This window comes from Solibacillus silvestris, assembly GCF_051967575.1.
GTDB lineage: Bacteria > Bacillota > Bacilli > Bacillales_A > Planococcaceae > Solibacillus > Solibacillus silvestris_B.
The window spans coordinates 1-55,522 of sequence record NZ_JBQCJW010000021.1 but is presented as its reverse complement, the minus strand read 5'-3'; the positions used below and the strand labels follow the sequence as shown (position 1 = coordinate 55,522).

The 55,522-nt window shown below is 40.1% G+C and carries 48 protein-coding genes, 1 pseudogene, 3 CRISPR repeat arrays and 1 other annotated feature; of the genes and pseudogenes, 3 read left to right on the top strand and 46 right to left on the bottom strand.

The window, feature by feature from the left end; genetic code table 11:
- Positions 1 to 552: 552 nt before the first annotated feature.
- The 10 genes from ACTHOQ_RS13050 to ACTHOQ_RS13005 all read right to left on the bottom strand — a co-directional run bounded on the left by ACTHOQ_RS13050 (position 553) and on the right by ACTHOQ_RS13005 (position 10,111).
- A complete protein-coding gene (locus tag ACTHOQ_RS13050) occupies positions 553 to 846 on the bottom strand; it encodes a hypothetical protein (protein ID WP_440496583.1) in 294 nt (97 codons plus the stop codon).
- A gap of 597 nt (positions 847 to 1,443) precedes the next feature.
- Entirely contained in the window at positions 1,444 to 3,171 is a 1,728-nt protein-coding gene (locus ACTHOQ_RS13045) for a phosphotransferase (protein ID WP_440496582.1), read from the bottom strand.
- Positions 3,172 to 3,446: 275 nt separating this feature from the next.
- Entirely contained in the window at positions 3,447 to 3,776 is a 330-nt protein-coding gene (locus tag ACTHOQ_RS13040) for a hypothetical protein (protein ID WP_440496581.1), read from the bottom strand.
- Between the two features lie 222 nt (positions 3,777 to 3,998).
- Positions 3,999 to 4,337 carry a hypothetical protein gene (locus ACTHOQ_RS13035; protein ID WP_440496580.1) on the bottom strand — a complete coding sequence of 113 codons (339 nt, stop codon included), beginning with the start codon at positions 4,335 to 4,337 and terminating at the stop codon, positions 3,999 to 4,001.
- Positions 4,338 to 4,517: 180 nt separating this feature from the next.
- Positions 4,518 to 4,856, bottom strand: a complete 339-nt coding sequence (locus ACTHOQ_RS13030) for a hypothetical protein (protein ID WP_440496579.1) — start codon at positions 4,854 to 4,856, stop codon at positions 4,518 to 4,520.
- A 132-nt stretch (positions 4,857 to 4,988) separates the two neighbouring features.
- A complete protein-coding gene (locus ACTHOQ_RS13025) occupies positions 4,989 to 5,477 on the bottom strand; it encodes a YjdJ family protein (protein WP_440496578.1) in 489 nt (162 codons plus the stop codon).
- Between the two features lie 134 nt (positions 5,478 to 5,611).
- The gene (gene proS / locus ACTHOQ_RS13020) at positions 5,612 to 7,048 is read right to left on the bottom strand and encodes a proline--tRNA ligase (RefSeq protein WP_440496577.1); all 1,437 of its coding nucleotides are present in this window, start codon (positions 7,046 to 7,048) and stop codon (positions 5,612 to 5,614) included.
- A gap of 60 nt (positions 7,049 to 7,108) precedes the next feature.
- Positions 7,109 to 7,326: a binding site (T-box leader), on the bottom strand.
- Positions 7,327 to 7,566: 240 nt separating this feature from the next.
- The gene (locus ACTHOQ_RS13015) at positions 7,567 to 8,043 is read right to left on the bottom strand and encodes a GNAT family N-acetyltransferase (protein ID WP_440496576.1); all 477 of its coding nucleotides are present in this window, start codon (positions 8,041 to 8,043) and stop codon (positions 7,567 to 7,569) included.
- 274 nt (positions 8,044 to 8,317) lie between these two features.
- Positions 8,318 to 9,298 carry a phosphotransferase enzyme family protein gene (locus ACTHOQ_RS13010; protein ID WP_440496575.1) on the bottom strand — a complete coding sequence of 327 codons (981 nt, stop codon included), beginning with the start codon at positions 9,296 to 9,298 and terminating at the stop codon, positions 8,318 to 8,320.
- Positions 9,299 to 9,964: 666 nt separating this feature from the next.
- Positions 9,965 to 10,111 carry a nucleoside/nucleotide kinase family protein gene (locus ACTHOQ_RS13005; protein ID WP_440496574.1) on the bottom strand — a complete coding sequence of 49 codons (147 nt, stop codon included), beginning with the start codon at positions 10,109 to 10,111 and terminating at the stop codon, positions 9,965 to 9,967.
- Between the two features lie 684 nt (positions 10,112 to 10,795).
- Between ACTHOQ_RS13005 and ACTHOQ_RS13000 the strand changes: the two genes are divergently transcribed.
- Positions 10,796 to 11,959 carry a GNAT family N-acetyltransferase gene (locus tag ACTHOQ_RS13000; RefSeq protein WP_440496573.1) on the top strand — a complete coding sequence of 388 codons (1,164 nt, stop codon included), beginning with the start codon at positions 10,796 to 10,798 and terminating at the stop codon, positions 11,957 to 11,959.
- A 271-nt stretch (positions 11,960 to 12,230) separates the two neighbouring features.
- On the opposite strand, the gene ACTHOQ_RS12995 is transcribed toward ACTHOQ_RS13000, so the two are convergent.
- The 18 genes from ACTHOQ_RS12995 to cas3 form a co-directional block, all read right to left on the bottom strand.
- Complete coding sequence (locus ACTHOQ_RS12995; protein WP_440496572.1) at positions 12,231 to 13,262, bottom strand: serine hydrolase domain-containing protein; 1,032 nt, start codon at positions 13,260 to 13,262, stop codon at positions 12,231 to 12,233.
- Between the two features lie 407 nt (positions 13,263 to 13,669).
- Positions 13,670 to 14,233: a GNAT family N-acetyltransferase gene (locus ACTHOQ_RS12990; protein ID WP_440496571.1), complete on the bottom strand. Its 564-nt coding sequence runs from the start codon at positions 14,231 to 14,233 to the stop codon at positions 13,670 to 13,672.
- 115 nt (positions 14,234 to 14,348) lie between these two features.
- Positions 14,349 to 14,774, bottom strand: coding sequence for a GNAT family N-acetyltransferase (locus ACTHOQ_RS12985; protein WP_440496570.1), 426 nt, complete (start codon positions 14,772 to 14,774; stop codon positions 14,349 to 14,351).
- 147 nt (positions 14,775 to 14,921) lie between these two features.
- Positions 14,922 to 15,200, bottom strand: coding sequence for a CD3324 family protein (locus tag ACTHOQ_RS12980; RefSeq protein ID WP_440496569.1), 279 nt, complete (start codon positions 15,198 to 15,200; stop codon positions 14,922 to 14,924).
- A 273-nt stretch (positions 15,201 to 15,473) separates the two neighbouring features.
- Positions 15,474 to 16,130 (bottom strand): zf-HC2 domain-containing protein, encoded by a 657-nt coding sequence (locus ACTHOQ_RS12975; protein ID WP_440496568.1) that lies wholly within the window; start codon positions 16,128 to 16,130, stop codon positions 15,474 to 15,476.
- Positions 16,117 to 16,608: an RNA polymerase sigma factor gene (locus ACTHOQ_RS12970; protein WP_440496567.1), complete on the bottom strand. Its 492-nt coding sequence runs from the start codon at positions 16,606 to 16,608 to the stop codon at positions 16,117 to 16,119. The genes ACTHOQ_RS12975 and ACTHOQ_RS12970 overlap by 14 nt, the downstream gene beginning before the upstream one ends.
- Positions 16,609 to 16,857: 249 nt before the next feature.
- Positions 16,858 to 17,709 carry a pentapeptide repeat-containing protein gene (locus ACTHOQ_RS12965; protein WP_440496566.1) on the bottom strand — a complete coding sequence of 284 codons (852 nt, stop codon included), beginning with the start codon at positions 17,707 to 17,709 and terminating at the stop codon, positions 16,858 to 16,860.
- 997 nt (positions 17,710 to 18,706) lie between these two features.
- Entirely contained in the window at positions 18,707 to 19,528 is an 822-nt protein-coding gene (locus tag ACTHOQ_RS12960; RefSeq protein ID WP_440496565.1) for a MetQ/NlpA family ABC transporter substrate-binding protein, read from the bottom strand.
- 10 nt (positions 19,529 to 19,538) lie between these two features.
- The gene (locus ACTHOQ_RS12955; RefSeq protein ID WP_440496564.1) at positions 19,539 to 20,201 is read right to left on the bottom strand and encodes a methionine ABC transporter permease; all 663 of its coding nucleotides are present in this window, start codon (positions 20,199 to 20,201) and stop codon (positions 19,539 to 19,541) included.
- Positions 20,194 to 20,940, bottom strand: a complete 747-nt coding sequence (locus ACTHOQ_RS12950; protein ID WP_440496563.1) for a methionine ABC transporter ATP-binding protein — start codon at positions 20,938 to 20,940, stop codon at positions 20,194 to 20,196. Before ACTHOQ_RS12950 ends, ACTHOQ_RS12955 begins: the two co-directional genes overlap by 8 nt.
- 192 nt (positions 20,941 to 21,132) lie before the next feature.
- Positions 21,133 to 21,612 (bottom strand): VanZ family protein, encoded by a 480-nt coding sequence (locus tag ACTHOQ_RS12945; RefSeq protein WP_440496562.1) that lies wholly within the window; start codon positions 21,610 to 21,612, stop codon positions 21,133 to 21,135.
- A 269-nt stretch (positions 21,613 to 21,881) separates the two neighbouring features.
- Positions 21,882 to 25,518: a CRISPR direct-repeat array (repeat unit 33 nt; unit sequence ATTTCAATCCACTCTCCCAGCCTAGGGAGAGAC).
- A 163-nt stretch (positions 25,519 to 25,681) separates the two neighbouring features.
- On the bottom strand, positions 25,682 to 25,972 hold the full coding sequence (gene cas2, locus ACTHOQ_RS12940) for a CRISPR-associated endonuclease Cas2 (protein ID WP_440496561.1): 291 nt from the start codon (positions 25,970 to 25,972) through the stop codon (positions 25,682 to 25,684).
- 9 nt (positions 25,973 to 25,981) lie between these two features.
- Entirely contained in the window at positions 25,982 to 27,013 is a 1,032-nt protein-coding gene (cas1c, locus tag ACTHOQ_RS12935) for a type I-C CRISPR-associated endonuclease Cas1c (protein WP_440496560.1), read from the bottom strand.
- Positions 27,010 to 27,666 carry a CRISPR-associated protein Cas4 gene (cas4, locus tag ACTHOQ_RS12930; protein ID WP_440496586.1) on the bottom strand — a complete coding sequence of 219 codons (657 nt, stop codon included), beginning with the start codon at positions 27,664 to 27,666 and terminating at the stop codon, positions 27,010 to 27,012. The genes cas1c and cas4 overlap by 4 nt, the downstream gene beginning before the upstream one ends.
- Positions 27,653 to 28,486, bottom strand: coding sequence for a type I-C CRISPR-associated protein Cas7/Csd2 (gene cas7c / locus ACTHOQ_RS12925; RefSeq protein WP_440496559.1), 834 nt, complete (start codon positions 28,484 to 28,486; stop codon positions 27,653 to 27,655). Before cas7c ends, cas4 begins: the two co-directional genes overlap by 14 nt.
- Positions 28,483 to 30,396, bottom strand: coding sequence for a type I-C CRISPR-associated protein Cas8c/Csd1 (gene cas8c / locus ACTHOQ_RS12920; RefSeq protein ID WP_440496558.1), 1,914 nt, complete (start codon positions 30,394 to 30,396; stop codon positions 28,483 to 28,485). The genes cas7c and cas8c overlap by 4 nt, the downstream gene beginning before the upstream one ends.
- Positions 30,393 to 31,109, bottom strand: coding sequence for a type I-C CRISPR-associated protein Cas5c (cas5c, locus tag ACTHOQ_RS12915; RefSeq protein ID WP_440496585.1), 717 nt, complete (start codon positions 31,107 to 31,109; stop codon positions 30,393 to 30,395). Before cas5c ends, cas8c begins: the two co-directional genes overlap by 4 nt.
- A gap of 22 nt (positions 31,110 to 31,131) precedes the next feature.
- Positions 31,132 to 33,507, bottom strand: a complete 2,376-nt coding sequence (cas3, locus tag ACTHOQ_RS12910) for a CRISPR-associated helicase Cas3' (protein ID WP_440496557.1) — start codon at positions 33,505 to 33,507, stop codon at positions 31,132 to 31,134.
- A gap of 1,672 nt (positions 33,508 to 35,179) precedes the next feature.
- Between cas3 and ACTHOQ_RS12905 the strand changes: the two genes are divergently transcribed.
- Positions 35,180 to 35,368, top strand: coding sequence for a DUF4177 domain-containing protein (locus ACTHOQ_RS12905; protein WP_440496556.1), 189 nt, complete (start codon positions 35,180 to 35,182; stop codon positions 35,366 to 35,368).
- A 138-nt stretch (positions 35,369 to 35,506) separates the two neighbouring features.
- On the opposite strand, the gene ACTHOQ_RS12900 is transcribed toward ACTHOQ_RS12905, so the two are convergent.
- Positions 35,507 to 35,842, bottom strand: coding sequence for a L,D-transpeptidase (locus ACTHOQ_RS12900; protein WP_440496555.1), 336 nt, complete (start codon positions 35,840 to 35,842; stop codon positions 35,507 to 35,509).
- 118 nt (positions 35,843 to 35,960) lie between these two features.
- Here ACTHOQ_RS12900 and ACTHOQ_RS12895 point away from each other — a divergent pair, with 118 nt between their 5' ends.
- Entirely contained in the window at positions 35,961 to 36,296 is a 336-nt protein-coding gene (locus ACTHOQ_RS12895; RefSeq protein WP_440496554.1) for a hypothetical protein, read from the top strand.
- Positions 36,297 to 36,919: 623 nt separating this feature from the next.
- On the opposite strand, the gene ACTHOQ_RS12890 is transcribed toward ACTHOQ_RS12895, so the two are convergent.
- The 17 genes and pseudogenes from ACTHOQ_RS12890 to ACTHOQ_RS12810 form a co-directional block, all read right to left on the bottom strand.
- Positions 36,920 to 37,261, bottom strand: a complete 342-nt coding sequence (locus ACTHOQ_RS12890) for an ASCH domain-containing protein (RefSeq protein WP_440496553.1) — start codon at positions 37,259 to 37,261, stop codon at positions 36,920 to 36,922.
- A 144-nt stretch (positions 37,262 to 37,405) separates the two neighbouring features.
- Positions 37,406 to 37,846 carry a DUF3997 domain-containing protein gene (locus ACTHOQ_RS12885; protein WP_440496552.1) on the bottom strand — a complete coding sequence of 147 codons (441 nt, stop codon included), beginning with the start codon at positions 37,844 to 37,846 and terminating at the stop codon, positions 37,406 to 37,408.
- A 319-nt stretch (positions 37,847 to 38,165) separates the two neighbouring features.
- Positions 38,166 to 39,799: direct repeats of the CRISPR family, unit length 33 nt; unit sequence ATTTCAATCCACTCTACCAACAAAGGTAGAGAC.
- Positions 39,800 to 40,319: 520 nt separating this feature from the next.
- Positions 40,320 to 41,624 carry a VWA domain-containing protein gene (locus ACTHOQ_RS12880; RefSeq protein ID WP_440496551.1) on the bottom strand — a complete coding sequence of 435 codons (1,305 nt, stop codon included), beginning with the start codon at positions 41,622 to 41,624 and terminating at the stop codon, positions 40,320 to 40,322.
- Positions 41,625 to 41,700: 76 nt separating this feature from the next.
- Positions 41,701 to 42,855 carry a toxic anion resistance protein gene (locus ACTHOQ_RS12875; protein ID WP_440496550.1) on the bottom strand — a complete coding sequence of 385 codons (1,155 nt, stop codon included), beginning with the start codon at positions 42,853 to 42,855 and terminating at the stop codon, positions 41,701 to 41,703.
- A 21-nt stretch (positions 42,856 to 42,876) separates the two neighbouring features.
- Positions 42,877 to 43,491, bottom strand: a pseudogene (locus tag ACTHOQ_RS12870) (TerD family protein); the annotation flags it as partial.
- On the bottom strand, positions 43,482 to 44,297 hold the full coding sequence (locus ACTHOQ_RS12865) for an HAD family hydrolase (protein ID WP_440496549.1): 816 nt from the start codon (positions 44,295 to 44,297) through the stop codon (positions 43,482 to 43,484). The gene ACTHOQ_RS12865 and the pseudogene ACTHOQ_RS12870, both read right to left, overlap by 10 nt.
- A complete protein-coding gene (locus ACTHOQ_RS12860) occupies positions 44,298 to 45,404 on the bottom strand; it encodes a cysteine protease StiP family protein (protein WP_440496584.1) in 1,107 nt (368 codons plus the stop codon). It lies immediately after the preceding gene.
- Positions 45,385 to 46,740 carry a phosphoribosyltransferase family protein gene (locus tag ACTHOQ_RS12855; protein WP_440496548.1) on the bottom strand — a complete coding sequence of 452 codons (1,356 nt, stop codon included), beginning with the start codon at positions 46,738 to 46,740 and terminating at the stop codon, positions 45,385 to 45,387. Before ACTHOQ_RS12855 ends, ACTHOQ_RS12860 begins: the two co-directional genes overlap by 20 nt.
- On the bottom strand, positions 46,730 to 47,833 hold the full coding sequence (locus tag ACTHOQ_RS12850) for an HpcH/HpaI aldolase/citrate lyase family protein (RefSeq protein ID WP_440496547.1): 1,104 nt from the start codon (positions 47,831 to 47,833) through the stop codon (positions 46,730 to 46,732). Before ACTHOQ_RS12850 ends, ACTHOQ_RS12855 begins: the two co-directional genes overlap by 11 nt.
- Positions 47,834 to 47,999: 166 nt before the next feature.
- Positions 48,000 to 48,743 carry a TerC family protein gene (locus ACTHOQ_RS12845; protein ID WP_440496546.1) on the bottom strand — a complete coding sequence of 248 codons (744 nt, stop codon included), beginning with the start codon at positions 48,741 to 48,743 and terminating at the stop codon, positions 48,000 to 48,002.
- A gap of 92 nt (positions 48,744 to 48,835) precedes the next feature.
- Complete coding sequence (locus tag ACTHOQ_RS12840; protein ID WP_440496545.1) at positions 48,836 to 49,414, bottom strand: TerD family protein; 579 nt, start codon at positions 49,412 to 49,414, stop codon at positions 48,836 to 48,838.
- A 24-nt stretch (positions 49,415 to 49,438) separates the two neighbouring features.
- Positions 49,439 to 50,014 carry a TerD family protein gene (locus tag ACTHOQ_RS12835; protein WP_440496544.1) on the bottom strand — a complete coding sequence of 192 codons (576 nt, stop codon included), beginning with the start codon at positions 50,012 to 50,014 and terminating at the stop codon, positions 49,439 to 49,441.
- A 50-nt stretch (positions 50,015 to 50,064) separates the two neighbouring features.
- Positions 50,065 to 50,679, bottom strand: a complete 615-nt coding sequence (locus ACTHOQ_RS12830; protein ID WP_440496543.1) for a TerD family protein — start codon at positions 50,677 to 50,679, stop codon at positions 50,065 to 50,067.
- A 77-nt stretch (positions 50,680 to 50,756) separates the two neighbouring features.
- Positions 50,757 to 52,391, bottom strand: coding sequence for a YceG family protein (locus tag ACTHOQ_RS12825; protein ID WP_440496542.1), 1,635 nt, complete (start codon positions 52,389 to 52,391; stop codon positions 50,757 to 50,759).
- Positions 52,392 to 52,704: 313 nt separating this feature from the next.
- Entirely contained in the window at positions 52,705 to 52,890 is a 186-nt protein-coding gene (locus ACTHOQ_RS12820; protein ID WP_440496541.1) for a cysteine-rich CWC family protein, read from the bottom strand.
- Between the two features lie 97 nt (positions 52,891 to 52,987).
- Positions 52,988 to 53,687: a CRISPR direct-repeat array (repeat unit 33 nt; unit sequence ATTTCAATCCACTCTCCCAACAAAGGAAGAGAC).
- 646 nt (positions 53,688 to 54,333) lie between these two features.
- A complete protein-coding gene (locus tag ACTHOQ_RS12815; protein ID WP_440496540.1) occupies positions 54,334 to 55,221 on the bottom strand; it encodes a dehydrogenase in 888 nt (295 codons plus the stop codon).
- Positions 55,211 to 55,522, bottom strand: a 312-nt coding sequence (locus ACTHOQ_RS12810; RefSeq protein ID WP_440496539.1) for an RNA polymerase sigma factor, incomplete at its 5' end; no start/stop codon positions are given. The genes ACTHOQ_RS12810 and ACTHOQ_RS12815, both read right to left, overlap by 11 nt.

Below are 55,522 nucleotides of genomic sequence, written 5' to 3'. Positions count from 1 at the left end.
TGGAACAATCCGTTCGGGATGTTGCCCCAAGAAAAAACTTAGGCAGAATGTGTCCGAAAATTTGACGTAGATCCACATTGTACAACTAAAGCACCAATTAATTGAAGTTGAAGATTTTACTAAAATACATTATATTAAATCTTCAATAAGTTGCATATATATCCACTTTTACCGGTCCCTTCTACATGCAGCATTTTTTATTTCAAATGATGTTTCATCCATTAGAATGATTTAAAATTTTATCTAACATTTTATAATACAGATTGAGGTGATATATGCTAGGTTTAAAAAACTGGTATTGCCTTTTGAGGAGCCATGAGGGTTCGGGTGCAGTCAGTTTGTTAACGCCTTTCCGCTCCTTATGCTCATTAGGGAAAATTGTCCTCGCTCCATGTCATTGACAAACGCCATGCATTTTCTTCTGCCCCCGTCTCACTTTCAGCCGGAGAAAAAAGAAAAGAAGGACAGTATTTGCTGACCTTCCTAATTTTCAACAATCGCACCTGATGACAGAAGAACCTTCCAAGCGCCTGCTAATTATAATTTCCCCTATTAAGTGTCTAGAGACTTTTTTGTAAATAAACCCGTAATGATGATGATAATACCGTTAACAGCAAATAAAACACTATATATTAGCATCCACATTCCCGTTCCAAATCCCCCTGGATCAAAGGGGCTTAAAATTATACCTGTAAGAAAAAGGACTAAGGGACTTAAAAGTAAGATAATTATTCCAGCCCAAATTCTTTTCTTTTTATTTTTCCCTGATATTTTGAAAGCAATAAGATTCGTTAGGCATAAAGCAATTACAATTATTAAAACCAATATTACCTCTATTTCAACCACACCTTTTTACCCTAATTTTAGCATGAGGAATTCCACAATCCAATAGCCCGTTTTTTGGACATCAGCCTTGCCTCTAATCACATAATTATTCAGTCTAACATGCCAGTACGCCATGACATTAAGCGCCCCATTTGCCACCTCGTCCGAATCCTGATTAATGTGAATCAAATCGCCGTCCTCAGCATATCCCAGCTGCAACTCCCTATGAATTTCCGATGTGCATGGATATCACAATTCAGGAGAAAAACCATTGCATATTTTAGTTTTTGCCACACCCTAGAATAATTTATCAATGTATAATCAAAATAAACTTCCTGTAAAAAACAATACGAATATTAGACTTGCCGGAAATTTGCCTGCTAAAGAAAAATTTTCCTCAAATAGGGTGTTTTTTCCAACACACTTATAATTGATCTCGAAAACCGAATAATAAAATATACTCCATGCGAAGTAGAGTATAATAACAATTTATATATAATATTTAAATCGCCTGAATAATAAAAAAGTATTCATTTAATTCAATGCTGCACTCATTTCAATCGATTCTTTTCTTAAGCTGGACAAAACTTTTTCTACACTCTAATATTATGAAAAATGCTAAGCCTTTATAAAACTGTATGCCCTTTTCCACTCAGCTTCGAAATCCAAAAGCGACTGCTGACGCCTATTTCTGTCATCATTGACAGCCTTTAATGCCACGCTGTGCAATTCGCTGCCCAGTCGCCATTTTTCGATTGACCGATCTTTTTCTCCTCCAAAGAGGGCAAATGCAGTCGCGCCCATTAAGTATACATTCGTGACTTCATCAATCGATGCACCAAGCATAAATTCCTCCGGTGACATAAAGCGTTCAGACCCCCACATTCTTCCGGTCACATTTATATAAGGCATTGTAGTATAAAAATCAATATCGCAAATAATCGTCTTTTTTGCATGAAAGTCATACAGAATGCTGCCATCATAAAAATCAATGGCTACATAGCCCTTCTTTACCACATCGATATGAAATGCCAGAATATCATTGAATACTTCCAGCTTTGTGCTGTCGGACATCTGTATAAACTTCTTTCTGGACTGTGGATACATTTTCCCCATGCATTCCGCGTCAGTCCATTCAAAAATGACAGCAAACCCTTTACCTGCTTCCTCTGCCCTCATAAATTTTATCAAATGCGGATGAGCTAACTCCTCATAAACTGCAACCGTGGCTTTCAGTCTATCTACTGCATCTTCGGTTTTTCCGGAATACTTCGCTGTCGGTGCTCCGGCAAATTTTATAAAGTACTTCCCATCGCCATTTTTTACACCGAAGCAAATATTCCCCGAGTCCTGATCATCATACACCTTGAATACTTCACCATATTTCTCCATAAACGAAAAATCAAAAGGAGCTTTTAATTTATACGGAATATTATTTATGTACTGAATATAAAAATTTGCAATATACCACGTCGGAACAGAATTATTCATACCTTCAAACCAGTTTAGAACATCTTTTGCCTGATTTTTCATAACAGTTACTTCCTGTTCTCCGAAAGGCACAGCCCAAGGTATGGACGACAGCATATTGCTGCTTATATAAAAAGCCAAAAGTGAGAAAAATTCCATAGGCGGTCTTCCGTTAAAATAACCGTTCAGCTGTCCTGTAGCAAAGTGCGGACTTGCCGCGGCACTCCACACAATACGATTAAACTCTTCCCAAGGGTCCCCATAATCGCTGCGGTTAAAATCAATTATTGTCAGCTCCCCTTGTGGTGAAATAATCATGTTGCCAACATGGTAATCGCCGTGTTGAAAGCATTGCTCCCTGCCTTCGAGGAGGTGTCTGTTCTGTTCGATATAGGCGATGATTTTATCGTCATCCTTAATTTTTATTCCGCAGTTTTCGTACATTCTGATTTTGCTGTCTGTTTTGCGGTTGAAACGTTTTCCCCATTCCTCCTGCTCATCTGGCGCAGGGATACTGTGAATCTCCCTTAGTATTTGTCCCGATTTCACCCCAAGTGCATACTGCTGGGCTTCTGTCATGTCAGGCAGCAAAATATCCGCATCTTCCCCGTCACACCATTTGAAAAGCGAATACACACTTCTGCCGTTGTCACAAACGCCAAAATCAATAGGCTCTGACACTTGCACTCCCCTTTCAGCTAAATGCTTCATTATTTCATATTCATTTTTCTTTTTTTCATACTCTGAAATATGTGCTATGCGCAGCAGCAATCTCTCATTCATCACTGTTTCAATATAGTATTTTTTGTCGCTTGACCAGCCTTTTTTTATCGCTTCTATTTTCCCGAATGTATCATAGTTTTTTATATCGAACATAGATTCCTCCCCCTTATTATTACAGATACTTTAAATAATAATAGAATACGATGTAAATATACATAACCTTCCGAATTTTCAAACCCCTTTCATCCACCGTTTACTTCCAATTATAAGGCAATCTTTATGAAAGGGGACTCCTTTGAATGAATTTCATAATTCAAAGAAGTCCCCGTAGGCTTAGCAAAACGTAATTACTGTAACAAATATTGTCTGTGCGGCCAAACTTTTGCTTCTGAATCTGCTAACAGTTTTTATCGCTAAAGCTCAAACAGCTATGCTTTTTGTTTCCTTTTAATGAATGTGTAAATATTTAAAACAACCCCTGTGATGAACATAATAATTGCATTAAACGCCAGGACTAATAGCATAAATCCTCCCGCATAACCAATTCCTTCACCTGTGTCATCTGGTTCCAAGTTTGGTTGACCATTACTAATGCCTATAGCGACAAAACTATAGGAGATCACCGGTGCTAAAAGAGCAATAATAATCGCGGATCCCCACAAAGGGAATCTCTTCTTACGATACAAAAACACCGCTGCACCATCGCATATTACGATAGACAGTATAATTGTCAATACAAAAATATCGTCAATATTCATATAATTAACACTCCCTTTAATTATAGATTAACCTAATAAAGGTATTTTTCCAATCATAGGTAATTGTGAATTATATTTGATAAGCTTCATTCGCCTTTCCATTTACATTATATTTTTGCGTTTTTAGTTTTTGAAGATCAGGCTAATTGCCGCCTATGAGATTCAAGTGACAGCATGTATAACTATCGTCGCCACTCTCCTCTGCATGAACAGTCATTAAAGCTATTCATCAATATTCGCCATATATAGTTTGTCATTAACTTGAATTGCAATAGTCTTTCCAGCACTTACATTCTTTACGTTAAATATCTTACCCGGATTTTTATATGGGTTTTGGTCTTCTGGATAAGAAACGATCTCCTGAATTTGAGTAACCTTTCCTATTTGATCTGCAACCTCGTCAGCAGTTAAAACTTCATCCGTCATTATATACGTGACGTTATCCATTTTAATTTCCGCTGGTGTAAAGTTAGTAAATATGGCTTCGCTGAAATTGCTGGAATTACAGCCTGCAAGAATAGTCGAAACAAAAATCAAAGTAATCGTTATTGCCTTTTTCAATGTACTCACCTCTTGCCTCTCGCTTTTAAAAAATTATGAAATATTGAAATCATAATTTTTTTGTATGTGAATATTAATAAGCGGCACAGTTTATAAAAATAAGTGTTTTGTTCCCCTGAATTTTCCATTTGCAATGGTTTATATAGCCTAAACAAGCTGATGATAATAAAGAATCCAAGCTTAGCTGAATGCGCCAAATACATTCATAAAGTAACCCGTATGTGCATCCATCACAACAGTGGCTTCCATTTCAGTTGACTTTATTGTCACTTCCCACTGCATTCTGTTTAATAACTCGTTACAGAATCCGCTCTTTTGCGCAAGATTTGCACTGATATTTTCTTCCGGAATTCCCTCTAGGCCATGAAAAGAAACAGACACTCCCCATTCTTCAGATGGATTTAATAAATATTTCTCCGCATTTATTAACGCTGTGTCTGAACTGATGATGGGTGATTTGTAAAAATACGAAAAACAGATGACAACAAATACAATCAATGTTATTACTGTTTTTTTCAAGTAAGCACCACCTTACATTCCATTTGTATTTATCCGTAATCTCAATACTGCCGCTCTAATATTCCATTTCAAATAAAACACCAATACGCTAAATCAATTCACTCATTCATCAAATCGAAACAAACCGCAATGTTACAATTTAATTTGCGTTACATTCGCCTTGTGCTTGAATTTTCTTAAGGAGACGAATAAAGCGACAGCTATACTAATAAGTCCGCTTCCTGAAGTGATGCACCATATAATTTTTCCGCCTCCTGTTGCTGCATTAAAAATAAAGCTACTGAACAGTATCATGATACAACCGATTAAACCCCAAAAACCGATCGCCAAATTAGGCTTAAATTTTATCAAATAATAACCAATTACGCTGAAAATGTAGAATATACTAACGATCATAATAGCAGGGAATAGCGGACTGAATTTAGCTGCATAAACGAAGTAATCTAGCTGACTAATATCATGGCCATTTGCAATTTCAATATTAAATAATTTGGAAAACGGTGTTGAATACCCCCATTCCAAAGTTTTATATGTTAGAGCACTTCCTTCATACCAAGCGATGAATGCCGATGCCACTAAAATAAAAATTCCAACGATGAGCTGTAATCCATATTTAAACAATTTTTGTCCCCCAAATAAATTCATTTTATTACCCTTTCACGAAACCGCCTTATTCAAGAACCAAGTTTACGCTCTTTTAATGCAAATTGTACAAAAGCCCAAATAATCCGCAGGGAACGTAATGCATTGGCAGATTAATAAGCACGGGCAAACCAAACCGTATGTTTTGCCTCTTTGCCACAATGAAGGCATATGTTTTTTCTTGCCGGTGGGTTAAATGGAATGTTTCGTGTTGTGAACTTTGTTTTTTCTTTTACATTTTCTTCACCAGTGTCCTCTCCACACCAACCAGCTAATATCCAGCCGGCAATTGTTCCATTTCGCTCGGATTCAGCTAGGTGTTGCTTTAGCTGCTCAATTGTATCAATATGTGTATGTGAATTCTCCGCACGGAAACCTTCTGCTTTTTTAAATAGACGCATCTGCATTACATCAAGTTCTCTTTGAATGCTTTCAACAATGGATTCTAAAGATACGGAAACCTTCTCTTCTTCATCACGCGCTTTCATTAAGGCTTGATTATTTTCTAAATCACGCGGACCAAGCTCAATACGCACAGGTACGCCTTTTAACTCCCATTCATTAAATTTATAACCTGGTGATTGATCAGAATCATCAAGACGAACGCGAACTCCTTGCGCTTTTAAAGCTGCAAAGATTTCATCTAATTTCCCGATGATTGCCTCGTTCTTTTTCCATGGGCCAACTGGAATCAAAACAACTTGGGTTGGTGCTATTTTCGGCGGTAAAACAAGACCTTGTTCATCGCCATGAACCATGATAACCGAACCGATTAAACGTGTGGACGTCCCCCATGATGTTGTATGAACATACTCGTGTTTATTTTCCTTATTTAAATATTTTATATCGAATGCTTCCGCAAATTTTGTGCCTAAGTAATGTGAAGTACCCGCTTGCACTGCTTTTCCATCCTTCATCATCGCTTCAATAGAGAATGTATCAACCGCCCCGGCAAAGCGTTCTGACGGCGTCTTTTCCCCATCATAAACTGGAATCGCAAGCAGGCCTTCTACGACTTCTTTGTAAATAGTCAGCATTTGCATCGTTTCTTTACGCGCATCTTCTTCGTCCACATGAGCTGTATGGCCCTCTTGCCATAAAAATTCAGAAGTACGGATAAAAGGCAAAGTTCTCTTTTCCCAGCGGAATACATTTGCCCATTGGTTAATTAAAACAGGGAGATCTCGATAGCTTTTAATCCAGTTTGAATACAAATGGCCAATCATTGTTTCGGAAGTTGGGCGCAGTGCTAAACGCTCTTCCAATTTTTCTCCTGCAGCTTCTGTTACCCAAGGAAGTTCTGGTGAAAATCCTTCAATATGATCCTTTTCCTTTTGGAAGAAAGATTCTGGAATTAACATCGGGAAATAGGCATTGCGATGACCGGTTTCTTTAAACCGTTTATCCATCTCTTCTTGAATATGTTCCCATAATTCATATCCATCCGGCTTAAATGCAATACAGCCACGAACAGGGGTGTAATCCATTAAATCCGCTTTTTGGATTGTATCAATATACCATTTTGAAAAATCATTTGTTTTTTGTGTCATCTTCTTGTCCTCCTAGGATAATAAAATAATTAAAAAAATAAAAAAGCATAAAGCGCCCTAAAAAAGGACGTCTTTATGCTAATTGACGTGGTACCACCTTAGTTCGACATTAATAACAACTATTATGTCCTCTAAACGTTTGTAACGAAACGACTCGGTTAGCTTTTATCTAACATCTCCGTGGCAGGGTTCAATAAGAAGAGGTGATATAGCTTCCAGCCTGGGCTATATTTTCTGTTTCACAATCCTTATTTACTTGATCACATCATTGATTAAATATTTAGAAACTAATATATCAACTTGCCTAAAATTATTCAATAGTTACTTTAAACATATGTAACAATTTAACATATTGTATTACAGCAACTATTTTTTGAAAAGTATTTTTATTTTGGCCTTAATCATGAATAAAACTATCCTTATTTCTGAAAAGCGCCTGATTCCGGGATATCAAATTATGAATCCTGCATTCTTTTTGGTGAACAAGACATATTTTTAAAAGTAGGTTTGCCAGTAAATCAAAGTTGCAATACGGTTATTGGCTCGTTGTCGCAGATTTCCCCGTTGTCTCGAAAGCCAAAACTTTCATATAGCTTTTTGGCAGCGAAGTTATCTTCCCCATATGGAATCCAGCAGTAACGTGCAGGACCAGCCGGAAAGGTACGTATAAATTTCAGGATTTCTTTCATGGCTTCCCGACCGTAGCCCTTGTTCTGGTATTGCTTGTCAATCATCAGTCGCAAGATGCAATAGCTGTCATCTGCAATTGATGGTAGTTCGTATCCGGTAATCCCGTAAGTCAGCATTACAAAACCGACTGGCTGCTCATCTGCGTAAATAGCAAATGGCAATGGGTGTCCTCCATTGGTCGCAAGAACATAACATGAAGCCATGCTTGACAAATTAGACGCAACAAAGCGGCGTTGTTCTTCTGAAACTTCCAGGTTAAATATAGCACGACGATTTTCCAATGTAATTTTTCTTAGGTTAATCATGTTGGCCGCTCCTTTCATTCCTGTATTGCCTTAATCATGAAAAAGGACACTTTCCTTATTTAGAAAGTACTTAATTTTGGAAGTTTATATTTTGAATCCCTACTTATTCCTGTTAAACTAAGCACCGTTACTTTAAGTCAATTCCGATCATTTTGCTGGTTTCTCCGCTATAATGGCAAAACCACTTGAATTATCGCTTCCTCTTGCTATGAAAATTTATTACCCTTTAACGGCAGGCAAACCAAATACCCCACTCCGAAAATCCCGAAACGCTTCATTTTTGAAACTTATTTCTTAATTTATCTGCAACACGAACCAACTTTACCTTTAATTCATCAAACCAACGTGGAGTATCATGAATTTCTCCGTAATCCAAAGATTTCAGTAATCTGGCATACTTATATAAGTTTGCATATCTTTGAAATTGCGGAAATTGATCCACGACATCATTTTCTAAAACCATTTTACTACGATAGCCATCCAAAAATGAATATATCAATAACTTTGATCGAGGATTATCATCGGCAATAAAATCATCGAGCGCAGTTACAAGATCAAGTGCATACCAGTGATAGACGGCATCATCAAAATCAATGACATTGAAATGCGGTACCTTATCCTCTTCAAAGAATAAATTATCCAATTGAAAATCATAATGAATCAAACCGAACACATCTTTGTCAATTGATAATGATTGAAGCCAATTCGTCATCTCACTCAGCTCTTGAAGTGCTAATTCTTCTCCTGGATGTTTTTTAAATACGCGTTCCATAAACTGTAAACTGTCCAGCCAACTCTTCCTTCTGGCACATAATGGCTCAAACGTTTTTGATAAACTATGAAGTGAGGCAAGTGATTTTCCCCATTCCTCCATCTGTTTTTCAGTAATTGTATCTTCATCCAAATTGATTCCGTTAGCAGCATTGAAGACAACGGCTATATACATGCCTTCTTCTGTTTTTAGTGTTTCTATCAGTTTGCTATTCACTGAGGGAATTGGACTTACCGTTGAAAACCCATTTGATTGTAAATATTGCATGAACTCTAACTCTGCTTTTATTTGTTCAATCGAATTATCCTGATCAAAACTAAGTCTTAAAAAGTATGGAATTGTATTATGTTCAAAAGCATATACAAAATTTGAACTTGCACGCCACAGTACCAATGTTCCCTCATCATATTCCCAAAATTGAAGAAGACTTTGAGCGAATGTGTCATTTGCAACTCCTCTTACCATGTTTCCTAAATTCATCATTTTTCATTTTCCCCTCATTACCTTTGAGAGGATTAAACCTTATTTAAGAAGTAATCCCTCTCATCAGCATCGTATTTTGAAGTTCCATCATTTTCAATAAGTCACCCCTTCCTTAAGTTTCGGCTATAAAAATTAATAGCCGGACAGCTTTTAATTCGACATAAAATTACAAATCCCTCTTTATAATCTCTGCCCTTATGAATGAATAAGGATTACTAACTTAGTCTTTGAAAAAAAAGAATATAAAGCATCGATCGGGAACATTCCGTATAAGAATGATATTCAATGATATGGCCATTGAATGAAGAATGAGCGCCTATCCTTACCAAAATCTGTGTTTTTTCGAAAGTGTACATGGAGATTTTCTTCTGGGCTTTCCTCCAGCCTTTGAAAAGCAATAGATATTCCCCATTCTTCATGTCAATCTAATAAAAATTCTTCATAAATTTACGCTGTGTTTCTTCTAGTTATTAGTGATAAAAAACGTAAAACAGTTTACGACAAAAACTATTGAAGCTAATAATTTTATTTCAAGTGAACACCACCCTAAAATAAAATTATTATGTTATATATTCGGTCACCGCTTCCACATAAAGGCTGATCAAATTAATGTTAATAACCTTGATCAATAATCAAAAAGAAAGAGCATGTTTTGAAAAAGTTTAGTCAAAACATGCTCTTAATGTATTTATCAGGTATTTCTGCTGCGAAGAAATCATCGCAGTGAATAATCGTTGCGCCTATAAATGAAGCGACTTCAGCTGCTAACGCCGATTTGCCGGAACCACTTCCGCCATCAAAAGACACTACCAAAGGATGATTACGCTCTTATAGGTTTTGGTTAATAGTAAGCAGGATAGATTGAACCGCTTCGTTTAAAGAGTATATTGAAAGATTGTTTTTCAAATTAGTCTCCCCCAAATCAAGGACGCATAAATAATGTCAACAGGAGATACGATTATTTTCATCAAAAAAAGTGGACACTCAAAAAGCATCCTTCCTTTAACAAGGGTTTTTGAGTTAAAAATGTAGTCCTTGAATAATTATAGATAGACAAATAAACCATCTAAAATGAGAGTAAAAATTAGCCTATTCAATTTTTAATCATTACAAGTTCTTCCATATCCCGAATCTTTATCTCCTTTCAATATCTCCAATCTATACATCTTAACAAAAAGCTTTAATTTCACAATCATAAATTTGTCGAGTTAAATACCTCTCCCCCCGTCAAATAGTGTACATACATTATATTTCCTCAACACGAATTAATAATAAATTATTTAATTCTGCCGGGAACATTTTGCGGGTTGAAGGAATTGGATAATTAATCCATAATTAGTTGAGGGCATAAATTTCAGAGCAGCTTAGATCTTAATCCTCTAATACATTTAAAGGAGTGATGATGTTTGGTTAAAAACAAAAAAATCGAGAAGCAAGTGAGAGGTTTGTGTTTATAGTTGAATAAACCTCTCATAAGCTCATGGGAGGCAAACGTATATGATGTACTCAAAAAAAATGGTTCAGGGAATTGAACTTACTAGCGAAAACTTTCATAAAGCAGCAGATCTTTTCGAAACGTTGAAGCATCATCTATCAATTAAAGGTGTCATTAAAGGCACTATAGCAGGCAGGGTTTTTCTTTCTAATGACTGCGCATCAGCATTGTTGACAAGCCCTCAAGGCATTTTTCTAGCGGGCAGTACAGAGAACAACGGATTTTTTGAAGAAGTCCATCATTTAATCAAAGAGGAACTGTTACCTGGTCTTGCCTCGAGTGGAGAGTTAGACTATGTGCTGTTTTATCCTGCAGATGAAAAATGGGATGGCGTACTAAAGATTGTAATGAAAGATCTCTTACCTATGCGAAGCGGGCGAATGACGTTCATTCATGATTTGAGCAATATAGACGTTTCGACTTGTAATAGTATTATTCCCGTAAATAGCAACTTATTGCAACGTCAAAATATAATTGGGCTAAGCGAAGTAATAAATGAAATTCTAGAGAACTGGCCTTCAATAGAAGCATATGAAGCTAACGGATTTGGTTGTGTTGCCGTACTGCATACGGATCAGGGCCCGACCATTATTAGCTGGTGCCTTACTGATTGGGTAGTTGATGATGAATGTGAAATCGGTATAGAAACAGATGAAAATTATCGGGGCAACGGTTGGGCACGAAAAACAGCATTGGGTGTACTGGAGCTCGCAAAAAAGAGCGGTATGAGAAAAGTCGGTTGGCAGTGCTGGTCAAACAACATAGCTTCTCAGCGGACAGCTCTGTCTGTTGGTTTCAAACCGTTTGCAGATTTTCCTGTTCTGTTCGGGTGGAATCATCCCCAAAACAATCTCCTTGTAAACGGAAACCATTATATGCTTGGTGATCACAAGTATGGTGTGGAGAAAGATTATGCCCGCGCGGCTTGGAGTTATGCTCAAGCACTTGATGAAGGCTGGGACTGGAACGGAGATATGGTATTATATTGGAATGCAGCCTGTATGTTTTATTTGACCGGCGAATTGGAACAAGCGAAGCATTATTACAAAAAGGCTGCTGAAAAAGGATGGAAAGATATCCATCAACCACATTATCATGAATATGTTTATAGAGAAGAGGATAGTGAACAGATCGCTCGCATCCTTTCAGAGTCACTTAACAATTAGCATGGAAAATACAGCTTTATGCACTTAGATTCTATATTCTTTATAAATATATTCCCGCCAGAACTTTTGCAGCTTTTTGCAGTTATTTGAAGTTAATTGGTCAGGTCTTTCCACTTGAAATTGTGACAGAGGTTGCTGCTGAAATTTGATTTTCAGCATGTTTCAGGGCAACCTCTTTTACTGCTTTCAATGAAATTTCCTGACTATTACTTTACCCATCTGGCCCTATACATAAGGAAAGATAATCTCCCCATTTTATAAAAGCGCCCGATTATTGCATTGTTGATTTTATCGAGCATTTATAAACAGTATCTCCAAAAGAACGAATGTCTTCAAGATAATCGTACCCATCTGGTGAACCATAACGATTGAACATTCTTACTGCCACTACTTTTTCCTCCGGTATGACGAGAAGGGCCACGTTTGTATAGCCGAGTAACTGATAGGAGCCTTTCGGAACGGTATCGCCTATTTGGTTAAAGGGCTGATTCGTGTCTTTCACAAACCATAAACATCCGTTTTTATGAATAGGTAGTGTAGGGTTAGGTGTTTGAATGGATGTTGCCATTTGAATCACTTCTCTAGGTATAATTTGTTTTCCTCCCCATTTTCCTTCTGTTAAATGAATATAGCCCCATAATGCAAGCTCTTGTGCAGATACATACATATTCATTCCAGAACCATCTACCACATCTGTCTCCGTCCAGAAAATATTATTTGCATCTCGTAAAGTATTTGCTGTTTTTAAGTGCGGCCGACTCATTTTTATCCATTCTGTCGATTGAAAGCCGAGTGGTTCAATGACTTGCTCTTTCACAATATCGGCAACAGATCGTCCCGTTGTTTTTTTAATAATTGCTGTCAGCAGCTCAATGCTGGGACCCCTATATGCCCATGATTCACCAGGTCCGTATTCGCTTATTAATTTATCATTCTCTATTTTCAATCCATGTGTGTGTGTTAGTAAGTTGCGAATAGTTACACCTTCATATGCGGATAAATGAGCATCGTCGACAAACGATCGAATCGGATCATCAATGGAAAAGAAACCATTGTATATAGCGTAAGCAGCAGCAAAACCGATATATGCCTTTCTGACTGAGGCAATGTGGAATTGCGTGTCTGCCTTCACATTTCTTGCATGCACCGTATTCGATTGCTTACCAAAATAATGTTCTGCTACGATTTTGTTGTGATGAATAATAAAGAGAGCACCACCGCTCGCCCCCAGCTTTACAGCACTTCCTTTTACATGCGTATGGACATCTTCAAACAAATTTGTATATTTTTTTTCTAAAAGCAATTGAATCACTCCCCTAAAAATAAAAAATACCCCCAATAAAATTGGAGGCACTGTGCAACTACTATAATCGTAATATATCGCGCTAATTTTAGCAATATTCTGTATTCCTATCCCCTGGAAATCATCATTCAATTCTTATAGCTAACCAGCCTTGTTCGTTTAAGTGTGATCCTTTACACTCAATTGCCTTATTTTTATTTTTCCTTTACACAACAATATGGTCCTGTCTATTAAGAAAAGTATTTTCGTTATTTCAGGGAAAGCCCCGTCTGTTACATATTGCTATTGAACAAATCGAAATGAATAGTAAAAAATGCAAATTATTTTCGAAATTAGTAAAATTTTTTTATGCAGCTTTTAAATAAAGATTGATTATTGGCAAATAGAATCTTAAACTAAAGCACCAGTTAGCTGAATCTTAATGTATCATTTTTTACAAGCGTGTAATGATAGTATAGTTGTCCTTCAATTTCCACATTCCCAATCAGATGAAAGCCACCTTTTTCTATTACTTTATTTGAAGCTACATTGCGTGGAAGAACCACCGCATTCAATTGTTTAACATCCGTGTTTTCAAATAGGTAATTTACTAATCCTTTTACTGCTTGTGTGGTGTACCCCTTATTTCTATAATGTTTGGAAATAGAGTAGGCAATTTCTCGATTTGGTTCATTTAGTTCCTTTTTAATACCAGTATTACAGAACCCAATAAATTCATCAGTTTCTTTTAAAATAATTCCCAACTTCAGCCATCTTTCGCCTATACACGGTACATTAGTTAAAAACTCTTTATTATCCGGTATCTCATAGTTTGTAACCCAATCTAATCTCTGTTCTCTAGTCGAACGCCAATCTGGTAAAAACTCATACACTTCAGGTTGCGATGTCAGTTCATAAATAGCATCCGCATCTTCTATTCTAAACTCTCTTAATAGTATCTCACCGCAGTCTATTGTAAACAGATCGTTCATATTTATTTTCCCTCCAATGCAATTACATGTTCGCTAAGTTGAATAATACTTTTCATCAATTTTTATTATAATTTATCAATTCTTATTCGAAATGATCAAACTTACTTTCAAATCCTCACGTTAAATCTTTTTTCAAGTAATAATGTTTAAAGTCCCTCCCAACATTGTCTATCCTTCCAAAAACTTGATAGCCGTTCTTTTTGTAAAAATCCAATGCTTGGAAACTCAAAGTATCTACTTTTATAAAATCACATTCTTTTTCCGCGGCGATTTTCTCCAGCTCTGTCAGTAATTTTGTCCCATAACCGGTGTTCCTTATATCCTCATCTATCATAAAAGTATGAATTTCCATCCAGTTCCAGCAGATTTCACTAAGAATCCCACCACGAACAGTGCCGTTGTCATCCTTCAGAAATAGACACACCTCTTCATATTTGCCCCTTAAATCTTTCGGGAAGTGTTTCAAATTAAACTTGTAAAGTTCATCGTTAATATACTGCTTATCTTTACTATTTAATTCTTTAATAAGATGAATTGACATTTTTCATTTCCCCCATTGTTTATTTTTAGATTTTGCCCTGTTTTTGGATTATTTCAATTATATTTTTTATGAGCATCAAAGAATACCTTATATTTGATTCTTAAAAAAATATGAGCCAACATGATATACAATCACATTGGCCCATTATTATATATTATTCTTTTTTTCCTGGCGTACGATTCTTTGAATGCTTTTTACAGATAAATAATAGCTTGTACTTAATGTAGTTACATCAATTCCCGATAAATAATCGCTGTATATTTTTTTATTCCTTGAATTCATTTCTTGTATTGCACCTGTATTAGAACCCCAACTTCTTACATTACCTTTTTTTCTTGGTATATAGATGCATTCACCATCGATATATTCCTGAATCACCTTCAATAGTTCAGGCGGTAACAATTCATTAGCCTTTTTATAGCTCATTTTCGCACTCCTAATAATTTATTTATTTTTTATTAGAAAGAGCAAAGGCTATATTTAATTAACTGCATATAGACTTTGCTACGCAGCTGAAATATATTTTCTCATAAGATATTTTCTCCTTTCGTTGTTTTCATTTATTCTTATATTACCAGATTTTTCTTAGTATTATTTTAAATACTAAGTTCTATTCTGATTCATCCATCGTTTTTTCTTTTAACCTTAGCCATACTGTGTAATTCATCAGTGTTTTTACATGCTTAAATGCGGTTTTATTTATCTCTCCCAGATCAATGTCATTTGTTGCAGAAGCTCTTCCCAAGTTTGCTCTTTTTTAATGATGACTTTTTCTAAATCAAACATTCCATAATAGATGGCATCCACATTTTGGCTATCCGGCAATGCGGATTGTTCAGAATCGATTTTATTATAAGTCCGCAAATTATTCCTTGTCGGAGAATTCGCGATTGTTTCATCGTAATATATAAGGCTAATATTTTTCATTTCCCCGCCGATTTCAACTTCTAAAGGGTGTGTCATATGTGTTCCTGCATGACTTTCTCCAAAATACTTTGAAATAAGCTGTCCATCTTCCAATTCTTCAATCGCAAATAAATCAGCATTATAAGGAATTGGCTTTGTATAATAAAATATAAAAGAAAATAGTGCACACCCTATTAAGCCAGTCGTTAAAACAGAGCCAAAAATAAGAAGCCATTTTTTTCGCTTCCACCGCTTATTAAACTGGCTGAACAAAGTTGCCTTATTTTCGATTGGTACATAAAGTTTTCCCTCCATTTGCTCATATTCATTTTTACAGCTCCCGCATGTCAGTAGGTGCTCGTTCACTAGCGATTTTGTATCATCGCTCACAACCTCATCCACATAAAGCGGCAACAAATCTTGTATAACGGAACATTTAATTTCCTTCATCTTGTTTCGCCTCCATATACGCCATTATTTTCTTTTTTGCGCGGTAATACGTCACTCTGGCCCAGCCATCACTTTTCCCAAATAGATGCCCAATTGTCCCAAAAGAAAGTTCACCAAATGTCCGGAGGGAGAATACTTCTTTATACGGTTCTTCCATTTCGTGCAAAAATCTATGAATCTTAAGCGCTCGCTCTTCATTCATCAAATGATCTACAAGCTGAATATCCTTTTTCGCCGAATTATCTTCTATTTTCATCTCGCGTCGCTGCTTTTTATACTGAGTGAAATATGTATTTTTCGCGATTGTGAAAAGCCATGCCCTTACATCTTTTTTGCCATCAAATTGATGCAATGATTTCAAAGCTTTAAAAAACGTTTCCTGCGCAATTTCTTCTGCTATATCATTGTCGGCTGCTAAAGATTTTGTATATAAGTAAACATCCCGAAAATACGCTTTATAAATTTCCTCAAAGTCCACTTTCTCCCCTCCTTCACTTAAATAACTGACAAACTAATAAAACGTTACAAGATTTGCAAAAAAAAGTATAGACAGATTCCATGTGCAGTATTGAGCAAAAAGGCCATGCAAAATAAGGCGCGCCTATATGACTATGATGATCATTCATCCGCCAAGAATGCTACCCGGTAATGCCGCCTTATAATAAAAAGACACGCATTTTTAATGGGTGCCTCAGTTAACGTCAATTTATTTAATTTCAAAAGCATTTCAGCTATTCCAATGGGCAGGCCGTCGTATATAAGAGGGCAATATTGTCTTTGCATCACCTTTAGCCGAATTCATCTGCATTTGTGTTAAAAACATGCTTGCAGACAGATCGGCGCCACTGAAATTAGCATCCCGCAAATCCGCACCGATAAAGTTGACTGCCGTTAAATCCGTATTTCTCATATCCGCTGCAATCAAATAGGCTCCCCTGAAGTCGGTTGCCCTTAAATCTTTTCCCTTCAGCTTTTTGCCCATCCAATCCACTCTCTTATTGTCAAACTCTTGCATTTTCCGGACACCGGGCATTTGATCGATTGTTTTTCTCCTGACAACATCGCTTGCCGAAGTAAGCAGTCCATTTAAAGAAAACCTATGCATCACGAGATCAAGCGACAATAAATTATCCGCGTCAAGCTTCGTCATTCCCTGCAATTCCTTGAGCTTTTTTCCGAGCTTGCCGGATAAATCATCCGGTATATCATAAGTCAAAGCTTCTGCCGCGTACGCAACCATTTCATGAATTTGCTCCATGATGGGAAACACTTGAAACATTTTCTTTCCGCTATCACTGTTTTCACGCCAGCTCTGGCCTTTGAACGTGACTTGGGAAACGGCTTGACCAGCCCCTAAGCAATCAAATACTGTACATCCTTTGAATCCTTTATCCCTTAACTGGCTATGAATTTTGCAGCTGTAATCGGGCCGCAGATTCATGCAAGCAGTACCTGCCCGTTTGTTAATCGGAAAATCGCTTGATGCTGCAATATGAAGTGCGGTGCAGCAAAGCCCAAAGCACTTCGAACAATCAGCCGTTAAACTCTCTCTAATACTTTTCGCTGTTTCATTATCCATTTTCATACCTTCTATCTTATGTTGGGAATAGTTTTGAGTTTATTATACAAAATTCCTGAACAATATGGCCCGTTAACGAAAAATAGTGCATATACCTTATATTCAAGGATAGCACCATTAAAATGTACTCTTTTCACAATAGTTCGTCAGCCATCATTAAAAGAGGAACATCCATAAGCCTTTCACTCTATCATCCCAAATATTCGCAAGTATATGAAACCTTTTCCGAAATGAATCCAGCTAATATAAGATGTCATTGTATAATAATCAAGTTAAGCAATTTTTAGCCTGAGAAACCGAATTCCTGCAACAGATCCCTTATTAGGAAAAATCGGAAAGAAGAATGTTGGCTTGCAATCCAGCATGTCTTGACATCTAAAGGAAGTTTTCAGATATCTATAAATTAATGATAACCTAAACTGTTGGTGTTCTGATCCTTAATCAAATCACAATTAAGCGGAATTTTTCCGGTTATTTGCAGAATGGAGCTCGTTTCGGGAAAAATAAAGGGAGTTTTTCCGACTATATAGCGGAAATCATCCCATTTTTGCTTTTTTTTAGTCTATAGGCGGAATTTCTCCGTCTATTATAGCTATTTTTAACTTTACATTTCAATTAAGCGAAGTTTTTCCGTCTATTCATTTATCCGATTGGTCGATTCATTTCCGCAAATGTATGCCTAGCAGAAATGCTCCTATTTCAAGTAATTTAATAAATATGTTTGGCAATCCAGCATAATGAGGCAGATTGCAGCATTCCCGATATAACGACGAATTGGCTTGATTGCCTGAAAAATTGTTATTTGCCCTCACTCTTCCGCTAAATCCACATCGTGCGTTAAAAACCGTTTCGCTTCAATAGAAAATGATCCTATTGCGCCGGGCTGCGAATTGCGCACCAAAAAAGGCATCTCAGTTTTCACACTAAGATGCCTTTTTTCGATTGACCTGTCAAACCGCGCAACCTAACCGCGTTTCGGCATTTGCAGGTTAACAAACTATTCGAACGCAGGTGTCGCCGTTTCGTCGTAGTTTTCTTCAAGGAAATCACGCACTGCCTCGCTCGTCATCGCTTCCGCAAGCTTTTGGATCGCCTCGTCGTCTTTGTTGTCTTCGCGTGCCACCAATGTAATGGCGAAATCATTTTCCACACCTTCCGTCAACAGTGCATCACTTTTCGGCGTCAAGCCAAGCGGTGCTGCATAGGCCGGCGTCATCACGACCGCATCGGCATCATCATACATGCGCGCAAGCATCAATAAATCCACTTCTTTAAATTGAAGATTTTTCGGGTTTTCCTCTACGCTCGCCAACGTATAGTACACATCCGTTTTTTCCTTCAATGTAATCACGCCATGTTGGGCAAGCAATGTCAATGAACGATCGATATTCGAAATATCATTGGCGATCGCAACAGCAGCCCCATCAGGCAAATCGTCGATCGAATCATAGTTTTTTGCATAAACGCCGTAATTCGCAAAGTAAATCGGCTGGATCGGCACTAATTTCGACCCATTGTTGCGGTTGAATTCCTCCATATACGGCACGTGCTGGAAGAAGTTCGCGTCGACTTCCTTTGCAGCGAGTGCATTGTTCGGCTGCACATTATCGCCGAGCACAACGATTTCCAAGTCGATGCCCTCTTCTGCCAGCTGAGGCTCGACCAGCTCCAATATTTCCGTCATCGGCGCAATTAAGGATGCAACTTTTAACGTTGTTTCTTCACTGCTGACTTGCTTGCTGCCTTCTGTTTCATTCTTCTGTCCGCAGCCAACCAACGCCAGCACTGCGGCTAAACTTACTATCCAACTTTTTTTCACGATGATTCTCCTATCTTTTATCCAACCATCTTGCCGCAGCCGTTCCAACCATCTGAATGAGCTGCACCAAAATGATCATAATCAAAATCATATAAAGCATTAAATCTGTTTTGAATTGCTGATAGCCGTAGCGGATGGCAAAATCGCCGATACCACCGCCGCCGACAACCCCCATAATTGTGGAATACGAAATAAAGCTGACAATCGAAGTCGTCAAGCCGAGCACAAGCCCTGAACGAGCTTCCACATAAAGAAAACTGAAAATTACCCTCCGAACCGATGCCCCCATCGAAACGGCAGCCTCCACTACGCCTTTTGGCACATCCAATAACGACTGTTCAACAAGCCTTGCATAATGGGCAATCGCAATAATCGACAATGGCACAGCAGCCGCAACCGTTCCTATCGCAGTCCCGACGATAAGCCTTGTAAAGGGAATCAAAAATACGACAAGCAATAAAAACGGGAACGAGCGGACCGTGTTCACGGCTAAATTCAGTATATTGTATACAACCCGGTTTTCAAGCAGCTTGCCCTTTCCACAAAGAAATAAATATGTACCAACAGGCAATCCGATGAGGACCGCAGCCACAATGGAAACACCGACCATGAAAAACGTTTCGCCAATCGCCTGCCAAATTTCCGCCTCGTATTGGATCAGCACCTCAGGCATGTCCGTCACCAACTTTCACAAGCTGATCGACGAAGCTTTGCGGATGATGATTCGTTTCCTGTATGCCTGCCGGTTCCAACTCCACCGTTTCATATATGTGACCGGCATCCAGCACGGTTGCGCGGTGGCAAATACTATTGATTACCTCAAGCTCATGGCTAACAAGCACAATCGTCACACCAAGCGCCTCATTAACCTTTTCTAAAACACGCAATACTTCCGCGGATGTGTTTGCATCGAGAGCAGAGGTCGGCTCATCGCAAAGCAGTACGGCCGGCTCATTCGCAAGCGCCCTCGCTATCGCCACACGCTGCTTTTGCCCGCCGCTGAGCTGTGCAGGATATTGAGCCGCGAACTTTTCCAAACCGACAAAATTCAGGCATTCCATCACACGTGCCTGTCGCGATTTCTTCGGATAATTCGCCAATGCCAATGCGATTTCAATGTTGGCATAAACCGTCTTGTTCGCAACTAAGTGAAAATGCTGGAAAATCATGCCGATCGATTTTCTCGCCTCACGAAGCCCGGCATTTTTCAGAGCTGTCAGTTGTTGCCCGTTAATGAAAACAGCGCCGCTATCCGGCACCTCCAGCAAATTCATCAAACGCAGCAATGTCGATTTCCCCGCTCCGCTCGCACCAATCAAACCGTGAATTTCTCCTTTATTGATTGTTAAGGACACATTTTGAATGGCCGCAAAGGACCCGAAATTCTTTGTGAGCTGCTGCAGTTTTATCACCTCTAAAACACCTCCATTGCAAATCCAGTCGACTACTTATTATAAAAGATATTCCACCAGTCACCAAGCGAAATGTTTTTAAGGCACCTTCACAAAAAATGCCAGACACCTGAACGTTTCGCATTCAAGATTCTGGCATGTATTCATATATTCAGTTAAAAACAATAAATTTAGCGCACACTTTTTTATATACTACCGATTATATACAAAAAGCACTGTCGCTAGTCCCAACACCGCTGTTCCAACAAGTGTTGCTAAAACTTGCACGACGGAATCCGCCCGTTCTCTTTTCCTGCACAGCTTCACTATCAAACGATATACCGCAAACCCAATCACACCGCCAAGAGTGTTTAAAATTACATCATCAATATCCGTTGCGCCGCGCTTGAAAATGAATTGAACGACCTCAATAAATACGCTTGAACCGATGATAAACAGCAACACCTTTAAGCCGTTCATTTTTTTGCTGTAGTAGGCCGCATAGATGCCTAGCGGGATAAACATAAGAACATTGCCCCATACATTGACCGAAAAACCCTGCTCCATTATCATATCGAAAGGCATCAAATTAATATTTCGATACGCGCCTCTTGCGAAAAACACTAAATCCACAATTAAAAACACATAAAATATTAGCACAAGCCAATGTGTGATCATTAATAACTTCTTCACTAAACCCACTCCCACATCTCATTCCTTATCATTATAAACGCCAAATCTTTAGAATAAGTGCGGAAAATTCTTAAGACTTTCTTAAATGTGGAATTTCTATCATTTTCAAAATTTAAATTCAATAACAAAACTCGAACTATTCAACGAAACATTAATTTCCGCAATAGATCGAGTATTATAATGGTCCATATTTTAATTTTCATGAGCCTTGTTTTCCCACTTACATAGACTCCGGCAATGAGTGAGTGCCAAAGCATAAACGTAAACGGATTTCAAACCACTCTCCCAGCCTAGGGAGAGACGTAAATTAGCATCAAATAATGCGGAGCTTGCTATTTCAATCCACTCTCCCAGCCTAGGGAGAGACATTAGCTAATATTCCATCCAGTTTGATTCCCTGATATTTCAATCCACTCTCCCAGCCTAGGGAGAGACGATAGGACATAACGATGAGCTGCCGTTCTTTTTTTATTTCAATCCACTCTCCCAGCCTAGGGAGAGACAAAATTGATACAGGCAAAAAAGCGGCGAATGTGTCATTTCAATCCACTCTCCCAGCCTAGGGAGAGACTCAGTAATAGCTTGCATACGCATGCGCTCAAATATTTCAATCCACTCTCCCAGCCTAGGGAGAGACGTTTGGAAGTAGTTTGCTCCGTCAAGCATTTTAATTTCAATCCACTCTCCCAGCCTAGGGAGAGACAATCTTTTATTAGAAATGCCGGAAGCAATCAATATTTCAATCCACTCTCCCAGCCTAGGGAGAGACATTTGGTAATTCGCTATCCATGTAATGGAACTGAAATTTCAATCCACTCTCCCAGCCTAGGGAGAGACGCCTACGCAGAAGTCGTTGAATCAAGGGTTGATATTTCAATCCACTCTCCCAGCCTAGGGAGAGACACGTAGATTACCAAAACTATTTATTGAATATCAGATTTCAATCCACTCTCCCAGCCTAGGGAGAGACAATATGAAATTCACAATTAAATACTTAAATTATTATTTCAATCCACTCTCCCAGCCTAGGGAGAGACTTGTATGATGCTTCATCTTTGCCTGGTTTTCGCCAATTTCAATCCACTCTCCCAGCCTAGGGAGAGACAATTCAACTGAAAATGAATACGAGCCAAAAGTATTTCAATCCACTCTCCCAGCCTAGGGAGAGACGGACGTAATCACGAAATCAGCAGCGACCGACTTTATATTTCAATCCACTCTCCCAGCCTAGGGAGAGACGATTTAGGTGGTAAGTTTGGCGATGCCTTTTCAGATTTCAATCCACTCTCCCAGCCTAGGGAGAGACCTTATGCAGCCGAAAAGCGAAAGCGAGAGGCGGTATTTCAATCCACTCTCCCAGCCTAGGGAGAGACGAGGATAAGGATGCGCTTGAAATTTTTATCGATGATTTCAATCCACTCTCCCAGCCTAGGGAGAGACAAGGAAATATCTAAACCTAATTGCTTTGTTGCCGGATTTCAATCCACTCTCCCAGCCTAGGGAGAGACGAGGAGTGGACATTGTGACTGATAACGAACGATTGATTTCAATCCACTCTCCCAGCCTAGGGAGAGACCTAAATTGTAGATACCTTTCTCAGCGCCTTTTTATTTCAATCCACTCTCCCAGCCTAGGGAGAGACGTCTAAATTGTAGATACCTTTCTCAGCGCCTTTTTATTTCAATCCACTCTCCCAGCCTAGGGAGAGACACTTCCCATGTGCTCAATAATTTTTTCGTGTTGTATTTCAATCCACTCTCCCAGCCTAGGGAGAGACTCCAAAATACAACCGTATCAGGAGGCGGAGCAATTTCAATCCACTCTCCCAGCCTAGGGAGAGACGTAAAATGAAAACAAGCCTTCCGCATATCTGTGATTTCAATCCACTCTCCCAGCCTAGGGAGAGACATTGCTACTTCAAGTTGGCGCAAACTCCAATCAATTTCAATCCACTCTCCCAGCCTAGGGAGAGACAAAAATACACCTAAGCACCCGGTCTAGCTTAAAATTTCAATCCACTCTCCCAGCCTAGGGAGAGACTGTCATTGGCAATTCCCTCTACAGTGGATTTTAAGATTTCAATCCACTCTCCCAGCCTAGGGAGAGACATTTACCTTATGCGGAAACCCCTTATACAAGCATGATTTCAATCCACTCTCCCAGCCTAGGGAGAGACATGGGTATGCCGTTTTTATTCAGTGTTTGCATTAATTTCAATCCACTCTCCCAGCCTAGGGAGAGACTTCTTCATTCAATACATCTGCACCTAATACTTATTTCAATCCACTCTCCCAGCCTAGGGAGAGACTACTGTCATAATAAATCCTCCATTTTTATATAAATTTCAATCCACTCTCCCAGCCTAGGGAGAGACAGAATGTTCATTACAATCGTTGCTGCCATTGCGATTTCAATCCACTCTCCCAGCCTAGGGAGAGACTTTAAAAAAATAATAAATTTAACGGACTCTATCAATTTCAATCCACTCTCCCAGCCTAGGGAGAGACCAATACTGTTGTGGTAGTGGATGCGATAGCTTTTATTTCAATCCACTCTCCCAGCCTAGGGAGAGACCATTGCTTATTGATATTAATTGTATTGTCATCATTTCAATCCACTCTCCCAGCCTAGGGAGAGACTCTTGCACGGTCTGTTCGTCAAAATGATGCATGATTTCAATCCACTCTCCCAGCCTAGGGAGAGACAAAATGGGACAGATTGAAAAAGCGCGTCAATTATTTCAATCCACTCTCCCAGCCTAGGGAGAGACACGTAGGAAGTTGAAGCGACAGGCAGAACGAATTATTTCAATCCACTCTCCCAGCCTAGGGAGAGACAACGTTTTATTAAAAGCCATCCATCCATGAACGAATTTCAATCCACTCTCCCAGCCTAGGGAGAGACCGCCTTAATGTGAGCCGTTACTGTTTTAATAACTGATTTCAATCCACTCTCCCAGCCTAGGGAGAGACCTTATTTCCATTTATGTGCTGCATTGACAATGAAGATATTTCAATCCACTCTCCCAGCCTAGGGAGAGACCACCTTAATACTATCTTCATATATCAGTAACGGATTTCAATCCACTCTCCCAGCCTAGGGAGAGACGTTGATAATGTGATATCTGCCATATCTTCTAGGTGGATTTCAATCCACTCTCCCAGCCTAGGGAGAGACATGGAATTTCAAAAAGAATGACGAATTAGGATATTTCAATCCACTCTCCCAGCCTAGGGAGAGACGTAGCCCATACTGATATATATTGGGATTATCGTAAATTTCAATCCACTCTCCCAGCCTAGGGAGAGACCTTTTGCCCATTTCTTAACTGAAACAGCAGGAATTTCAATCCACTCTCCCAGCCTAGGGAGAGACTGACGAATGTTGGGATTAAAATTAAATTGTGCGATTTCAATCCACTCTCCCAGCCTAGGGAGAGACATGAATTTACTAGTCACAATGAAAACGGAAAAGAAATTTCAATCCACTCTCCCAGCCTAGGGAGAGACGCAAGACTATCAGCAAGAATTGTTTGTATCAAAATTTCAATCCACTCTCCCAGCCTAGGGAGAGACACGCAGAAGTTATGTATGACACAATTATCGAAATTTCAATCCACTCTCCCAGCCTAGGGAGAGACAATTACTAATGGGTGATTGCAATGGGACGTAAAAATTTCAATCCACTCTCCCAGCCTAGGGAGAGACAGAAATTGAAGAATCTTTACTCCAGCAAAAAGCTATTTCAATCCACTCTCCCAGCCTAGGGAGAGACAAATGATTATATCCGATCTCTTTATGATACCGAATTTCAATCCACTCTCCCAGCCTAGGGAGAGACAGTTGTAAATTGACTGCAAATCACTTGCAGTACATTTCAATCCACTCTCCCAGCCTAGGGAGAGACTGCGAAAACGGACAAAAATTTATCCAAATTCGCATAAAAACACTTTTTTGAAAACCACTCTAAAACTAACTACCTCATCCACCTAACAAAAAACCATATTTCCAAACAAAAAATTGGTGCGGATCCTCCAGTGTTTTCATGTGAGCTTACGATTCGCACCAGCCTACAAGATCAGCACATCCTCCACTTCGATCGTTTCCTTTGCGCCAATATGCTCTACTTTTGATTGATAATTATTGCCAAGCTGATAAAAACGCAGGCTGTCTTCATTTTCGTCAATTAAATCGACTAAGCGCAATTTCAGCTGCTTAAATTGGGTGGCATCGACTACACACTCAAAAACCGAATTTTGAACGCGTACTCCGTAGTTCTCGCATTCTTTCGCAACCTTGCGCAAACGTTTGCGTCCGGCAGCTGTTTTGGTAACGACATCATATGTGACTAAAATCAGCATAGCAATCCCTCATTTCCATAAAAATGGTGGATATTCTTCCAGATCTCCGCGCAAATGACGCGCTAAAAGCATTGCCTGTGCATGCGGGACTAATCCCCAATCCATTTTTTCTTTCAGGAAAGGATGGGTCAACGATTCCTTTTTCCGCTCCTGCCATGCTTGCAGATACTTTTTTCGACCATCATCCGTAAGTATCACTGCCCCATTCTCTTTTACCACGAAATCTTTTGCCTCTACCATTTTCTTATTAATAACCTTTAAAACAAATCGGTCCGCTATGACACCGCGCAGTTCTTCCATTACATCAAGCGCAAGCGATGCACGCCCTGGCCGGTCTCGATGCAAGAACCCTACATAAGCATCAAGACCAACCGTTTCAAGCGCAGATGATACATCTTTCGCCAACAGCGTGTACGTAAACGACAATAAAGCATTGACATTATCCGTTGGTGGACGACGGTTTCTTGTTCTGAAATAAAAAGCGTCCTTCTGCTGCAGAATCATTTGATCAAACAAGCCAAAATACGCATTCGCTGCCTGACCTTCAAGTCCCCGCAGCAGTTCAAGGTCATCGCAAACGAGTATTTTCTTCAAATCTTCGGAAAGCCGCCGGGAAATTCGTTTAAATTCGGGAACATCGATACGCATCGGATTATCACGCGTCGCACGTTCAAGCATCCATTTTTGGTTCGCCACTTTGGCAAATATAAAATTGCGGGCTATACGGGCACTTTCCACTTCACTATCCGAGATTCGGTATTGCGTTTTTCGCAGCACGACATTGCCCTTGCTTTCTCCAATGACGCGCGCCAAAAACTTGCCGTTTGCATTCAAAAATGTAAGGGAGACATTGCGCTCGGCACAGGCATGCATAAGCATCGGACTTGCTCCTGCATAGCCGAGCGTACAAATGGCTTCCAAATTGTGCAGGGGTACACGGCCAAGCACAGCTTCGTCATGGGAAACTACAACCGTCTCGCCCTTTAAGGTCAAATAAGCATTCGGTGTTGTGATGAATAATGTATTCAGTAATTTTCTCATGCGAGATACCTTCTTAAATATGACTTCACATCTTGCGTTTCGTTTAAGACCGGCATACAAAGATTTTCGAGGGAGCAGCTTTTGCAGTGCTTGCCCATCTTTACTTTCGGTGTATGCTGGCGGGAAAAATAATGATGCATTTGCTTAAATTGCTGTCTGACTTGTTCTTTAAGCGCCTCGGTAATTTCCACTTCTTCACGGCGTTTCACTTCATCATAAAAGAAATAGCCGACCGGTACTTCACATGCTAGCATTTCCTCCAGACACATTGCCTGGGCTACAAGCTGCATCACATCCTCCTCCCCTTTTTTTGGCTTTCCGCGCTTGTATTCTACAGGCACCACTCGGTAATTTCCCGCTTCATTTACAAGCGGGATGCCTGAAGGATCCTGGATAAATTCCACCACATCGCAAATGCCTGTCGTGCGTAATTCATGTGACTTTACCGGCATCGCGCGCACAATTAATTTATCGCGGCGCTTTTCGCGGATAAACGGCTGATCCACTTTCTGATGGACAAATTGCCCCTCGATTGTGCGTACATTTTCCTCCCACTGCTGCTCGATATGGATCAATGCCCATTGCCGCGCACAAAAGCGGAAATGCTGGATGCCGGACAACATTAAATAGTCCTCTTCATTAACGGCCTTCAAGGACATCCGCTTTTAACCCTTCCAATCCAGCTACGTCAACAACAGGCTCGTCTCCATCCACTGTAACCGTAATCGAGTGATGTACTTTTGCCGAAGAATATTGGCCAAGCTTTGAATTATGCTCCCACCAAATCACCTTTTTCACTTCCAACGAGCCTTCCGGGCGGGCAGAAGATGCATCATTTTCAAATAAGGAAAGTAATGCCTCTTTTAACTTTTGCGCATCTTCATTCGTAAATCCTGTCTTCTCGGCAAGCTGTGTATTAATACTGCCGACGAATTTGTAAATGCCACGGTCTACCCGATGCTTCATTCCCATAGTATCCGACCCTTTTTTGTCGCCTGTAACAGAATTGACCGATTTTGTAATTTGCGTGCTCGTAATATTGATCGGCTCAATGCTGATAGCCGGATGAATTGAAACAGGACCACGCACTCCAACAGATAAAGAATCTCCCTTGAATGCAAATACTTGTCCAAAAGCGCGGACATCATACCAAGTTTGCGCAGCAACAAGCGCGAATGTATCGGCATTTCCTTTTTTGTCTTTTTTGATTTTAGCAAGTTCCGGCACCGATTCTGCACGGTCATTCAATGATTTGAAGCCATCGTTTGCCCGGTCGTCGGATTGTACGAAAATCGCTTCTCCCATATCCTGCAGACGGTTGCGGATTTTGCGCTTGATCGCCACATCCGAAACCTCTCCGTATCCTTCAAAATTTTGGCGTGGGCGGTTTCCGTTAAGCGGGTCACCGTTCGGGTTGGCATTTGTTACAGTAAAAATAACGGCAAAATCAATTTTGTGGTCTAATGTAGTCATTCTGTCGTTTCCCCTTCCTTATCCTTTTTTGTGTATAAATCCTGGCGTTGACTGTAGTAGCCAAGCAAATATTTCCCGCTTAAAGCTTCGTCATTAAATTGTTCTACCGGGATTTCCGATGCGATTTGATCTATTAAACTCGTATAATAGATACCTTTTTCCCGAAGCTTCATCTGGTATGGCTGTAGGTTTTTTTGGATCGTCAGCCATGTGCGAAGCGGATTTGTTTGGAATGCGCTCATATAACGCAGCGCATTTGTCGCCCGGTTCTCCTCTTTTCCTAAAGCCCGGCGTTCAAGCACATCGGCAACGGCCAGCATACGCCCGAATAAATAATCCCGATCCTTGCAATTAGTATCTAATGCCACTGTAAAAGCCTCCTTTTCATAGGTTTTTCTAGTTAATGAACAAGCAACGGTCAATGCCTGCTCCCATTCCCAGGTCTCACTGTAGAATTGCGGATTCGACGCGCGAACAATCGCACTGCGCACAATATCTATAGGAATATTCCGACCATCAAGCACACACGGAATTAAACGCTCCATCACACCTTTGACCACTTTATCGCTCGGGCGTGGTCCATATGCGGCATGGGCAATCGTATAAAATGATGGTGCACCGTAAAAATGCACTAAACCATTGTCTTTTTTGCGTGTTTGACGCCAGCTCGCTTCTGTATGCCATGCTGCCAGCTGATCAAAATACAGTTGCATATCGTATTCTCTGTAATAGAGAACAGCGAGACGGCCTGGTGTAGCAGCATCAATTGTTAAAATATAAATTTTCTCATCTTTGTTTTCTTCAAATTTAATATCCCTTGAAAGACCGGCCAATAATGCGCGATGCTGCTTGGCCAGTTGCTCTTTCAGGTCGTCATTATTTTCGGTTTCCTTGAAGAGATCAAAGTCTTCTCCCCATTCAACATTCTGGTGAAATAAATCGTCCGATATCGAAGGAATATCCAGATTTTTCGTACCCCACACGAGAAAAACGCGCCCGTCGATCGTTTTCCCCTGGCGTTCAATAAGCCATTTGAGTGCATTATGGGCTTTTTGCGAGGCATCATAGCTGATATTGCCGGCTTCCAGGCTTGTCGTAAAGCGTCCCCGATATGTAAAACCTGCCGCATCATTCGCGGAAATCAATTTTGCTTTATCGCCTGAATTGCGCAGTTTATTCGGATGGCGTTCAATACGCGGGGCTTCTTCACCTGTCACATAACAGAGATCCTTTTCTTTAAGCAATGTATTGTAGTATTCGATAAAGGACGTGAAAATGTCCTGATTACGCCAAACCGGTATCACCACTTCTCCAGGGATATGCACATTAAAGCGGACAAATGCCGCTTCCTGCTCTGATGCGATGACACCGAAAATTTTCGGGCGCTCATTTTGCTCCCCTGTCCATTTTTTAAGTAACCGGCCGTTTTCATCTGTATGCAAAATATGCTTCTGCACTAAATCCTCAATAACGGTCCCCTTTTTTACATAGTTATAAATCGCTTCGATATAAGGGTGGCTGTAGGCCGATGTGCACCATCCCGCAAGCTGGGTGATGTAGGCATCATATGCAGCCGCTTTTTTCTCGTCTGCTTCCACAAATCGTTTATAATCTCCCGCTACAAACATTAATTTATCGTGGAGAAAATGCGGTACATAGTTTTGACCGGATCTTGCGCCTGATTCCTCTGAAAATGGCAGCACCGTGCTTTCTTTTTCGAGGACATACGCATCGTAAAAATTCCCTTCCAGATCGACCAGTACCTCAATATGCGCGGTTTGTGTTGTGTGGGATGTCGGCAGCAGCATATATTCCGCCGTCTGCCCATTGCGGAATTCTTTTCGCCGAGGCTTTCCGACTTCACCTAAGTTTTCCTCATATGTTCGGTACAAAGCTTGTAAATAACTCATTCTTTCACCTCCAATTGCTGTGCGAGAACATCGACCGGTTCCACCGATTCCCCTAACTTGAATGACTTTGGCTCCATCGCATGCAGCGGTCTGACAAGAGGGCAATCCTCGGGTAAAATAAACCTGACAATCCCTTTTTCCATGACTGGTCGCCAAAGTCTCGTTTCCAGTTGATTTTTGCCTGTTTCATCAGGGTAATTCATACCGTGCACCATTACACCAAAATGCATTTCGTCGATGTCGTCATAAAATCCCTTGTTTGTCCCAAATTCGCACGGCTCCACATATCCCTGGCATTCACGCGTACCGAGAAAAATATCCCGGCGTCCCCCCGCATTCACACAGCGTTTCGCGATGTTGTGATGCTTATGTTCGTTAAAATCTTCCTTCAAATCCTGCCGCTGTTCATTGAAGATGAAATGTGCCTTCACCTGATACTTCACATCACGCAAATAACTGTAGTTTGCAAGTGTGTTGCCACCAGACAAGCTGATCGGGCGCACTCCTTTTGATTCCATACGAATCGGATGCATCACACGCACTTCATCAATAATCCAAATAATGCTCGGCTTCCAGTAAATCGACTCTGTAATGCCTTTCAGCGCCTGATACGTAGGGATTTGTGTCGTCATTTTCTCGCCGCCGAGCTTCATGAGCGGATCTGTAAATAACGCATAGTCGCCACTTACTTCAAACTCAATCTGATTTCGTATTTTTGTCATGTCGTTCACCTCCTTATATTGTCAGCAAATTTAACCCGGCTTCCCCTTTTACGGAAAGGCCGTATTCTTCGTCATAAGCGTTTTCAGTCGCGATCCAGATTTTAAATGTGCCGAAATCTACTGGGCGAATCAGTTTTTCTTGCTGAAGGGCACGGAACTCATGCGGAAAAACATTGACTGAAAATTGCTGCGCTTTCTTTAAAAACACTTTATAATCAATCGGCTCATGACTCGTTAATTGGTTGATTAATTCAATTCCTTCCCCAAATGGCACAAGAATTGATTCTGTATTCGCATCGATGACTTCAAAACGGTCCGCCGCCGAATGGAAGCTCTGCGGTAAAATAACGCCAATATTTTTCGGCCGCTTCACATCATTCGTAAACAGCAATTGATGCAGGGTTTTATCTAAATCCCGTACAGGGAAATCCAGCTCCAGCGACAGATTTTCATAATATTGCTTAAAGAAATATTCAATCGCAGGAGATGATAAAAGCTCCCCATCAAATAAATTCCGTTCTTCAATATCACGCAGTAAATAATTTGCAAAGCGCTGTCCCTTTTCGATTGTCGGCAGCTTTGTCAGCACTTCCTCTGCATGCTTGAATACATACACATCGCGCTGATCCACTTCCCCGTTTCGATTGCAGCGACCTGCCGCCTGTGCGATCGAATCCACACCAGCGAGTGAGCGCATCACACACTGGAAGCTTACATCGACCCCTGCTTCAATTAACTGGGTGCTCATGCAAAGCACTTGTTTGCCTGCCTTGAGTGCTTCGTTCATTTGCTTCAGTTTTTCTTTCCTGTGTGCTGGACACATGCCGGTACTTAAATGGTACACATGCGGGTACTCTTTAAATTTCATATACAAATCTTTCGTTGTTTTTTTATTGTTGGAAATGACCAAAATACTTTTTACGTCATCCATTTTTTCGGTAATAAAGTCGGCCAGCTGCTCTGTCGTCCATTCTTCATGCTCATCCATCCGCACAATATTCGTTCGTTTAAAGACCTTTTCAATCAGCGGTAAATTTCCCACAATTTCCTCATCCACATGGATACGCTGCTTCACATGCTGCAGCGCCGGCTGTGTTGCTGTACAAAGAAGAACAGTTGAATTAGCATATTTCGTTAAAAAGTTGATAGTTTCATTGAACAGGGAAACACACTTAACAGGGACGGACTGCACTTCATCGAAAATAATGACGGCATTCGCCAAGTTGTGCATACGTCTTAAATTCCGACTTTTCCCACTGTAGAAACTGTTTAAATACTGCACCATTGTCGTAAAAACAATAGGTGAATCCCAGTTATCCTTTGCTTGATTCAATTTACGCTGCAGTACCATTTCTTCATATGTTTCGGCTTCCCGCTCATCTTCTATGACATTGCTATGATGCTCCAGCACTTCATCGGTGTTGAGCAGCTTACGGACAGCCTGCGCATTTTGCTCGATAATTGTTGTAAAGGGAATGACATAGATAATGCGTTCTTTGCCCTGCTTGATCGCATGCTTCAATGCGAATCGAAGGCTGGCCAATGTTTTCCCGCCGCCTGTAGGTATGGACAATGAATAAACACCTGTCGGCAATTCCGCCTTATTTTCGCAATTATCCGACATCTCTTGGCGCAGTTTCGTAATGTCATTCGGTATAGCTTCTTCTTGCATTTCTTTTAAACTTTCCTCAAGTGCTTTTAAATAGGTTGCGAATTTTTCCTGTACAGGCTGCTCCGGAGTTGCTTGACTGCTATTTTCATCAAACTCTCTAGAATTCGTACGATCCGCGTCTATTAAACTACTGAAAATAGCCATCGTTAAAAATGGCGATACTTTATACAAAATCTGGTCAAGGTCTCTCTTTTTGAAATGCTGCTGTAAAAAATGCTGAAACTCTTTGGCAGCCTGCGAGACATACGCGTCAAAACTTTCTTCGGTCATCACTTCCGTAAAAAAACGCTCTTTAATTTGGGACATCGGAATTTTTTCATTTTCGGCACGCTTCAGAAACGGCGAATTTCCATCCGGATCAATAAAATCATGAAGCTGCCCATGGTGCGAATAAATCGCGTTGGCCAGCATTTCAATCATTACCGGTGTAATGCCTGTGGATCTATGAAATTTTTCCATAAGAAGCCTTCCGCCGGCAGTAGAATGGTTCACGCTCCCCCGTTTTGGCGGCTCGTCCGGATTTGCGATCGCTTCACGCAAATAGATTTGAAATTCATCACTGTATTTTCCGAGATCATGCAGTAAGCCCGCTAAACCAAAAACTTTCGACATACCGAATTTCCCGCCAATTTTTTCGCATATGTATTGCACTTCAAGCAAGTGATCTTTGAGCAGTTGTTCAACCCCATCCGTTTTTCTAACATGAGCAATGTACATTTACCTACCTCCCCATTACTTTAGGTTTATCTTATCACTAACATTTGGTAAAACCAACCATTTATCCGTGGATTTTTTGGCTGTTTATAACATTTAGCAATCCGGATAATTACTCTAAAGCTATATTTGTGAAGTCACATTTTTTATTACATATTTTTAAAAGCTGTACCATTGAATGGGAGGAGGCCCCATATTTCAAATAAATATGGAGCCTTGTCTTTTAGATTTTTCCCAGCTTTGCTCGCATAAAAATTTTGATATTCATAAGTTTTTTCATTCGCAAGTCCATCTTAAATATCATAGGCCACACCCCCTTGATTTGAGTTTATGCTTGAACGGGAAATTATATTCACTTTATCAATTTAATTTTATTTCTCAAATAGGAACTCTAATTAATAGCTTTCACTGCCCAATATTCCACTTTATTTCCCTCAAAATTGCATAAGTTCTTTTTCCCACACATATAATATTTCGTCGCATCAATGCGTGGATTGAAAACTATTGGAGAACAAATGTAATTGCCTAATACAATTAATGCAGTAAAATGAGGCAAATAAAAACACCAATAATTTTTTGGTGTTTTTTATTTGTTTAAAATGCCAATCCGAATATCTATTAAGATAGAAATTACAGTCCTGTTGTAAAATGGGACATTCATCACTTTTATAATTATTGAAAACAACAAAATTAAATCGTCTCCTGTTTTTAAGTGTAATTCGGTGAAAAATGATAAATCAATATTTAGTCCATATAAAATACCCGAAGCGAGACATCATCACCTCACTTCGGGTATTTGTAACTTTAGCTGTATATTATTTCAAGTAGGTATTATGATTTCATCGGTATTCATAAAAAATGTTGGAATGCTCCTGATTTTCACTTTTCTCAGGCAAACAATTTGTTGTATTGCTCAATAAGATTCAACATCATTGCACATCTGATGAATAAATCCCTAAAAATAAGTTAACTGAATTCTTAATTATGTTAACATATAATCATCGCTATATATTGGAGGTGATTTCATTGAACGGTAAGAGTCGAATAGTGTTAGGTCTCATTGGCTGTTTGTTGCTGTGCTTTTTAGGGATCTATAGAATCTTTGTAGATAGCCCTATGTCGCTGTTTGTTGCATATATTTTCCTGATCACCGGATTTATAGGGTCATTAACTTTTGCTGTAAAGTTGTTTAAATTTGCTCGAACTTAGCGCTGCTTTATAGAAGCGCTTTTCTCGATTTTCCTGCCCACTTTGCTCCAACTGTGCTTTACATAATAAATTTAAAACAGACATATGACATGGTATAATTGTCCATATTGAATAGGAGGGATTCGTAAATGTCCATGATTTTCGCTTTTATACCATTCTTTTTTTACCTATGTCCAATTGTATTTGTAATTTGGTTTTTAGTTAAATTCCTTAAAATACAGCAAGAAAAAAATGAAATACTAAGATCTATTGCTAACAAGCTAAAAAATTAAACAGAGAAACCCGTGTTTTTTATATTACAGTCTGGCTCCATAATTAAATAATTTGTTCGTATTATTCAATAAAGTACAGTAACTAAAAGATGTTCACCTAGTTCAATTAATGTGCTTCATTACAAAACATCATGAAACTTCCTGCTAGTTTCTCCGTATAAGAACTAAGATAACTAATCCCCGGGATGATAATAATGTACGAATACAGCTTTGTTAAAATTGAACTGAATGTTTGGGGCAGCAAACCAAAAGAAGATTATCAAGATATTATTCATCGATATGCTTCCAAAGGGTGGAGACTTGTCCAAATATTCGCTCCCTCAACTAAAGGATACGGGTCCGCAGCATATTTTGAATTAATTTTTGAAAAACCCCTTAATTAAGATCTAAGCGGGAATTCCATTTAAAAAAAACATAATACTTAAGCTCATCAATCCATATTTACTGAACAATTCACAATTCGGTAGTAAAATCCAACAAAAAAGACCCAAGCCACAGCTCAAGTCAATAATCATACAGAGTTATTTATGAATCGATACTTTAGTGCCAAGCGAAACTTTAGATGATAACTCTAAAACATCATGATTAAACATTCTGATACACCCATGGGAGCGATTCTTACCGATTGAAGCTGGGTTATTCGTTCCGTGTATACCGTAATGAGGTTTTGATAATCCCATCCAAAGCGCTCCGAATGGTGGAGGCGGATTAAGCTGTTTATTGATGATCGTGTAAGTGCCGGAAGGAGTCGGGGTCAATATTTTTCCGACTGCAATGGGGTAAGTTTTTAAAAGTTTATTGTCATCCATTAGCATTAATCGATGTTTAGAAGTGGATACATCAATCCATATTGCCATGAAGTTCACTCCGTTTTTAAATATAATATGTAGCAATTGAGCTATCTGTTAATTAAACGGAAACTGGATACTTCCACCACTTTAAGAACCATGATGCAGAGCAGAAAGGTTGAATATTATGGGGTGGAAGAAAGAAGGTAAACCAAACCATGCAAGCAAAATGTTGATTATATTGAAGTGGGTAACACAGTGTATTGTGCCAAATGTAAAAATATTATTCATAAATTTCAATCAGCAATTGGAAGATTATGTACATAAAAAAGCCCCCAAAATTAGGAATGTAGGGGGATACAAGATGTACTTCTTAAAAAATATATCTATAGCACAGGGTCCAGTTCCTAAAGCCACCAGTAATTTGAGTAGATATGAAAAAAGTTTAACATTTTTTCTTGCTGCATTTTTTATTATCGGCGAATATTGCGATAAATGTACCCGACAAAACTGTCATCCATAAAATAAGATCCATTTTTCCACCTCCAATCGGCTAGTTATATTATTATACTTCGGATAATGCAGGAACAGCAATCACGGATTATCGAGAAAAATAAAAAGTTAATGCAACAGTTCGACAATGGGCAGCAGAACCATTAAATTGTGCAGTAATGGAGTTGGAGAAAATGAATATTGAAGCGATTTATCAAAATGGATAAATAACAAGTGCACCGGTATGTGGTCGCCATTATAATCGGGTAGCAATTAGTTATGATGAATTTTTATCTTTAACAGAATTAACAGGTGCAGAAAATCCGTATAAACACTATGGTGTTGATCTTGTAGAGATGGATTACCATAGCGAATTTATCCCACTACTCGGAAATGCTCGTAAAACAGAGGAACAAACAAGTTATTATGCAAAGGGTAGAACTAACCAAGGTAGTGAAAATACTGGTATATCAACTGTTTCCACCATTGCATAAATCAATGTATAAATAATGTTCATAAGAAAAAGCAACAAACGCTGATCAACGTTTGTTGCTTTTCTTTACGTAACCGAACTTTGACTCGGGAACGTTATTTATGCTTTATTTGTATATTCATACTATAAACAACAGAAAATTTATATTTAGTTTTTTCATGCTATTTAATTTCAATCTTAATCGCTAATGTTCCCCATTCTTTTTCTTGTTCTGGAGTATATATGTCATAAGTGCCTTTTACCATCTCATCCATTGTCCATCCATCACAATCAAAATCTTTAAAAGGGATATTCTGATACATTTCTTCAAATGTATTATATGTCCTTAATTCAGATACTCTGACAGTTAGTGATTCATCTTGATTAGGAACACTAATAAATTCAATCAAATCACCTACTTTAACCTTTCTTCTCTTTTCATCATTTAATCGAACTTCAACTTTTTTTCGTCCTTTTTTGATTGATTCAAAATATGTTTCGTGTAAAGCCATTTGATGTATCAACATTACCCCTCCAATACATTTATCTTTTTTATTATAGATAGACACCTTTTATATCTATTTAACTTGATTTTAAAATGCACCCAATGTTTGGTGTTTGGGACGTTTTTCGAAATGAATCTTAATTTTCTCATTAATATTATTTAATTATGGTTCCCTTTTTAACTTTTCGATTGGTGTAAATACAATGTTAATCCCTAATTGGTTTGTATCATTCTCCAACTCTTTTAGCGTAAGAGGACCTTTTACTTCGTTCTTATCCATTTCAATTATCCAATAAGAATAATCGTCGTCAGTAGGACTTTGTGGAGGTTCTTCATATCCTCGTTCATCTGCCCTCAAATGCAATTGTTTAGCAATAATATATTGTTCATCCCACCAGACAGCAGTTACTTCAGCTGGTACATATAAATAGTTAAATGTATTTTCAATTCCATCATTTACAGCTTCTTCTCCGTAGATTTGAATTTGGTGAGCTGAAAGTCTATCAATGCGATAACCATTATCTAATGAAATTGTATAGTCTGCTAATCCTGCACAACTTGATAAAACAAAGCAAGATGCCATCAATAAAATGAAATGTTTCAAGGTGATTCCTCCATTTTAAAGGTGAATATTTAATCATCATTTATTCTAATACGCTTAAAATGTAATAAGTTCCTTTGATAAGATGATTGATAAGATACTAAACCGTCGTTTGTTTATTTTTTGTCATTTGATTTATTTATCTTTTTTAAATTTTAGTCTTGATAACGAACTTTTTATTTAGTAAAAAGTTCTATCCCAACTCCCTAATCCAAGGTGAGACGAGCACGCAGTTGTCAACCAGCTTCTCCCGATTATTTCAATCCACTCTTCAATAAAGGTAGAGACGATTGTGGAGTTATTGAAGGGTGATGGATGGAGGATTTCAATCCACTCTACCAACAAAGGTAGAGACCATCGCGTATGCCATACACAGATGCAGCAGGAATTTCAATCCACTCTACCAACAAAGGTAGAGACGGATCACTTTGTGGATGATGTGCCGGTTAACAATTTCAATCCACTCTACCAACAAAGGTAGAGACCTTTTTTATGCAATTATTTTCAGCTAGTAACAACATTTCAATCCACTCTACCAACAAAGGTAGAGACTGTTCTGTAGCAATCGCCCTCCATCTTGTGACAAATTTCAATCCACTCTACCAACAAAGGTAGAGACTAGCGCCGGGGTTATCATTACCATATCCTTCAAATTTCAATCCACTCTACCAACAAAGGTAGAGACGGATTCAAGATCTTCCCATTTTACGCCGAACAATATTTCAATCCACTCTACCAACAAAGGTAGAGACTGCGCCGCGTGTAACCTCATTGACATCGCTGTCATTTCAATCCACTCTACCAACAAAGGTAGAGACGGTGTATACAATCTTGATTATGTGAATGACGTGATGATTTCAATCCACTCTACCAACAAAGGTAGAGACATTATATTTAGTGCTAGGGAGCAAAATTTGTTTATTTCAATCCACTCTACCAACAAAGGTAGAGACAAATACTTAAGGCAGCACCCGATAATTGTTTGAGTATTTCAATCCACTCTACCAACAAAGGTAGAGACTTCACTTGTTGGACATAAAATAAAGGTTGTTATATTTCAATCCACTCTACCAACAAAGGTAGAGACGGTATATGAACCTTCCACAATTGATTTCGAAGTAATTTCAATCCACTCTACCAACAAAGGTAGAGACTGCTATGTACAGTGCAATGATTAAGCGACAGGTGATTTCAATCCACTCTACCAACAAAGGTAGAGACATAATGTAGCGCCATTAACATGGACACGGCTAATTTCAATCCACTCTACCAACAAAGGTAGAGACTGAAATATGTGGTAAAATAATAAAAAACAATTGGAGATTTCAATCCACTCTACCAACAAAGGTAGAGACTGTATTTGCGGAGAGGTTATTTCTGTTTCTAGGATTTCAATCCACTCTACCAACAAAGGTAGAGACCTATTCTACGCTTCACGCGTAGCGTATTACGGGTATTTCAATCCACTCTACCAACAAAGGTAGAGACTGCAAATACACGTTGTTCAATGTAATTGGCATTATATTTCAATCCACTCTACCAACAAAGGTAGAGACTTGAACGTAGCCGGTATGCATATAACGATGCACTTATTTCAATCCACTCTACCAACAAAGGTAGAGACGTTGATAAAGATGTCATGGCAAAACTTTTAGAAATTTCAATCCACTCTACCAACAAAGGTAGAGACATCAAGTAGAAGTAGTTGAAACTATATTAGGAAAATTTCAATCCACTCTACCAACAAAGGTAGAGACAAAGTTGCGGCCATTTCGAAGCAAACAGATGTTATTTCAATCCACTCTACCAACAAAGGTAGAGACGAGGGATAACTGCATCATCTAAAACTTTTAATATTTCAATCCACTCTACCAACAAAGGTAGAGACGAATATGAAACTATTAGTAATTTACCTCCCAAAGAATTTCAATCCACTCTACCAACAAAGGTAGAGACTGTGAAAATAGACAAAAAAACGTCTAATTTCGTCAATAAATATTAAAATCTAAATTCAACCATTACTTTAGTAATGTTGATTCATAAAACTGAACTATTTTATTGCTCCTAATCGGTGCGAATCCCTTACAATATTTATGGGAGCTTTATATTCGCACCACGCTTGCTTCCTGCTCTTTTAAACATATATACTTTAATTCCAACTAACAATTAACATTAATTTAACCATATAAAACTGCGAACCTATATTACACATAGTCAAATAGAACAGTTACCGGAAAAAAGTTTTGCTATGAAGATCCTTTTTACACCTATACTATTACTACGCTACCAGCAAAGACACAATTCCCTCAATGCACTTTCCACATTGCTGCAGCAAGCCCCCAAAGGAATTTATTGCTAATAAGCGCTTCAAAGCATAGAACATTCCAATTGATTTCGCGGATGCCTATTCCTATCGGGAACGTAGAAGTAGAGAGAACTCAAAGCGCGGCAAACTTGATGTTCTAAGTTACATGGTTCACCCCAATAGTAGCCCCTTCATTTTCGCTTCCTTGATCCATTGAGGGTACTCTTCCATCAGCAAATCGTAAAGCTCATTATCCGCAACGGCGGCCGGGTTTTGCACACTGAAGAAGCCTGCATTGTCAATATAACGTCCTTCCAGCGTATCGAGCTCCTCCAAATATTTGAACTGTGATTGCCTTGAGCGGCCGAAAAGACCTTTACGCGTTTCATCAATCGCCATGAATTGCCAGAAGATCGGCTCGAACGAAGCATTCACAATTTGCTTTGTCGTTTGGTCGCGGTCGAATGTATCGCCGTCCGTAACAAACATCACATATACCGGAATGTCCTGCGGTGCGGGTTTTTTGCGATGTGATGATGAACCGATATAATGCTTCCGGATTAAGGTAATCGCTTTTGAATAATAGGTACTGCCCTCTAACGGATAGGTTTTTAATAATTGCCCTAAAAAGTTTTGGTTATTGGCAATCGTCAATTCACCCGCATCATGCGCATTTTTCCCGAATAAAAAAATATCGATGGAACCATTGTCATCAAAGCGTGTTGCCAATGCTAAAATGCGCTCAATAAAATGCTGGATTTTGCCGGATGCGTATAAGCTCGACATTGAGCCCGAAATATCCAAGCATAGTGCAACCTTGGCCTGATGCTGCTGCAGCCCGACCTTCTCCAGCGAAACAAGCGCTTTTTTCGATAAATCCAATAAATGCGGCGCCTCTTTTTCCAAGCGCTTTTCCAGCTGCACCTTCTTATCATTCACTGGTGCCTCAACAGCCGGCTCCTCGGCCATCACTCCACCGAAGCTCGTCAACAGCGCGGCAAGCCCGCCATCAAAGCCTTGCCCGACGCTTGCAATCCGCCATAAAGATTTATAATAAATTTCGCCGATAATGATGGCCTTTTGCTGCTGAAAATCGGACGGGGAAAATTGATATTGCATAATAATCGAATTGTTCGCCTTGACAATAAACGATCCGTGTTCAATTTGGTTCATCATTTGATTGCCGTCAATTGTAGCCGTGAAAACCAAGTACGGCACTGTTGGCGGAAGCTTCGACAAATCAATCGCAAAATTGCTTTTTCCTTGCCCATTTTGAAGGCGGATTTCATTGTTTGGCGATTGGAGCTGATTGTAAAAGACCATGTAACGATCATCCTGCAGTTGACGCTGCTCATTTAACCCAAAACATGTAAAATCAATTTCAAATGGCGCTTGTATCGACACCTCTACTTCTAATTGAAGCATATTCGTATGGTCTGCAAGCTTTACCTTTTCCCCTCGAATCAATGTTTTCATTGTCATCATCCCCTTAGTTATGATCATTATAGAAATTCACCCTTTCAGCTAATGACAGGTGAATTTAAATACAGCATTACATCTTCTTCAGCTTTTCGTATTGCAGCTGCAGTTGTTCAATGCGTTTTCGCCCTTCATCTCGGTTGCGAACCGTTTCCGCCTGGATCTGCTTCGTTTCCTCAATGCCCGCTATAATCGTTTGCCATGTTTGTTCAATTGTTTCGATTTTAATGCTCGGGTTCCCTGCCTGGCGGGCAATATCCACTGAATTTCTCCGCACATTTTCCGCATTGCGGATCAGCATTTCATTTGTGCGCTTATCCAGCTCCGCCATCGAATCAGACACAAGCTTTTGACGCTGGATTGTCACGGCATGGATAAGCCCCTGTTTGAAAATTGGGATTGTCGTGACGAATGCCGAGTTGATTTTACCGATGAGATGGTTGTTCCCCTGCTGCATTAAACGAATTTGAGGTGCTGACTGGAACGAGACTTGCTGCGCCATTTCAAGATCATAGCCGCGCTGCTGAAGCAATTCAACCGAACGCTTCAATGTTTCCATTTCCATGATCGCTTCATGGTCGCCTTGTTCGGCCCTTCCATTCAAATTTTGAATTGTCGCATTCAGTTCTTCCACTTTAATTTCAATGGCGGCTACATATTCGCTCAATTGCTTAAAATAATTCAAGTTTTCGTCATACATTTGCTCAAGCTGCACCGTGTTGCGCTTCATTTCGATTTCATACTTTTGGATTTCCGTGTACACTTGATCGACTTCTTTATTCAGCGTGTCGTACTTCGAAAGAATTTTCTCCAATTGCACTTTGCTTTTCGAGAAAAGTCGCTTCAAAAATCCGCCTTTGCTTTCCTCTTCCTCAAAGTCCTTCGGGTCAAAACGGTCCATAATTTTATTCAAATTCGTCAATAGCTTCGTGGACTTTTCTAAATCGCTTTGCTTAATCGTGGCAAGCATACGATCCGAAAAGGTCGAAATGCCGCTTGCCGTTTCCTTCCCGAACTCCAGCACAGCAATCTGGTTTTTCGGGTCAATGCGCTGCGCCAATGTTTTTACTTGCGGTTCCTGCTTTAATGCTAGCTGGCGCTGACGGATTTGCGAAAGCTCCTCCGTTGAAACAAGAGCCTGCACAGGTTCTGCTGCAACCGGCACTTGCGGATTTTCAATTGTCGTTGTTCTTTTTTCCAAATCTTCAAATAACGGATTATCTGTCATGCTTTTCACCTTTTCCAAAAATTATTTTGAGCCTGCTTGCCACTGCATGCCCCAGCCATACGCCTGATCTAAATTTCTATGACCATCGAAATATTCGACTAATCGTTCAACGCGGAAAGTTTCGTTATTTACATTTTCAATCATCGCAATAGCGCACATGCCCATATTAGAGCGCGTCTCATCTAATCGGACAACAATATCTTGGCCGCCAGGATAGGATAAAGTTACGACACCATCCGCCTGTGCCCAGTTTGCCACGCCCTCATAAATAAACGTATAGACAACAAGGCGTTTAATTTGCGCTATCTGATCACCGTTAATGCGCAGATTTTCACCGCCGGAAACAGCACCGGTGCGATCATCGCCGTCCAATTGAATAAACGGGGAATAATCCAAGGAACCAAAGGCATTGCCAAGAGCCTGCACACAGCCCTTTTGCCCGTTTGTCAATTCATAAAGGCAGCCCAAATCCAAGTCTATTCCTTTATTTTTCCCGAACAAGCCGGATAAAAGCCCGCCCTTTTGCTGCTGTTGGTTCCAGTTCAAGTTCACCACGATTTCTCCTAATGTGGCGCTTTTCTTCTGTAAATCAATCGTTTGCCCTTTTTTAGTTAATTCGATTTTGTTCAGGTTGACCATTTCAAACTCCCCTTTTCCATGCTGTTCATTAATATTTGCCGTAAACAATGTTCCGCAAAATCTGCGCCTGACTTTTGGACGATGGATAAACCGAGCTGTTCGGCATATTGTGTGAGCTCGCCATGCAAAGGCACGAAGTAATGATCCGCAAGCTGCAGCATACTCATATCCATCAGTGAATCACCTGCCGCAAAATGCCTATCATAGTGCCGCAAACTTTTAATGTATTGGACAGCCGCTCCCTTCGTTAAAAACTTCGGCAATATATAAAACTTTCTCCCTTGTAAATAGCCATGCCACTCATACTGCTGCAATGCTTCATTCAAGTGGCGGATTTCATTTAAATCTGCCGTTTCGGGATCGACAATGAAGCAGTAGTACAAATCATCAATGATATGATGGCGCAAAAAGTAGTTTGCCGAAAGCTGTTTAGAAAATATACCGCCGATTTGCTCAAGCGACAGCGGCAGCATTGTTAGCTGTTGTTCGATATGCTGCTGCCACACTGGATCTATTTGCCCGTTGCGGAAAATAATGCCCCCATTTGCAACGATGGCAGCCTCCGGGACGACCGCCTGCTGAAACAGCGTAATGCGTTCATATTGCGCGACCGAACGTGTCGTCACCGGAACGAAATGCATATGATGATGGATTTGCTGCAATAGTTGCTCAATCGATGCATTAATATACGAAATCTCCCGTTCTTCAAGCTGCTCGATGCATAAACAATTTTCCATCGCGGATTGGATGGTGCGCTTCGAAAAAATAAGCGTTCGATCCAGATCAGAGGTGAATAACTGCATTTATGTCAGCTCCTTAATGAGTCCACAGCATGCATACGTCATATTATCGTAATACTCGATTTCCACATTATGCTCTTCTGCCAGCAAATAAATATGTGCCAGATTTTGCTTTGCGGAAGGATTGACAAGAATTTTCCACGGAACTCTTCGTAAGAGCACACGTGTCGTTTCCCCTACACCAGGCTTTATATGATGGATGCTCTTAATTTGAAAGCGCTGCTGGATTTCCTGAATGCATTGAAGCCCGCGCCATGTCGGCTGTTGTTCATCTTGTTCGTTTTCAACCGTTTGTTTTGCTTCTTTCATTAAGCCTGGCGAGAAATGCAGCGCGATAGCTTCTATGTATGCTTTTGAAACGTCCTGTTGCTCAAGTTCCCTGTAAAATTTCGCGCCATGAAAATCCTCTTTGTCCATCAGCTGCTCATTCAGCACCGTTCGGCTGACTAAACCTGATACCGTTGAATTTAAGCACGCCGACGGGATTAGGAAATCTTCGCGGGTCCCAAATAGCTTGACGCAATGTCCGGGATCCGCAAGCACCGCCAGCTGTGCATCAAGCGGCGGGCGGCCACATTCATTCCAGCGGGCAACCGATTGCTCCAGCTCTTTTGTGATCGCCCCCTTTCCTGTCCAGCCGTCAACAAATTGCACGCTCGCATTCGGATGATGGTGCAAAATATAATGCAAAGCCGTTTCATCGATGCCGCGCCCGCGGATGATGGACACCGTATAATGCGGCACATTTACGCCATAAGCCTGCTGCAAATAGCGTTTAATCAAAATCCCGATCGGTGTGCCGGCACGCGCCAAACTGACTAGCACAAGCTCATTTATTTCACGTACTTGGATTATTTTTTCTGCAGCAACCGCAACACATAAGCTCACTTTCCGTGCATACTTTTCGAGCATTTCCTCATATAGCCTCATGTATTTTGCATCCGGCTGATACTCGACAGGCAGCATTTCCGAGTAATGCGCCTTACCGGATTGAATGCTTTCCTCACGCTCTGCCGTACTTTTTTCGATCGACAAATGGCTTATATCCCGCAGTAAAAATAGGACATCCTCCTGATCATAGCTTCCGATTTTATCTGGTAAGTATTTCAGCAATCTCGACACCCCCCAATGTAACGATATGGATATTTTCAGCATAGGACTTCAATGCTCCGACAAGCTCCGACAATGCTTCCTTATCCAAAATCCGTTCATAAACAACGAATATATCCCGGTATTCCCCTTCATGCACATTGTATAAGTAGTTTCTCACACCTGGATATTCCGCGCTGTCAAATGTAAATTTGTTCGTAATGATTGAATTTTCATCGGCAAAAATGGGGCTACGTGTTGTAGCGTGATACACCGTTTCCTCACCCATTTCGGAGGCAATCGCCATCGGAATGTACATAAATTCCCCTGTTCCCAGCACAAGGCACTTTCCTGTCGATCTTAACGCGGACAATTTTTCAGCGATAAAGCGGATTTGCTCATAAAGCATTGTTTGTGCATTAGCCGATAACGAAAACCGCCCGCTGCCTTTGTAATAATTCGCTAAATGGGTAGTGTTTTTTTCACTTTGAGAACGATGTGGAGCGAGGTGGGCCTTCAAATCCCAATCGAATGACATTTCGATGATTCCGGAATCCGCTTTTTTTCCTGCATGCTGCTCCGGATCGGGTAGCTCGCCGATGACCGAAATATGGAAGGCTCCCTTAAACAGCGACACTGTATGTATGTCAATACCACGCTGCTGTGCGAAAGCTTGCAATTCGCGTTCGTGCTCCTCATTGCGCCAATCCAAAATGGAAACAAGCGTAAATGTTGTTAAGTGAGGATATGCTTCATGCAGTTGGCGGATAATATTGAGATTCGTTTTCCCAGTCGTCATTTCATCATCGACAAGCACGATTTCCGATTGACGCTGAAAATAGGCCGGATCCGCATACACATGATGGCTTGTCGCATGCGAATGTTCCTCCTCAAAGCTAATGACAGGCTGCTTGTCCATCAGTACTTCCCTTGTCGTGTGGATGAAACGGACATTTCCTGAAAATGCCTCGAAAAAAGCATGCCCTAATGCCGTTGCCGTTTCAGCAAACCCAATAATCGTCAGTGGCTCATCCATATGAATTTTATTGTTTAATGAACGCTGCAATGTTTCTGTAAGCGCACTTTTCGTCTTGATTGCCTCGCATATTTCATGGGCAAAGTCCTTTTTTTGTTGAAAACGTACTTCCATGAAGCGATATGCCAGCAGATGGCTCGTCAATAACGGAATTTGCGGACAGACAGCCAAATGCTTGCCAAGCACCTTGCTGACAAATAGAAAACTGCGCTTTTTATTGATGCGAAGCGCCATAGCAAAAAGCTGCTGCTCTTCAAACTGGTAAGGGTTTTCCACGACACGGACAGTCGCTTCATAAGCATTCAATACGTTATACTGCATTTTGCACCTGCTCCCTTAACAAGTGGGTATAATTGACGCCTTCGTTGAATACACCAAATGCCTCCGCGCGCATCATCGTCCGCTGTGCCCAAATTAAATGCGGCTTCATTTCATTCATTTTGTTGCCGTATACACTTTTTTCGACACCGATCATCGAACCTTCAGCCTGCATTAAAATCCGTTCCGCATCCATGTAATCCTCATGCAAAACAACATACATCGCCTGGACAGTCGCAATATGCGAAGGATGAATTATCGTTTTGCCGATCAGCCCATTCAATCGATCAAGCTCAATTTCCCGCGCCAATCCGGCAAGCGCATTGTCTTGGTTGAAATATTCCCAAACCGAACCTGACAAGACAAACTGTGAATCCCGCAAAAAGACATTCAAAATATCCGTTATGCAGTCCCGAACCGGCTGGATGTCGTAAACCGTATGGCGAATCGTCCGGCGCAGCCCAAGCAATCCGCAAAAATCCGTGGATCCGATGCGGACATTTAGTATATACTCCTCGAATTCCTGTAAAAGAGTTCTTATTAAAGTGAGCTCCGGCAGCCGTCTTTCTTTCAGCAAAATGTCATCTGATTCCAAAATCGGCATGGCATACAATTTGAAGCCAAGTTCATTTTGCTTTTTGATGAGTTCCAAATAGCCCCGACCATTTGCCGATGAAAACTTGGGCAATACATAGCCTGTCAGGAACTGCTGGTAATCGGCAAGCTGCTCCGTCAGCTCTTCAAGCTGCTCGGCACTCCGCACACGCACAAATAAAAGAGGAATTTTCTCGATGAATATCTGTCCATGCTCCAGGGCATCTTTTATTTTTGATAAGGTTATTTTTAATTGCTCAATACCTTTTAATACTTGCAAATCTCCGAGCGCATCTTCCAAATCCAATACAATTGTCGTTAGCGATGGGTGTTTATGTGCGATGATTTCCTCTGCAATCATCTCTCTTGTTGCCGGCATATATAGCGCTGCACCAACACAATAGCGAAGTTGTGCTTTATTCGTATACTTTGTGAATTCAACTGGTGTACGATAAAACAATTCGCTCTGACCATCCAAAATTTCTTTTTCAAAAAAGCGCAATGCCGTTCAACCCCTTCACTGATCTTATTCAAGCATGAACAATCCAGTCAAAACCCGAATGTCCATAGCTTTTTCTTAATGGTTATTCCGTGAAAGCGTATACTTTCTTATTCACTAAAAAGGAGGCGACAACAGGATCGTCCCCTCCCTCTACTAATCTTCTTATTTAAGCCGCTTTCTTCTTGTTCATTTTGTGCACAACAAATGTTCCTAAGAATGCCAAAACTAAAACCGCGAAGAATGCATAGTGCGAAATATGGATACCAACCACACCTAACAGCATTTTAAGCGCGATAATCCCAATCAATACAAAGGCTGTTGTTTCAAGCTCCGGAATTTTGTCGATTAATGATACGAATACACCTGCAATTGTACGCATCATCAAAATCCCCAGCATACCACCGATTAAAAGCACCCACACTTCATCGGAAATAGCGAACGCTGCTAAAATGGAATCCACTGAAAAGGCAATATCCATTAATTCAACGGAAATGACTGTTGCCCAGAATACGCCAAAGATTCGTACGAGCACTGAATCCTTCTTGAATTCCTTCGCTTCTTCGTCCTCTGATTTCTTCATGAAATGAGATATACATATCCACGCTAAATATAGCGCGCCAAATAATTTAATATACCAGAATTTTACTAAGTACACACCTAATCCAATAAATAGGAAACGGAAGAAGTAAGCACCAATCATTCCATACAGCAATGCTCTTTTACGCTGTTTTTCCGGTAAATGTTTGACTAAAACAGCTAGTACAAGCGCATTATCCGCAGACAATAACCCTTCAATAATAACTAATGAAAAGATAAGTCCCCAGTTGACAGGATTACTAAGCACTTCCACCCAATGCTCCCAGTCAAAAAATAACGCGTATGTACTTAATATTTGCTCAATGACTTCCATTTAATGTCCTCCAACTAGCAAAAGTGCCACAATATTTAAATTGTCTGAACTGCTCCTGCACTTTGTTCCCCCATTTTCAATATCGATTCCAATTACACGCTTAGACCATATGCATTTACTAAAGCAGCTAAGCCGCCTTGGTAGCCGGACCCAATGGCATTGAACTTCCATTCATTTCCGTGACGGTACAACTCGCAAAATACAACGGCTGTCTCAATCGAAAAATCTTCGCCTAAATCAAAGCGTAAAATTTCGGTCCCTAAATCTTCGTCCACTAAGCGGACAAAGGCATTCATGACTTGCCCGAAGTTTTGTCGGCGCTGCTCTGCGTCGTGGATTGTTACTGTGATGGCAATGCGATGCACATCCGAAGGCACTTTATCCAAGTGAACTTTAATTTGTTCATCATCGCCGTCCCCTTCACCAGTTCTGTTATCGCCTGTATGCTCAACAGATTTATCCGGGCTCACTAAGTTATTGTAAAAAACGAAATCCAAATCATTTCGGCATTTGCCCTGCTCATTTAACAGAAACACTGATGCGTCTAAATCAAACTCCGCTCCTCCATCAAAATTTTTGACATCCCAGCCTAAACCGACAACGATATTTTTCAATGATGGATTATCTTTCGTTAAATCGATGCGTTGCCCTTTACTTAATTGAATTGCCATACTTGATTCCCCCTCGGTAATTAATTAGCCTACTTGCAAACCAAAATCGTTGCATAATGCAGCTAAGCCGCCTTGATAGCCTGAGCCGATCGCAGCAAACTTCCATTCGCCATTATGACGATATAATTCGCCTACTACTAAAGCTGTTTCAATCGAGAAATCCTCGCCTAAATCGTATCGGATTAATTCTGATGCATCATTAAACACGCGGATGAAGGCATTTGAAACCATGCCGAAGTTCTGGCCGCGATTATCCGCATCATGGATTGTTACGGTAAACGTGATTTTTTCGATATTTGACGGCACTGCCTGAAGGTCGATATGCACCACTTCATCATCACCGTCTCCGTCTCCAGTCAAGTTATCGCCTGAGTGCACGACTGACCCGTTGCCGCCTGTCGTATTATTGTAGAAAACAAAGCCTTCCGGACCTGCAACTTTGCCGTTAGCTTCCAATAAAAAGACCGATGAATCCAAGTCGAACTCATTGCCGCCATCATATTTATTTGTATCCCAGCCAAGACCAACGCTTATTTTCGATAATCCCGGATTCGTCTTTGTTAAATCCACCTTTTGACCTTTTGCTAATGAAACTACCATGTTCAACACTCCTCAATGTTTTTATTGTTTATCAATGTTTATATTAATAGTTATTGATATTTATTAATTACTTCGCGAATGGATTTATCTTGTGTACCTGTACCAATCGCCGCAAACTTCCATTCATTTTCATGACGATAAATTTCGCCTGTAATGAGCGTTGTTTGCCCTGAATAGTCATCCGTTAAATTGTATTTCAGCAATTCCTGGTTTGTGGAGCCGTTTACAATGCGGATAAATGCATTTTGAATCATCCCGAAATGCTGGTTGCGTTTTTCCGCATCATAAATATTCACGAAAAATACGAGACGATCATAATCAGCCGGCACAGACTTCAATTCGATAACGATTTGTTCGTCATCGCCATCCCCATCGCCAGTCAAGTTATCACCCGAATGTACAACAGCGCCAGTTGAACTTTTTAAATTCCCGAAATAGATTACGTCAGAGTTTGCAACGATTTTTCCGTTTTTCAGCATTAATACAGAGGCGTCACAGTCTATTTGCGGTCCAGTGCTGCTGCCGCCGAATAAACTTTTAAGCAAGCCGCCGCCACTTGGTTTTGCTTGTACCGGATCCCAGCCCAAGCCGACAAAGATTTTATTTAAACCTGCATTCCCTTTTGTTAAGTCAATTCGCTGACCCTTTTGTAAATTAATAGACATTTCCAAATCCTCCTATAACGTAAATAACTATAAAATCTACCATTATTGTATATTTTCTGATAAACAAAGACAAACTTTCATCTCTTTTTTTTCGCAATTCTTTGTATCATCGACTTCAAACCTAGCTTTCGGTCAGAGTTGCCGGCTATGTTCGAATTGGCCAATAAGCTTTCCAATTTTTCGTCAAAACTGATTTTTTCAAGTCGATATGTGTTAAACAATTGCTCTGTAATAAAATGCTCGATGCTTAAAGAACCGCCCGGGCTGTAAATGAAAACATCAAAGCCAAGCATGCTCGCAAACAGAAGCAGCACAGCATCTTGCCGCTGCATTTGACCGCTTTGCTCCTCCATGAAAATCATGATTGTAGGATTCATATAGCTGTAATCAAACTGCTGGTACAGTCGGATGATCTCAGTCGGCATCAATAGCATCTGGCCGAACAAATATTGCTCATGCTCCTGTCTGGATTGATTGGCTGCCACTGCAATATAATCGCTTTCGATCAATCGGATCATTGTATTGGCGATATTTCTCTGAGCGCCAAGCGGTATATTTTTAAATGGCCAAATGCTCAGCTGCATCATTTTTTCGACATCGAGTTTACCGTTTGTGCTTGCATCGCGCATATGGAATTGCATATTGCTTTTTTGTGCCTGCAATAAAGGAAATGCGGTTGCAGTATATGTAAGCTCACGGGACTTTAAGCGCTGAAGCTTCTGCACATATTCCGTCTGATTTAATGATACGCCCTCTATTTTCGCAAACAGCACAGGCAAATAAACGACCCCATCTTCATCGCTGAACCCTTCGCGCAAATAAAGCTGTGCCTCGGAAAGAATGAACAGTTCATCATATGTTGTATTCAATATACGTGTTCGTGTTTCATAATCAGCATATTTCCATGGATAGTTGATCGCCGCATTGTCATACAGATGCTGCTGCACATGTTCCGAAGCGCGCGACGTAATCGTTTGCACACGGATCGGCTTATCGAACGGAAAATCGAATAAATCGGCTTTTTCCGTCAATCGATCTGTCGGAAAGCCAGCGATGCCATACTCCGCCATAATATCATGACCATCCGGTTCAAAAATGACAACATCACAGCCGAATAAGTAAAGGAAATACAAAAAATAAACTTCACTTTCCTTCGCCGGACCGTACCATAAAACACGCGGCATCGCCAAACCAAAATCACTTTCCTCAAACCATTTCGGAAAAAAATGATTCGACCATTTCACAAAGTCCAGGAAAATCCGCTGCAGCTGATTGCTCATTAGGCGCGGGTAACGGACTTCCAAAAATTCGAGCCAGCTTCGCAATGTATTGACAAAATGATCCCGGTACTTTGTCTGCATGAACGGCAGCAGCTGTTTCCCGGCAAAAAACGCCATGAAACGGTTCAAAGAAATCGGGCTTTCCTGATGCATTTGCAATATATTCACAATTTCTGTCCGCTGCTTCGGATCGATTAGCTTCGGAAGATTGTCGAATAATAAAGTCCAAGCAACACCTTTATTTGTAAGCGTATACAAATATTCCTGCATTTCATAGTCATTATCATATACGCCTAATATTTGTTTTGCTACACGTGTATATTGCAGTTCCCCTTCACTTTGCAGAAAAATCGGACGTGAATAAAGACTGGCACCAATAATTTCTTCCCAAGTTTTCGTGCTATCTATGTAATCATGTGGGATTAACCGCATAAATTGATCACTCCAGTTTTAATCTTTATACATTTTCCTTACTTATTGTACGTATCATATTTCAAAAAAGTTTCAAAAAATATTTAGTCTTATTGCCTCAAGATTTTTTTATGGCAAATTAAACAGACGTGATGCTTGCCGATTGTATTCGCCTCATAGATGTCCTTCTTCCTCAGGCGTATTAAAAACACTTTTATCAAATGACCTAAACATAGAAACTCAGACAGCTCGCTTTTTTCTTTGTTCGAAATTCCTGCCCTCAACAATAAACGTAGACGGTGGCATACCAATTTATAATTGCCTCTCCCTCGTCTTAACGGAAAGGAGAGGTATACACATGCGAGTATTTTTCAATGCATTTTTGGCAAATACAGCTTTTACCGTCCATTTTATCAAGTAATTGTTTAGGTATTTTCACTTTCATGCACCAGCAATTTTTGGCATCTTCAACATTACATGCATTTGTCCCGTAACAAATAGGACATTGTTGTTCGTTCATAAAATTTTTCAATTCTCCTAAATTAATTTGTATTTCAAACAACTCTTTCAATAATAAGAAGAGACATTAATCCATCAGTTTTAAAATCCCCTCAAATATTTCAATCCACTCTCCCAACAAAGGAAGAGACATTAGACGAAATTAAATCTGATACTGGTTGGATTATTTCAATCCACTCTCCCAACAAAGGAAGAGACAAAAGGTTATTACCTAACCGATTGGCAGTCTGACATTTCAATCCACTCTCCCAACAAAGGAAGAGACAGTAGCTGACTACTGGGCACGTGATCGCCAACATTTCAATCCACTCTCCCAACAAAGGAAGAGACATGGCTCGGTAGTGGTATCTAATTCAGCCGCCGATTTCAATCCACTCTCCCAACAAAGGAAGAGACGTTGGTTATCGTTTGATTTTGCTTCAAATAACTTATTTCAATCCACTCTCCCAACAAAGGAAGAGACACCGCCTGTGGCTGAATATTCGTTGAATAACTGCCATTTCAATCCACTCTCCCAACAAAGGAAGAGACACACTGTCACCACGTCTGAATTTAGGGGTATCAATTTCAATCCACTCTCCCAACAAAGGAAGAGACAATTACTAATGGGTGATTGCAATGGGACGTAAAAATTTCAATCCACTCTCCCAACAAAGGAAGAGACGATTTTGCGAACATCGAAGTATCTGATGGAATTGATTTCAATCCACTCTCCCAACAAAGGAAGAGACTACTGTGGCAGCGCAGAATTATTTGGCAGAATTAATTTCAATCCACTCTCCCAACAAAGGAAGAGACTGTGAAAACAGATAAATTAATATCAATTTTCAACGATAACTACAATAAAGTAAACTCATCAAAAACTATAGTAACCGAAACGAGCCAAATATAACCATTTCATTCCTTGAACAAAGTGCGAATGTCCCTGGAAAATCATGTTCGCTGCCTATTCGCACCGCTCCTGCTGTTCCACCATGTTACTTTAATCATATGCCCACCCTACTTGAAATTCATAATAGTTAATATGAATCGTTTCAAAATGACGGCCCTAAAGCGATTTATTTTCCGATAACAAATCCTCGGAATTCCATAAATTTATTTTACACTATTTCAAGAATATTCTAAACTATCGCATGCGACTGGATATTCAGGCTAAAATATATTGTATCATCTGAAATTCTCCACGCCCCACATCCTGTTTTTTAATACCTTTTAAAATAAGCTCCGTTTTCATGATTTCACTTTAATTTATTATTGGACAGGATTTATTGGATTACAAAGAAATTTATCATGGTGGACCTATTTTAACTACTGCGAAACTGACATGGGCACTCCCCCATTGACGCACCTCATGACAAACAGGACAGCCCAGAAAATATTCACTGTTCCGAGCAGCCCCTTTTTATGTTCTATCCAAATTACCCGCATGGCTTTTAGTTAACACTCAATACATCATAATCCAAGCAAACGCTAACATCACCATGACAATCGTTTTGACACGCTCTACCTTCAAAATATTTAAATCTGCAATGTTGCGTTTCACCGTCCACCATATTAAACCGCCGTATAAAAGCCCCAGCAGAAATAACAGCGGGCGGTAAAGCGGTCCGATGAAGTAAGCGTATGATCCGACTGCCGCAAGCACGAGCATCGCAACCGTTATAACAATCCCGATACCCGGAAGCTTTTCAGGCACTTTAAGACCGCGGCGTTTATAGTATATTTGTGTCACCATATTAACGAATATTATTGAAAACGGAATTAATAACACTAAAGCATAGTGATTATTTTCATGCGGTGCTGTAAAGTCGTCCGACAATGCCGATGGAAATTCCTTATAACCGGGATAGATCAAGTTATTACGCACATCATACAAATAATTTTCCGATAACTCATAGTGATGCTTTTCCCCGTTCTTTACAACGACAATATCATAATGGTCGACAAATCTTAACGGTGCCTGTTCCAATACAGGCAGTTCTTCAATATTTTCAAACAGCAGTAAAGTGCGGTCTGTCATAATATCCTTTACACCGACAAATAATGTCGAAGCCCTTCCCCTAAAGCCTTCCCCCGCAATATTATGATACGAATAAATACCGGTAATTTCTTCGGTCGCCGCATGGTTCTTTAAGCCATTTGACGAGGTAAACAGCAAAAAGAGACCAATAAAGAAAATGCCTATAGCAACGCCGATTTCCTGCCAGCCGTTCCATTTCATTGGCGATTTTGTTTTTTGCCGGCTAAATTCAATATGTTTCCGAATATCATTTTTTAACTGTGCATCCTCTGGCAGTTCATTTAACTGTTTCATACGTTCATCAAGCTTCATCAATTCCACCCCCTAAAAGCTTTTGCAGTGCTTTCATCGCACTCCGTTGTGTATTCGCCACCTTCAACGCTGATAACCCCATAATGCCGCAAGTTTCCTGAATCGAAAGCTCCTCGATTTTACGATAAATCAGCACCTCCCGTTGAACAGGCTTCAGTTTTTGGAGCGCCTCATACAATTGTTTCCGCTCTTCCTCCTGTGCGAGCCACTCATGCGGAACATATACAAATTCCCGCTGCTCCGGGGCGCTTTTAAATGGAAGCCACTCGATTAATGCCTTTTTGCGATAATAGTCATAGAC

What these genes read in the sequence shown, in the direction of transcription:
- ACTHOQ_RS13015 (WP_440496576.1), bottom strand. Translation starts at nt 8,043, where the DNA reads ATGATTAACCTAAGAAAAATTACATTGGAAAATCGTCGTGCTATATTT.
- ACTHOQ_RS12975 (WP_440496568.1), bottom strand. Translation starts at nt 16,130, where the DNA reads ATGAAGGAAATTAAATGTTCCGTTATACAAGATTTGTTGCCGCTTTAT.
- cas2 (WP_440496561.1), bottom strand. Translation starts at nt 25,972, where the DNA reads ATGCTGATTTTAGTCACATATGATGTCGTTACCAAAACAGCTGCCGGA.
- ACTHOQ_RS12855 (WP_440496548.1), bottom strand. Translation starts at nt 46,740, where the DNA reads ATGCAGTATAACGTATTGAATGCTTATGAAGCGACTGTCCGTGTCGTG.
- ACTHOQ_RS12895 (WP_440496554.1), top strand. Translation starts at nt 35,961, where the DNA reads ATGGGGTGGAAGAAAGAAGGTAAACCAAACCATGCAAGCAAAATGTTG.
- ACTHOQ_RS12820 (WP_440496541.1), bottom strand. Translation starts at nt 52,890, where the DNA reads ATGAACGAACAACAATGTCCTATTTGTTACGGGACAAATGCATGTAAT.
- ACTHOQ_RS12815 (WP_440496540.1), bottom strand. Translation starts at nt 55,221, where the DNA reads ATGAAGCTTGATGAACGTATGAAACAGTTAAATGAACTGCCAGAGGAT.
- ACTHOQ_RS12840 (WP_440496545.1), bottom strand. Translation starts at nt 49,414, where the DNA reads ATGGCAATTCAATTAAGTAAAGGGCAACGCATCGATTTAACGAAAGAT.
- ACTHOQ_RS12955 (WP_440496564.1), bottom strand. Translation starts at nt 20,201, where the DNA reads ATGCCTGAGGTGCTGATCCAATACGAGGCGGAAATTTGGCAGGCGATT.
- ACTHOQ_RS12985 (WP_440496570.1), bottom strand. Translation starts at nt 14,774, where the DNA reads ATGTCAATTCATCTTATTAAAGAATTAAATAGTAAAGATAAGCAGTAT.
- ACTHOQ_RS12830 (WP_440496543.1), bottom strand. Translation starts at nt 50,679, where the DNA reads ATGTCTATTAATTTACAAAAGGGTCAGCGAATTGACTTAACAAAAGGG.
- ACTHOQ_RS12900 (WP_440496555.1), bottom strand. Translation starts at nt 35,842, where the DNA reads ATGGCAATATGGATTGATGTATCCACTTCTAAACATCGATTAATGCTA.
- ACTHOQ_RS12845 (WP_440496546.1), bottom strand. Translation starts at nt 48,743, where the DNA reads ATGGAAGTCATTGAGCAAATATTAAGTACATACGCGTTATTTTTTGAC.
- cas7c (WP_440496559.1), bottom strand. Translation starts at nt 28,486, where the DNA reads ATGACTACATTAGACCACAAAATTGATTTTGCCGTTATTTTTACTGTA.
- ACTHOQ_RS13000 (WP_440496573.1), top strand. Translation starts at nt 10,796, where the DNA reads ATGATGTACTCAAAAAAAATGGTTCAGGGAATTGAACTTACTAGCGAA.
- ACTHOQ_RS12825 (WP_440496542.1), bottom strand. Translation starts at nt 52,391, where the DNA reads ATGCGGTTAATCCCACATGATTACATAGATAGCACGAAAACTTGGGAA.
- cas3 (WP_440496557.1), bottom strand. Translation starts at nt 33,507, where the DNA reads ATGTACATTGCTCATGTTAGAAAAACGGATGGGGTTGAACAACTGCTC.
- ACTHOQ_RS12875 (WP_440496550.1), bottom strand. Translation starts at nt 42,855, where the DNA reads ATGACAGATAATCCGTTATTTGAAGATTTGGAAAAAAGAACAACGACA.
- ACTHOQ_RS12865 (WP_440496549.1), bottom strand. Translation starts at nt 44,297, where the DNA reads ATGCAGTTATTCACCTCTGATCTGGATCGAACGCTTATTTTTTCGAAG.
- ACTHOQ_RS12965 (WP_440496566.1), bottom strand. Translation starts at nt 17,709, where the DNA reads ATGGATAATGAAACAGCGAAAAGTATTAGAGAGAGTTTAACGGCTGAT.
- proS (WP_440496577.1), bottom strand. Translation starts at nt 7,048, where the DNA reads ATGACACAAAAAACAAATGATTTTTCAAAATGGTATATTGATACAATC.
- ACTHOQ_RS12905 (WP_440496556.1), top strand. Translation starts at nt 35,180, where the DNA reads ATGTACGAATACAGCTTTGTTAAAATTGAACTGAATGTTTGGGGCAGC.
- ACTHOQ_RS12880 (WP_440496551.1), bottom strand. Translation starts at nt 41,624, where the DNA reads ATGAAAACATTGATTCGAGGGGAAAAGGTAAAGCTTGCAGACCATACG.
- ACTHOQ_RS12980 (WP_440496569.1), bottom strand. Translation starts at nt 15,200, where the DNA reads ATGAGCTATAAAAAGGCTAATGAATTGTTACCGCCTGAACTATTGAAG.
- ACTHOQ_RS13045 (WP_440496582.1), bottom strand. Translation starts at nt 3,171, where the DNA reads ATGTTCGATATAAAAAACTATGATACATTCGGGAAAATAGAAGCGATA.
- ACTHOQ_RS13040 (WP_440496581.1), bottom strand. Translation starts at nt 3,776, where the DNA reads ATGAATATTGACGATATTTTTGTATTGACAATTATACTGTCTATCGTA.
- cas8c (WP_440496558.1), bottom strand. Translation starts at nt 30,396, where the DNA reads ATGAGTTATTTACAAGCTTTGTACCGAACATATGAGGAAAACTTAGGT.
- ACTHOQ_RS12990 (WP_440496571.1), bottom strand. Translation starts at nt 14,233, where the DNA reads ATGAACGATCTGTTTACAATAGACTGCGGTGAGATACTATTAAGAGAG.
- ACTHOQ_RS12835 (WP_440496544.1), bottom strand. Translation starts at nt 50,014, where the DNA reads ATGGTAGTTTCATTAGCAAAAGGTCAAAAGGTGGATTTAACAAAGACG.
- cas1c (WP_440496560.1), bottom strand. Translation starts at nt 27,013, where the DNA reads ATGAGAAAATTACTGAATACATTATTCATCACAACACCGAATGCTTAT.
- ACTHOQ_RS13010 (WP_440496575.1), bottom strand. Translation starts at nt 9,298, where the DNA reads ATGATGAATTTAGGAAACATGGTAAGAGGAGTTGCAAATGACACATTC.